The sequence below is a fragment of the Flavobacterium sp. genome, from assembly GCF_049590715.1.
GTDB lineage: Bacteria > Bacteroidota > Bacteroidia > Flavobacteriales > Flavobacteriaceae > Flavobacterium.
The window spans coordinates 1-57,671 of record NZ_JBAWDL010000158.1; the positions used below are offsets into that span (position 1 = coordinate 1).

The 57,671-nt window shown below is 31.3% G+C and carries 48 protein-coding genes (1 of these 48 running past the window's edge); 28 read left to right on the plus strand and 20 right to left on the minus strand.

Annotation, left to right across the window (positions count from 1 at the left end):
• Nucleotides 1-101: 101 nt before the first annotated feature.
• Entirely contained in the window at nt 102-617 is a 516-nt protein-coding gene (locus tag WBQ70_RS07110) for an RNA polymerase sigma factor (protein ID WP_423912232.1), read from the minus strand.
• Nucleotides 618-862: 245 nt separating this feature from the next.
• On the opposite strand from WBQ70_RS07110, the gene WBQ70_RS07115 reads away from it, so the two are divergent.
• From WBQ70_RS07115 to WBQ70_RS07125, 3 genes are all read left to right on the plus strand, one after another.
• Entirely contained in the window at nt 863-1,900 is a 1,038-nt protein-coding gene (locus tag WBQ70_RS07115) for a hypothetical protein (protein ID WP_423912234.1), read from the plus strand.
• A gap of 78 nt (nt 1,901-1,978) precedes the next feature.
• A complete protein-coding gene (locus tag WBQ70_RS07120; RefSeq protein ID WP_423912237.1) occupies nt 1,979-2,746 on the plus strand; it encodes a membrane metalloprotease in 768 nt (255 codons plus the stop codon).
• A gap of 18 nt (nt 2,747-2,764) precedes the next feature.
• Nucleotides 2,765-3,349, plus strand: a complete 585-nt coding sequence (locus tag WBQ70_RS07125; RefSeq protein WP_423912240.1) for a porin family protein — start codon at nt 2,765-2,767, stop codon at nt 3,347-3,349.
• An 89-nt stretch (nt 3,350-3,438) separates the two neighbouring features.
• Here the strand turns inward: WBQ70_RS07125 and WBQ70_RS07130 are convergent, their stop codons facing one another.
• On the minus strand, nt 3,439-4,401 hold the full coding sequence (locus WBQ70_RS07130) for a sodium-dependent bicarbonate transport family permease (protein WP_423912243.1): 963 nt from the start codon (nt 4,399-4,401) through the stop codon (nt 3,439-3,441).
• A 63-nt stretch (nt 4,402-4,464) separates the two neighbouring features.
• Complete coding sequence (locus WBQ70_RS07135; RefSeq protein WP_423912246.1) at nt 4,465-4,737, minus strand: hypothetical protein; 273 nt, start codon at nt 4,735-4,737, stop codon at nt 4,465-4,467.
• Between the two features lie 166 nt (nt 4,738-4,903).
• On the opposite strand from WBQ70_RS07135, the gene WBQ70_RS07140 reads away from it, so the two are divergent.
• From WBQ70_RS07140 to WBQ70_RS07160, 5 genes are all read left to right on the plus strand, one after another.
• The gene (locus tag WBQ70_RS07140) at nt 4,904-5,827 is read left to right on the plus strand and encodes a LysR family transcriptional regulator (protein WP_423912248.1); all 924 of its coding nucleotides are present in this window, start codon (nt 4,904-4,906) and stop codon (nt 5,825-5,827) included.
• 112 nt (nt 5,828-5,939) lie between these two features.
• Nucleotides 5,940-6,545: a SatD family protein gene (locus WBQ70_RS07145; RefSeq protein ID WP_423912251.1), complete on the plus strand. Its 606-nt coding sequence runs from the start codon at nt 5,940-5,942 to the stop codon at nt 6,543-6,545.
• Nucleotides 6,539-7,237, plus strand: coding sequence for a DUF3307 domain-containing protein (locus tag WBQ70_RS07150; protein ID WP_423912253.1), 699 nt, complete (start codon nt 6,539-6,541; stop codon nt 7,235-7,237). Before WBQ70_RS07145 ends, WBQ70_RS07150 begins: the two co-directional genes overlap by 7 nt.
• 36 nt (nt 7,238-7,273) lie before the next feature.
• Entirely contained in the window at nt 7,274-8,233 is a 960-nt protein-coding gene (locus WBQ70_RS07155; protein WP_423912256.1) for a hypothetical protein, read from the plus strand.
• A 27-nt stretch (nt 8,234-8,260) separates the two neighbouring features.
• The gene (locus WBQ70_RS07160) at nt 8,261-8,926 is read left to right on the plus strand and encodes a M15 family metallopeptidase (RefSeq protein ID WP_423912259.1); all 666 of its coding nucleotides are present in this window, start codon (nt 8,261-8,263) and stop codon (nt 8,924-8,926) included.
• 127 nt (nt 8,927-9,053) lie between these two features.
• Here WBQ70_RS07160 and WBQ70_RS07165 read toward each other — a convergent pair whose 3' ends face one another.
• From WBQ70_RS07165 to tsaD, 6 genes are all read right to left on the minus strand, one after another.
• Nucleotides 9,054-9,620, minus strand: a complete 567-nt coding sequence (locus WBQ70_RS07165) for a hypothetical protein (RefSeq protein ID WP_423912262.1) — start codon at nt 9,618-9,620, stop codon at nt 9,054-9,056.
• Between the two features lie 9 nt (nt 9,621-9,629).
• Nucleotides 9,630-10,811 (minus strand): THUMP-like domain-containing protein, encoded by a 1,182-nt coding sequence (locus WBQ70_RS07170; protein ID WP_423912264.1) that lies wholly within the window; start codon nt 10,809-10,811, stop codon nt 9,630-9,632.
• Nucleotides 10,812-10,813: 2 nt separating this feature from the next.
• A complete protein-coding gene (locus WBQ70_RS07175; RefSeq protein WP_423912266.1) occupies nt 10,814-11,905 on the minus strand; it encodes an AI-2E family transporter in 1,092 nt (363 codons plus the stop codon).
• 32 nt (nt 11,906-11,937) lie between these two features.
• Nucleotides 11,938-12,576: a DUF4159 domain-containing protein gene (locus WBQ70_RS07180; RefSeq protein WP_423912269.1), complete on the minus strand. Its 639-nt coding sequence runs from the start codon at nt 12,574-12,576 to the stop codon at nt 11,938-11,940.
• Nucleotides 12,577-12,693: 117 nt separating this feature from the next.
• A complete protein-coding gene (locus tag WBQ70_RS07185) occupies nt 12,694-13,401 on the minus strand; it encodes a 16S rRNA (uracil(1498)-N(3))-methyltransferase (RefSeq protein WP_423912271.1) in 708 nt (235 codons plus the stop codon).
• 3 nt (nt 13,402-13,404) lie between these two features.
• Nucleotides 13,405-14,427 (minus strand): tRNA (adenosine(37)-N6)-threonylcarbamoyltransferase complex transferase subunit TsaD, encoded by a 1,023-nt coding sequence (tsaD, locus tag WBQ70_RS07190; RefSeq protein ID WP_423912273.1) that lies wholly within the window; start codon nt 14,425-14,427, stop codon nt 13,405-13,407.
• A 240-nt stretch (nt 14,428-14,667) separates the two neighbouring features.
• Here tsaD and WBQ70_RS07195 point away from each other — a divergent pair, with 240 nt between their 5' ends.
• The 5 genes from WBQ70_RS07195 (at nt 14,668) to WBQ70_RS07215 (ending at nt 22,691) form a co-directional block, all read left to right on the plus strand.
• On the plus strand, nt 14,668-19,068 hold the full coding sequence (locus WBQ70_RS07195; protein WP_423912276.1) for a translocation/assembly module TamB domain-containing protein: 4,401 nt from the start codon (nt 14,668-14,670) through the stop codon (nt 19,066-19,068).
• Between the two features lie 234 nt (nt 19,069-19,302).
• Nucleotides 19,303-20,289, plus strand: coding sequence for a 6-phosphofructokinase (gene pfkA / locus WBQ70_RS07200; protein ID WP_423912279.1), 987 nt, complete (start codon nt 19,303-19,305; stop codon nt 20,287-20,289).
• A 47-nt stretch (nt 20,290-20,336) separates the two neighbouring features.
• Entirely contained in the window at nt 20,337-21,341 is a 1,005-nt protein-coding gene (gene gap / locus WBQ70_RS07205; RefSeq protein WP_423912282.1) for a type I glyceraldehyde-3-phosphate dehydrogenase, read from the plus strand.
• A gap of 111 nt (nt 21,342-21,452) precedes the next feature.
• Nucleotides 21,453-22,301, plus strand: coding sequence for an N-acetylglucosamine kinase (locus WBQ70_RS07210; protein ID WP_423912284.1), 849 nt, complete (start codon nt 21,453-21,455; stop codon nt 22,299-22,301).
• Nucleotides 22,302-22,316: 15 nt separating this feature from the next.
• Nucleotides 22,317-22,691 carry a methylglyoxal synthase gene (locus WBQ70_RS07215; protein ID WP_423912286.1) on the plus strand — a complete coding sequence of 125 codons (375 nt, stop codon included), beginning with the start codon at nt 22,317-22,319 and terminating at the stop codon, nt 22,689-22,691.
• Between the two features lie 146 nt (nt 22,692-22,837).
• On the opposite strand, the gene WBQ70_RS07220 is transcribed toward WBQ70_RS07215, so the two are convergent.
• The 3 genes from WBQ70_RS07220 to WBQ70_RS07230 are packed head-to-tail and all read right to left on the minus strand — an operon-like array spanning nt 22,838 to nt 25,938.
• The gene (locus WBQ70_RS07220; protein ID WP_423912287.1) at nt 22,838-24,622 is read right to left on the minus strand and encodes a chloride channel protein; all 1,785 of its coding nucleotides are present in this window, start codon (nt 24,620-24,622) and stop codon (nt 22,838-22,840) included.
• Nucleotides 24,623-24,660: 38 nt separating this feature from the next.
• Nucleotides 24,661-25,335: a DNA alkylation repair protein gene (locus WBQ70_RS07225; RefSeq protein ID WP_423912290.1), complete on the minus strand. Its 675-nt coding sequence runs from the start codon at nt 25,333-25,335 to the stop codon at nt 24,661-24,663.
• 12 nt (nt 25,336-25,347) lie between these two features.
• Nucleotides 25,348-25,938: an ACP phosphodiesterase gene (locus WBQ70_RS07230; RefSeq protein ID WP_423912293.1), complete on the minus strand. Its 591-nt coding sequence runs from the start codon at nt 25,936-25,938 to the stop codon at nt 25,348-25,350.
• Between the two features lie 96 nt (nt 25,939-26,034).
• On the opposite strand from WBQ70_RS07230, the gene glmM reads away from it, so the two are divergent.
• On the plus strand, nt 26,035-27,423 hold the full coding sequence (glmM, locus tag WBQ70_RS07235) for a phosphoglucosamine mutase (protein ID WP_423912296.1): 1,389 nt from the start codon (nt 26,035-26,037) through the stop codon (nt 27,421-27,423).
• 119 nt (nt 27,424-27,542) lie between these two features.
• Here glmM and WBQ70_RS07240 read toward each other — a convergent pair whose 3' ends face one another.
• The 5 genes from WBQ70_RS07240 to WBQ70_RS07260 form a co-directional block, all read right to left on the minus strand.
• Nucleotides 27,543-29,951, minus strand: a complete 2,409-nt coding sequence (locus tag WBQ70_RS07240; RefSeq protein WP_423912299.1) for an alpha-ketoacid dehydrogenase subunit alpha/beta — start codon at nt 29,949-29,951, stop codon at nt 27,543-27,545.
• A 179-nt stretch (nt 29,952-30,130) separates the two neighbouring features.
• Nucleotides 30,131-32,860 (minus strand): aminopeptidase, encoded by a 2,730-nt coding sequence (locus WBQ70_RS07245; protein WP_423912353.1) that lies wholly within the window; start codon nt 32,858-32,860, stop codon nt 30,131-30,133.
• A 249-nt stretch (nt 32,861-33,109) separates the two neighbouring features.
• Nucleotides 33,110-33,943: an OmpA/MotB family protein gene (locus WBQ70_RS07250; RefSeq protein WP_423912301.1), complete on the minus strand. Its 834-nt coding sequence runs from the start codon at nt 33,941-33,943 to the stop codon at nt 33,110-33,112.
• 72 nt (nt 33,944-34,015) lie between these two features.
• Nucleotides 34,016-35,002 (minus strand): glycosyltransferase family 2 protein, encoded by a 987-nt coding sequence (locus tag WBQ70_RS07255; RefSeq protein ID WP_423912303.1) that lies wholly within the window; start codon nt 35,000-35,002, stop codon nt 34,016-34,018.
• The gene (locus WBQ70_RS07260; RefSeq protein ID WP_423912305.1) at nt 35,003-35,452 is read right to left on the minus strand and encodes a type I restriction enzyme HsdR N-terminal domain-containing protein; all 450 of its coding nucleotides are present in this window, start codon (nt 35,450-35,452) and stop codon (nt 35,003-35,005) included.
• A gap of 103 nt (nt 35,453-35,555) precedes the next feature.
• On the opposite strand from WBQ70_RS07260, the gene holA reads away from it, so the two are divergent.
• The 6 genes from holA (at nt 35,556) to WBQ70_RS07290 (ending at nt 44,459) form a co-directional block, all read left to right on the plus strand.
• Nucleotides 35,556-36,560, plus strand: a complete 1,005-nt coding sequence (gene holA, locus WBQ70_RS07265; protein ID WP_423912308.1) for a DNA polymerase III subunit delta — start codon at nt 35,556-35,558, stop codon at nt 36,558-36,560.
• 43 nt (nt 36,561-36,603) lie between these two features.
• Entirely contained in the window at nt 36,604-36,786 is a 183-nt protein-coding gene (locus WBQ70_RS07270) for a CAL67264 family membrane protein (RefSeq protein WP_423912356.1), read from the plus strand.
• 83 nt (nt 36,787-36,869) lie between these two features.
• A complete protein-coding gene (gene ettA / locus WBQ70_RS07275; protein ID WP_423912311.1) occupies nt 36,870-38,564 on the plus strand; it encodes an energy-dependent translational throttle protein EttA in 1,695 nt (564 codons plus the stop codon).
• Between the two features lie 227 nt (nt 38,565-38,791).
• Nucleotides 38,792-41,377: a gliding motility-associated C-terminal domain-containing protein gene (locus tag WBQ70_RS07280; RefSeq protein ID WP_423912314.1), complete on the plus strand. Its 2,586-nt coding sequence runs from the start codon at nt 38,792-38,794 to the stop codon at nt 41,375-41,377.
• Between the two features lie 30 nt (nt 41,378-41,407).
• Nucleotides 41,408-42,334, plus strand: a complete 927-nt coding sequence (locus tag WBQ70_RS07285) for a PorP/SprF family type IX secretion system membrane protein (protein ID WP_423912317.1) — start codon at nt 41,408-41,410, stop codon at nt 42,332-42,334.
• Between the two features lie 10 nt (nt 42,335-42,344).
• The gene (locus WBQ70_RS07290) at nt 42,345-44,459 is read left to right on the plus strand and encodes an OmpA family protein (RefSeq protein WP_423912320.1); all 2,115 of its coding nucleotides are present in this window, start codon (nt 42,345-42,347) and stop codon (nt 44,457-44,459) included.
• A gap of 80 nt (nt 44,460-44,539) precedes the next feature.
• Here the strand turns inward: WBQ70_RS07290 and pheT are convergent, their stop codons facing one another.
• The 3 genes from pheT to WBQ70_RS07305 form a co-directional block, all read right to left on the minus strand.
• Nucleotides 44,540-46,960, minus strand: a complete 2,421-nt coding sequence (gene pheT / locus WBQ70_RS07295) for a phenylalanine--tRNA ligase subunit beta (RefSeq protein ID WP_423912323.1) — start codon at nt 46,958-46,960, stop codon at nt 44,540-44,542.
• A gap of 187 nt (nt 46,961-47,147) precedes the next feature.
• On the minus strand, nt 47,148-47,876 hold the full coding sequence (locus WBQ70_RS07300) for an esterase family protein (protein WP_423912325.1): 729 nt from the start codon (nt 47,874-47,876) through the stop codon (nt 47,148-47,150).
• Nucleotides 47,877-47,912: 36 nt separating this feature from the next.
• A complete protein-coding gene (locus WBQ70_RS07305) occupies nt 47,913-48,530 on the minus strand; it encodes a GDSL-type esterase/lipase family protein (RefSeq protein WP_423912328.1) in 618 nt (205 codons plus the stop codon).
• 499 nt (nt 48,531-49,029) lie between these two features.
• Here WBQ70_RS07305 and WBQ70_RS07310 point away from each other — a divergent pair, with 499 nt between their 5' ends.
• The 8 genes from WBQ70_RS07310 to WBQ70_RS07345 all read left to right on the plus strand — a co-directional run.
• Complete coding sequence (locus WBQ70_RS07310) at nt 49,030-49,890, plus strand: CvfB family protein (protein WP_423912330.1); 861 nt, start codon at nt 49,030-49,032, stop codon at nt 49,888-49,890.
• 678 nt (nt 49,891-50,568) lie between these two features.
• Nucleotides 50,569-51,399: a 1,4-dihydroxy-2-naphthoyl-CoA synthase gene (locus WBQ70_RS07315; protein WP_423912333.1), complete on the plus strand. Its 831-nt coding sequence runs from the start codon at nt 50,569-50,571 to the stop codon at nt 51,397-51,399.
• 85 nt (nt 51,400-51,484) lie between these two features.
• A complete protein-coding gene (gene menA / locus WBQ70_RS07320) occupies nt 51,485-52,447 on the plus strand; it encodes a 1,4-dihydroxy-2-naphthoate octaprenyltransferase (protein WP_423912335.1) in 963 nt (320 codons plus the stop codon).
• 51 nt (nt 52,448-52,498) lie between these two features.
• Nucleotides 52,499-53,176: a metal-dependent hydrolase gene (locus tag WBQ70_RS07325; protein WP_423912338.1), complete on the plus strand. Its 678-nt coding sequence runs from the start codon at nt 52,499-52,501 to the stop codon at nt 53,174-53,176.
• Nucleotides 53,177-53,290: 114 nt separating this feature from the next.
• Nucleotides 53,291-54,490, plus strand: coding sequence for a tetratricopeptide repeat protein (locus tag WBQ70_RS07330; RefSeq protein WP_423912341.1), 1,200 nt, complete (start codon nt 53,291-53,293; stop codon nt 54,488-54,490).
• 392 nt (nt 54,491-54,882) lie between these two features.
• Nucleotides 54,883-55,881 carry a glycosyltransferase gene (locus WBQ70_RS07335; RefSeq protein WP_423912343.1) on the plus strand — a complete coding sequence of 333 codons (999 nt, stop codon included), beginning with the start codon at nt 54,883-54,885 and terminating at the stop codon, nt 55,879-55,881.
• Nucleotides 55,882-56,072: 191 nt separating this feature from the next.
• Nucleotides 56,073-56,669, plus strand: a complete 597-nt coding sequence (gene coaE / locus WBQ70_RS07340) for a dephospho-CoA kinase (protein ID WP_423912359.1) — start codon at nt 56,073-56,075, stop codon at nt 56,667-56,669.
• Between the two features lie 59 nt (nt 56,670-56,728).
• Nucleotides 56,729-57,671, plus strand: the 5' portion of a protein-coding gene (locus tag WBQ70_RS07345) for a sensor histidine kinase (protein WP_423912346.1). It continues 638 nt past the right edge of the window; only the first 943 of its 1,581 coding nucleotides appear in the window; the start codon lies at nt 56,729-56,731; the stop codon falls past the right edge of the window.

Sequence of the window (57,671 nt, forward strand, 5' to 3'; positions counted from 1 at the left end):
CATTAAGCCATTTTAGTATTTTTTTGTCATTTTCCATAATTGAAATGCTATACTGATAAGACAACTCAAATTAGAATTACCCTACTTTTGAATTTTAATAATTAGATGTTCTCTATTTGTGATTTTAGGATTTTCAGTGCTGCCGACATTCTTTTTTCGACTGCTTTTTGCGAAATATCGAGTAGTTCTGCTATTTCACGGTATTTTTTTCCTTCTATTCGATTCATCAAGAAAACTTCGCGTTGTGATTCACTTAAGGAAGCAATAGCATTTTGAAGTTTTAATTTGAATTCCTCTTCTTCCAATAAGTATTCTGGATTTTGATTTGTAATATCAAGATTAGGAACTTCTTTTTCATATTGGAAAACCACCTTTTTATGTTTGATGGTATTCAAGAATAAATTATTGATGGTCGTTAATAAGTAGGTCTTGACTTTATTAAAATCAATTTGAGCACAATTTTCCCAGATTTTAGTAAAGGCGTCTTGTACCAAATCTAATGCTGCATCACTATCACCACATTTATAATAGGCGAAGTTAGTTGCTGATTGTACATTCTTGATATAAAAATCATTAAAATACTGCTCTTCACAAAGACGTGGTTTTTCTTCGATCATTAGGGTTTATTTGTTTTTTGTAAAGGTAAAAGTAAATTATTTTTTAGATAGCTGGTCTTTTAAATTATTTTTTTCCTTTTATGAAAAACAAATATGCATGTTAATTGATTTAAAATGAAAACGTTATGATTATTTGTGTTTTTTTTTATAAAAATGGGTAGGGTAAAAGAAATATGGATTGTCTTACTAACAGAAAGGGTTTAAAATACCACTAGTAAATATAAAAAACATTAAATTTGAAAATTATGAAAAAGTTAAGAATTATTACAGGAATGGCTTTGTTAGCTGTATTAGGTTTTACATCATGTCAAAGCGAAGTAGATGAAGTACAAGGAGAAAATCCAAACTCAGTCAATTCAACCACTGGAACAAATATTAAACGAGTTTCTATGTATGATGGTTCGTTTGATGATTTTTTAGATGGCGCTTCGTGTTCATCAATTGTGTTACCAGTTACTGCTAAAATCAATGGGACTAATGTTACATTGTTAAGTCAGTTAGATTATCAACAAGTGATTTCGATTTTAGGAACATATAATGACGATCAAGATACTATCATTTTTAATTTTCCATTGAAAGTAAAAATGAGTAATTATAGTGAAGTTACTGTTAACAATCAATCAGAATATGATGCTATTATAAATGCTTGTACTTCGGCTGAAAGTGCTAGTGAAGCGGCTATTTCTTGTGTAAGTATAAATTTTCCTATAACTCTTTTGACATATAATTTGACTTTTGAACAAACAGGAAGTATTGTAATTCAATCCAAACAAGAATTGTATACGTATATGTATAATGCTAATAGCAATGAACTATTTGCTGTAAAATATCCAATTACAATTAAATACAGTGATAATACAACTACAACTATTTCCAGTAATGGAGAGTTACAATCGAGTATTAACGAATGCACTGCTAAAGATGACGCAGAAGATCTTGCAAAAGAAAATGCTGAAAAAATAGAAAAAATAATGGTGGATGGAGCATTTAAAGTGCAATCTTTTATAAAATTAGGAGTTGATACGACTACTGATTATAAAGATTACACTATTGATTTTACTAATGATTTTAAAATTAAAGCAACTAATGTTGTTCTTACAACTGTAAATGGTACTTATGCTTTAAGTTCAGAAACGGATGTTTTTTTGCAACTGAATTTTACAGGGAACGCCAACTTTAATTTATTAAATAATAATTGGAAAGTAACTAGTTTTACGAGCTCAACCATTACGTTACAAAGTTCTGCCAATGCTGCTATTAGCTTGGTTTTGAAACAAATTTAATAATATAATAATTTAAAAAGAAGAGCTTCTTAAGTATGCAAGGAGTTGTTCTTTTTAAATTATTTAGAATAAATTCATATGAAAAAAATAGTTGTACTACTGATAATGGCTTTTACTTTGTTTCTATCTTGTTCTAAAGATGACGCATCAAATGAAAAGTTGGTGGGAGGAAACCTAGTAAGTAATAATCAAAAATCTACTGGACGTTCTGCATACGATTTATTATCTGATAATCAATTTAAAAGTATGGTTATTGAATTGGTTTATATTGAAGGATATGAGCCTTCTACAACTACAATTACTGATTTTGTTGCTTTTTTGAATGAAAGAATATATAAACCTAATGGTATCCGGGTTGTAAAAAGAGCAATTCCTTCATCTGGAAAGGCAACTATAACAAATCAACAAATTATTGATATTGAAGATAAAAATAGAACGTTGTACAATTCAGCTAATGAAATTACTGTTTGGGCATTTTTTGTAGATAGTGAGTCTGATAAAAATACGGATACTTCGGTTATTTTAGGAACAGCTTATCGTAATACTTCTTTTGTAATTTATGAAAAAACCATTCAAAGACTTTCGGGAAGATTTTCACAACCCAGTCGCACCTTGTTAGAAACTACTGTTGTTGAACATGAATTTGGTCATATTTTAGGATTAACTAATTTAGGTACTACTTTACAAAGCAACCATGAAGATATAGAACATTCAAAGCATTGTAATGTGAAAAGTTGTTTGATGTATTGGGAAGCTGAGTCTGGTGCTACTCTTTTTTCTGGAGGAACGGTTCCAAAGTTAGATCCTCAATGTTTAGCGGATTTAAAAGCCAATGGTGGGAAATAATTTTAAAATATAGTAAAGATGAAAACGACATATATAGTGTTAGCTTTATGCTTCGCAAATTTTATAGCCCTTTTTGCCCAAGAGGATTCTAGTAGTAAATCAAATATAGGTATCAAGGGCGGATACAATATGGCCTCAGTTAATTTTGATGGCGATGGAGAAACTGAGCAACGACATGGATTTCATATTGGTTTATATGGAGAATCTTTTATAAATGATAATTTTGCTATACAACCAGAGGTTATGTTTTCGCAACAAGGTTATGTTATTGCCAATGGGAATGGGAAATTTACTCAAAAATTAAATTATATCAATATTCCTTTGATGTTTAAAGCCTATCCTACAAATAATTTCTTCTTAGAAGTTGGACCTCAAATTGGATTAGCAGTAACTCATAAAGAAGAATATAGTAATGGACTTTTGCGCAACAACAATGAATATGACCCACAAAAGTTTGATTGGGGAATGAATTTTGGAACAGGTATAAAATCAGCTTCTGGATTGAGTATTGGTGTTCGTTATCACTTAGGATTAGGAGATTTGTACGAAGACAGTAAAGCCTATAATAGGGTCTTACAATTTTCTCTAGGAATTGATTTTTAAGAGATTTGTGATCTATTGCATATAATTAGTAAAGGGTTTGACTTATTTAAAAGTCAAACCCTTTACTGTATTTATTACTTGAATTCCTTTTAGAAGTTTTGAATGATTAAGAAGTAAATAGGCATTCCGATGGTTATATTTATGGGGAATGTTACCGCAAGTGCCATCGGCAAGAATAGCCCTGGATTAGCTTTTGGAACTGTGATTTTCATTGCGGCAGGAACTGCAATATAAGATGCACTAGCAGCTAAGATGGCAAAGATAAAGCGATTGGCAATATCAGCTGTCACCATCGAACTTAGTATCGCAAACACACAGCCGTTTACTAAAGGAATGATGATGGCGAATAAGAACGGAAACCAACCAAAAGAGAAGAACGATTTTAATTTTTTCCCGCTAGTAATCCCCATATCTAGTAAGAAGATCGCAAGGAAACCTTTAAAAAGATCATTGGTAAAAGGTTTGATTCCTTCAGCTTGTTGGGCATTCGCTAAAAATCCAATTACTAAGCTTCCAAGGATAAGTAGCACACTTCCATTAGTCAAAGAGTGTTTGATAACAGTGCGTTTTTTTACTTCATTTGTTTCTTTTTTATTAAAAACCGTTATAAGTACTAAACCGATAATTATGGCAGGTGATTCCATCAAGGCCATAATCGCAACCATATGACCGTGTAAATTCAAATTTTGTGCTTCAAGATAGGAAACTGCGGTTACAAATGTCACAGCACTAACAGAACCGTAGGCAGCTGCAATAGCGCCAGAGTCAAATACATTTAATTTTTTTCGTAAAATAAAGTAAGTGTAGAGTGGGATAAGTGTTGAAATTGCAATACCAAATAAGATGGACCAAGCAATTTCGGCAGAGAATGTTTCGTGTGATAGTTCTTGTCCTCCCTTGAAACCAATGGCAAATAGAAGGTATAACGAAATGAATTTTGAGGAATTTTGTGGTATTTCTAGATCACTTTTTAGATAAGCAGCTATTATTCCAAGTACAAAAAAAAGTAAAGCGGGGTTCGTTAAATTTTCTGTCAGTAAATTAAAATTCATTTTGTTTTCTATTGTTTAGATGTTAATTAGAATGTTTTTTTTAGTAAATTGATTACAACTGTTTTAGTAAAGTTGTATGTCGACAATTGATTTTATAATTAACTTTTTGTTCAGTTCTTGCGCTTCTTTGATTTTACTTTTTATAATTTCAATATCCTCCTTAAGTTCTGTTATTCTTGTTCCTGCTGCTGAATTTGATATTCCAGTACATACTTCAGAACTGAAGTTTTTTAGTTCATGAAATTCTATTTTTCGATTGTATACATTCATTAAAATTTCGATTGCCTCGGTTGGAGAGTAAACACCATCAATTAGTTTTAAATCTTGCTTTGTCATAGTTGCTTTTTTTGAAATGATTTGAAATTTGCTTTTTGAAATTAAGTTGAATGTTAAGTATGCCTTTTTCAGTTGTACAGGATTATTCCTTTTCTGGTTGCAAAGGTTGAAATACTTATTCATAAATTTTTATTTATATTTGTGATGAAATACATAAAATAATTTTATGAACTATACTCTAAATCAACTTCAGATTTTTTTACAAGTTGTAAAAACACAAAGCGTTACTAAAGCCTCTGAAGAACTGCATTTGACCCAGCCAGCGGTTTCTATCCAACTCAAAAATTTTCAAGATCAGTTTGATATTCCTTTGACAGAAGTTATTGGACGAAAATTATACATCACTGATTTTGGCCATGAAATAGCTGAAGCTGCAGAAAATATTATCAACCAAGTGCAAGCCATTAACTATAAAACAATGGCTTACAAAGGACAATTATCGGGAAAATTGAGAATATCGATCGTGTCAACAGGGAAGTATGTCATGCCTTTTTTTCTGTCTGACTTCATGAAAGAACATTCTGGAATCGAATTATTAATGGATGTAACCAATAAATCCAAAGTATTGGATAGTTTAAAGAATAACGAAGTTGATTTTGCACTCGTTTCGATTGTTCCCACAACTCTTGCTATTGAGAAATTAGATTTGCTACAAAATAAACTTTATTTGGTAGGGAATACCGAAACAAAATTCAAAGAAGAAAAAGCTCCTAAACGGATATTCGAAAACTTACCACTTATTTTTAGAGAAAATGGTTCTGGGACAAGGCAAACAATGGAGCGTTATATAGAAAAAAATAATATTTCGATTTTTAAGAAAATGGAACTTACCTCAAATGAAGCTGTAAAACAAGCACTTTTGGCTGGTTTAGGCTATTCTATTATGCCTTTAATTGGAATTAAAAGCGAACTTCATACGAATGAGTTACAAATCATTCCCGTAAAAGGATTGCCTATTAAAACCAATTGGAGTTTGATTTGGCTTAAAAACAAAAAACATTCTCCTATTTCTAAGGCTATTTTAGAGCATATCAAAACGGAAAAAGGGAAAATTGTTCAAGATAAATTTAGTTGGTATGAGCAATATTAATCATTTTGAATTTATCTGTTTGAAAGCAGATATTTGTTATTATCTGTTTTAGAGCAGATATATTTGATTATCTGCTCTAAAACAGATATATTTACATTTTAAAGATAAAATTATGGTGGCAGTTATCACAGGAGATATTATTCAATCTCGTAAATCATCAATAGAAATTTGGATGCCTAAATTGAAAGCGATTTTAAGTGAATATGGTAACTCTCCAAAGGATTGGGAGATTTTTAGAGGTGATAGTTTTCAAATGATTACTACACCAGAGCAAGCACTGTATGTGAGTATGATTATCAAGGCTGAATTGAAAAAAAATGACAATATTGATGTTAGAGTAGGAATAGGTATAGGTGAAATTAATTTTAGAACAAACAAAGTAACTGAGTCTAATGGAAGTGCTTTTGTACATTCAGGGAGTAGTTTTGATGGATTAAAAAAACAAACACTAGCCATTCAAACTCCTTGGAAAGAGTGGAATAAAACATTTCTTGTTATGATTGATTTAGCTATTGTAATAATAGAAAAATGGTCAGAAAAAACAGCTGAAGTGATGGCTGTAAAACTTAAAAATCCATCGATGAGTCAAAAAGAAATTGCTGAAGTACTGAATAAAAAAGGACAAGGGAATATTAGTGAATCTTTGAAAAGAGGTGGGTATGATGAATTGAATCAATTGTTGAACTATTATCAAGAAACAATTAAAAAATTATGTTAGCACTTAGTATTCCATTAATATTAGCCCATCTTATAGGTGATTTTTTATTACAACCAGACAGATGGGTTAAAGGTAAATCAGTAGCAAACCACCAATCGAAGTATTTGTATTACCACATTGGTGTTCATACGTTAGCATTACTATTTTGTTTGCAATTTCAACTTAAATATTGGTTAGGGATACTTTGTATTATAGTTACACATTTTATTTTTGATTGGGCTAAAATCAGATTTCAAAATAAGAAAAATGAAATCCTATTATTTTTTGGTGATCAAATAGCACATTTGGTAGTGATTGCCATAGTCGTATTTTGTTATGAGCCTTTTGTAATTAATATTAAGAACAGTTTTTCTCCCCAAGTTTTATTGATAGTAATAGCTTTAACGATGGTGACTCAAGTATCAGCTATTGTTATCAAAGTGCTTTTATCTCGTTGGAAAATGGACGATGAAAATCCCAATCAAGCGGGGAAATATATTGGGATGTTAGAACGTCTTTTTATCTTTTTCTTCGTGATAATGAATTATTGGGAAGGAGTAGGTTTTTTATTGGCTGCCAAATCGATTTTCCGTTTTGGAGATTTGAATAATGCGAAAGACAGAAGTTTAACCGAATATGTATTGATAGGGACTTTATTGAGTTTTGGCTTGGCAATGCTAATAGCAAAGGCATATCAATACCTTAATCTATAATTATAAAATTAAAGCAACTTTTATTTACTACTGAAAATGACAAAAAACTACTTTTCTGTTTTAATGACGCTCTTTTTACTTATAATCAGTTATACTGTAAATGCGCAAGGTAAAGAATCAATTATTGAGGTGAAATATGTTAGAAATAATGATAATTCAGTTACTTTCTCATATATTAAAAATGCACCAGGTACTTATAGACTTAATATAAAGTTTAATAATTTATCAAATACTTATGCTAATGATTACGAAGAATTAGTAAAGTATGATTCTGGACAATTATTGACTCTTAAACCCGACAAAAGCGATAGTTATATCAATTTTGGATATTCGACTTCCTATATGTTTGGGAATTTTGAACCAAAAGTAGATAGTTTGTTTCAATATGTTCTTCCGTTCAAAAAAGGGAAGAGTATTAAAATATATGAAAGTAGTAATTTGAATGAAAAATATTTTGGTGCTGAAAAATCAAAATCATGGAAGTCCTATTATGTAACCAGTAAAACACCAGACACTGTTTATGCCATGCGAAAAGGGATTGTTGTTAATATTAAAAATGAATATAAAACAGATACGCTGGTAACAGGATATATTTATTCAAGTAAACGAAATGGAATTACAATTGAACATTCTGATGGAACTTATTCGTCTTATACAGGTTTAAAACAAAATTCAATTTTAGTGCAATTAGGTGAAACCGTTTTTCCAACGACACCTTTAGGAGTACTGGATATTTTTAATAATAAAACATATAATTTGCATTTTAACATTTATTATATCGGCAATAAAAATTATGTTCATAATCCAGATGCAACTATAAAAACCGCAAAAACACCTTATGCTTATTTGACACCGTATTTCTATACTACAGAAGGTCTCACGAAAATAACAGCTAAAAATAGTTTTACTCCAGACTATACAGAGGTAGTTTTGAATAAAGAGATGACTAAGAAAGAAGTGAAACAAAGAATGAAAAAAAATAACTTGACTAAATAAAATTAATTAACAAAATACAAATACAATATGCGATTCTTTTTAAAATATAGCTTGGTTATCGTTTTTTTAGTTTTTATGATTTCTTGCAATTCGACTAGGGCTGTTGGAGTAAATAGCAAAAATCCATTACCACAAGAGAACGATACTACTTTTGTAAAACTGAAAGACTACAGTTCAGATTTTGTGTATGACATGAAATATGCAACTACTGATAATTTCTTGAAAGCGAAAGTATATGATTGCGCCGAATGTTTTTTGAGGCTAAAAACAGTCAAAGCATTAATATTGGCAAATAAAGAGTTTTTGAAGAAAGGCTATCGTATTAAGCTTTTTGATTGTTACCGACCTTTGGATATTCAAAAACAAATGTGGACCATCGTGCCAAATCCTAAATATGTGGCTGATCCTACTAAAGGTTCGATTCACAATAGAGGAGGAGCAGTTGATATTACTTTAGTTGATAAAAATGGAAATGAATTGGATATGGGAACGTCTTTTGATCATTTTGGCATTGAAGCCAGTCATCATTATGAAAAAGTTTCGGATAAAGTCAAAAAAAATAGAAATTTACTTAAAAGCATAATGACCAAACGTTATTTCAATTCCTTTGATTCAGAATGGTGGCATTACAATTTAAAAGCAGCGCTAAATGATAAATTGTCTAACGTTAAATGGAATTGTGAAACTAAATAATGAAGTGCCGAGCATTGTATGTTGTCGTATTTAGTTGTTTATAAATAGTTTAATTTAATGAATTTCAATAGAGTTCATCAATTTTTATACTTTGGACATTACGATTTTTACACTTTCGACTTACTTGTTATTCAATACATTTTAAATAATTCATGAAATACGTTTCAGGGAAATAGACCTTTCCATTCATCTCCGAAGTGATTTCTTTTTTCACGATATAATCATCGGTACCCGTTAGGTATTTGATTCGCATTAAATTAACAGGGGAACTTTTTAAATCTTCCATACTTCCTTGAATAAACATGAAGTTACCCACAGTTAGTCTGTTATTAAAACCCTCGTTGTTGCGTATTAAGCTACCACAGCTTTCTTTGTTAGTATGGATAAGTGTAACTATTTTTCCGTTTTGCAATTGTAAAAATAGTTTGGAGTTTTTGTCAAAACAATTGGCTGGTAAAAAACCATTACTTTTTTGGATTAACTGTACATTTAAAGTAGGGAATCCGTTGTATAAACTTAAAGCGTAAAAGATATAACTGGATTTTCCAGCAAAATTTTTCTCGGACATTAAATACTCATTGGTTAATTTATAAGTTCCAATAGAGTCTTTAATATTAGTACTGTATTCGCAGTCTTTTTGTGCAAAAGCTGACAATGTACAGAAGAAAAAAAGTGCGGTAATGATGTATTTCATGGTTTTGGTTTATTGTATTTTGTTGCAAATTAAAACTATTTTATCATTTTTTTCAAGAGTTGTGAAAAAACAATAAGTATTTCCGCCATCCTTTATTTTCCATTTTTTACGAATATTTTCGACAGTTTCAGGAAAATTACGAGTGGTAATATTTGCTTTTTGTTTTTCTAACAAAGCTTTCATCTCGGTTTTATGGTATGGAATTACTTTTTCAATTTCAAAAATGCGTCCAGGGAAATCAATTAATACATCAGAAGTATAAAGATGGGAGTGTTTATGGAATTTGTCTAAATTAAATTGAATTCCAACTTCTTCAAAACCACCTGATTTCATAATGGCACTATTAGGCTCGTACAAATACTTTTTTGGTATTCCAAAAGGAGCCAATTCTTGACTTTCTCCTAAAATAAAATCAAATTTTTCAATCTTATCTTTGGTAATATTAACGGTTTTAATCGTAACATCTCCTTGATAACCTTTATGTATTTCCCATAATAATTCTTTGACATCGTTTTCGAGTGCAATAATGTGAATGATTTTTACATTATTTAATTCAGATAAACCAGAACTAAGGTCTAATAAAGGCGCCGTTTTAATCAATATTTTATCGGAATAATTGAAATAAAAAGGGAGATTTTCTGGAACATTAGGCAAACAATCCTGAAGCATAAATACTTTTCCTTTGGCATCATTTCTTCGGGAAGGGTCAATGTATATCCAATCCCATTTTTGATTCAGTTGTTGTAGGGTTTGGACACTGTCACCTTCATAACAATGAATATTTGATGCTTTTAATTGGCTTAAATTATGTTTTACAATCGACGAAAGTTCGGAATTGATTTCGCAATGGACAACTTTTTTTATTTTTTTAGCAAAATAATAATCATCAATTCCAAAACCTCCAGTTAGGTCAATTAGAGTTTCGCCAGAAATAAGACTAGATTTGTATTCAGCCGTTTTTTCAGATGAAGTTTGTTCGATAGAAATCTTAGTAGGATAAATGATGTTATTGGTTTGAAACCAATGCGGTAATTTATCTTTAGCTTTGGTTTTAGCTTCGATTTGTTTCAATACTTCCATCCATTCTACTTCTACAAATGGATTTTTTTGAAATGCCAATTGCGAAAGCGAAACACCAATGTTTTGGTTAATAAAATCTTGAATTTTAGGTTTTAAAATAGGATTTTTCAATTCTAAATATTTTCGGTTAAAACAGCAACAATTTTATTTTTTGGAAAAAACTCTTTCGCAATCACTTTCAAAATCGTGTAAATAGGGATAGCTATAACCATTCCAAATACACCAAACGTTATTCCGCTTATAAGTATAACTAAGAAGATTTCCAGTGGATGTGAATTAACACTTTTCGAAAAAATAATAGGCTGATTGATGTTGTTATCGATAACTTGTACTAATAAAAAACCAATAATAACATAGATGGTTGTAGGAAGCATTTCTGTTTTAAAATCAGTGCCAATACCACCAATCAATGTTAATAATGCAGCCAAAACAGTACCTATTATTGGACCAATATATGGGATGATATTTAATAAAGCACACAAAAAAGCAATTACAAAAGCATTTTTTGAATTAAAAATAAGTAAAACTGTAAAATAGAGTATAAACACAACGGTGAGCTGAATCATTAAACCTATAAAATAGCGAGTTAACAATTGATTTATTTTTTCAATTGAGTTTAATATTTTGTCCTCATTTTCATCTGGAAGTATCATTTTAGCTTTTTCTTTGAAAGCTAACTGATCTTTTAAAAAGAAAAAAGTAATAAAAAATACCGAAGCAATTCCCATTCCAAATCCAGCAATAATATTTAAAATAGAATTGATGAAATCTGTAAAAAAAGTATAATTGATATTGGATGATAAATTAGTTTGTTTTAGTATTTCTTCAAGATCAATAATGTTAATATTAAAATAGGTTTCAATTTTATATTCTAGAATATCGAATTGATTGTGAAGTAAATTAGTATCTAATAAAGATAAGTTTTGAGCTTGAGCTATAATTAATGGAACAAAAAGCAAAATAAAACCCACAAGCATTCCTATGAAAAGTAATAATGTTATAATGGTTGCTAATGTATTTCTAATTTTAAGTTTTTCCGTCATAAATCGAATAAAAGGATTTGCGATTAAACAAAGAATTAACGAAATGACTAAATACAATATAACGGTTTGAATTTGGTATAAAAAGTATAATAAAAGAGATGATAGAATTAAAAAACCAACAGCCTTAAGAATTCCGTTAGCAATTATTTTAGAAGTTATCATATCACTGTGTTTTTTTTAATATTTTAGATAAATTAATTATTGAAAATATAGGAAATGATATTAGCCCCCATTTTTAAGGCTTTTTCTCTGATTGCTAATGGATCATTATTTACTTCCGCATCTTCCCATCCATCACCTAAGTCGCATTCGTATGTATAAAGTAATACTAATCTGTTTTTTACAAAAATCCCAAAAGCTTGTGGGCGTTTTCCATCGTGTTCATGGATTTTTGGTAATCCGTTAGGAAAAGAAAAAGGCTTTTGAAAAATAGGATGAGTAACAGGTATTTCGACTAAATTAGTATTGGGAAATAATTTTTTAATCTCTTTTCGGATGTATTGATCCAAACCATAATTGTCATCAATATGTAAAAATCCACCAGAATTAAGATAATTCTGAAGATTTTTTACTTCAGAACTACTGAAAACTACATTTCCATGTCCTGTCATATGTACAAAAGGATACCCAAAAAGATTAGGACTTCCGGGTTCAACTGTAACAGGTTTCGTTTTTAAAGTAGTCTTAATATTCGCATTGCAAAACCGAATCAAATTAGGTAATGAAGTAGGATTTGCATACCAATCACCTCCGCCATTGTATTTTAACAAAGCTAATTCTTGAGAAAAAGAAGTAAAAGAAATTAACAGCAAAACAAGATAGAATCTTTTCATTTTTTTAGTTCTTAAGTTTTAGTCCATAGTTTTTAGTACTTAGTACCTAGTTCTTAGTTATTTGCCTATAGTTGACTATGTTTGATTGCTAAGGACTAGCTACTAAGCACTACTTGATTACAATTCATTAAAAAACACAATACTATGACATGCCACAATGGCTGCTGTTTCTGTTCTTAATCTTGTGTTTCCAAGTGATACAGGTTGGAATTTATTTTCTAAGGCCAAATTGATTTCTTTTTCAGAAAAATCACCTTCAGGACCTATTAACATAGTAATGTCTTGACTGGGGTCTAAAACTGATTTTAGTGTTTTTTTATCTGTTTCTTCGCAATGCGCAATCAATGTAAGACCTTTATTTTCTTGAGCTACAAATTCTTTAAAGGAAATCGCCGGATTTAATTTAGGTAAATACAATTCGTTTGATTGCTTCATTGCTGATAAAATAATTTTCTCAAATCGATCCATATTGACCACTTTTCTTTCGGAACGGTCACAAATAATTGGTGTAATTTCTTGGATACCAATTTCAGTTGCTTTTTCTAAAAACCACTCGTAGCGATCATTCATTTTAGTAGGTGCAACGGCTAAATGCAAATGAAATTTAGAAGGTTCTTTTTTAGTAAAAGATAAAATTTCAACGGTACATTTATTGTCTGAAGCTAAAGTGATTTTAGTTTCAAATAAAAATCCTAATCCATTGGTTACATATAAAATGTCACCATCTTGTTTGCGTAAAACTTTAATAATGTGTTTGCTTTCTTCTTTGTCAAAAGAGAAGCTTTCTGTAGATTCGTTTAGGCTAGTATTGTAAAATAATTGCATATATTAAAATTGTATTCGTGCTTTTGAAACGACTGCTGCAGTTTCAAATTTTTGGGATAAAAACTTTTGATAACCTACAATTCCAATCATTGCAGCATTATCTGTTGTATATTCAAATTTTGGAACAAAAGTTTTCCAACCGTATTTTTGTTCCGCTTCCTTTAGTGTTTTTCGAATACCTGAATTAGCAGAAACACCTCCACCAATAGCAATTTGATTGATTCCTGTTTCTTTGACGGCTAATTTTAATTTGTCCATCAAAATTTGAATAATTGTATATTGGATTGAAGCGCAAATATCATTGATGTTTTCCTCAATAAAATCTGGGTTTTCAATTTTTTTCTTTTGTATGAAATATAAAATAGCTGTCTTAAGACCTGAAAAACTAAAATTTAGACCCGGAACTTTAGGTTTAGTAAAAGGAAAGGCTTTAGGATTTCCTAATTGTGCATATTTGTCTACTAATGGTCCACCAGGGTAGGGAAGTCCTAGTATCTTAGCTGATTTATCAAATGCTTCTCCTACAGCATCATCAGTGGTTTCTCCAATAATAGTCATTTCAAAAAAACCATCTACTCTCACAATTTGAGTATGACCTCCACTAATGGTTAATGCTAAAAACGGAAATTGGGGTTTTTCAAATCCTTCTTCATCAATAAAATGAGCCAAAATATGAGCATGCATATGATTGACTGATAGTAAGGGAATATTTAAGGCAATTGCCATAGATTTTGCAAACGAACTTCCTACTAAAAGGGACCCCATAAGACCGGGACCTTGAGTAAAGGCAATAGCACTAAGCTGTTCTTTTGTAATATTTGCTTTTTTCAAAGCAGCATCGATCACAGGTACAATATTTTGTTGGTGCGCTCTCGAAGCTAACTCAGGAACCACCCCTCCATATTGTGTGTGAATACTCTGATTTGCAACAACATTTGAAATAACTTTATCGTTTATTAAAACTGCAGCTGCGGTATCATCACATGAACTTTCAATAGCAAGAATAAAAACCTCGGAATTTTGCATAAAAAGGCACGAATTTTGAATTATATTTGAAAAACCGATTTTAAATTTTTTACTTTTACGGCGCAGCCAAAATTAAAGAATTTTTGTGAAAGGAATGGTTGTTTCTTTGGGCAATATCCAAGTTTTTATAAAATATTAAATTACAAGAAGATCAAAAAGTTTTTAAAAATAATTTTACGTTTTATAATTGGGGTCATTCTTCTACTGTTAGTGCTCGCAATTGCACTTTCTACATCTTTTGTGCAAACTAAAATTGCGCAATATGTAACCCAAACGTTGAATAAAGATTTTGGCGTAGATATTACCATTAGTAAAGCTAAAATAAATGTTTTTGGTGGGGTGAAATTAGGGGAAGTTTTAATTCGAGATCACCACAAAAAGACCATGATTTATTCTAGAATTGTGAATACAAATATTTTAGATGTAAAAAAATTAACCGAAGGCGATTTATTGTTTAGCGATATTAAATTAGATGGTGTTTTATTTAATTTGACGACTTACAAAGGAGAAAATGATACTAATCTGGATGTTTTTATAAAATCCTTTGACGACGGTAAACCGTCATCAGGCAAGCATACTACTTTTATTGCAGACAAAGCTTCGATAGCTAATGGACATTTTATTTTGACTGATGAAAATAGAGTTGTTCCAAAGGATCTTGATTTGTCAAAATTAAACGCTTCTTTAGAAAAATTTGATTTATACGGACCTAATTTAAAAATGATTATTAAACAATTGTCTTTTTTAGATCATCGCGGGTTGTATGTAGCTAATTTGAGTACGAATTTTAGCTATACTAAGGAGCAAATGAAAATTGAAAATTTGGATTTAACAACTAAGGAATCGAAGATCAAAGCTGATTTGTATATGAATTACAACCTATCCGATTTTTCAGATTTTAATAACAAAGTTAAATTTAAGGGGATAATTTATTCCTCATTAATAGCGTCAAATGATATTCGTTATTTTTATGATGAATTAGGAAAAGATTTGTTTTTTAATTTAGGGACAAAGGTTGAGGGTACATTGAATAATTTGTCTTTAAATAATTTAAAATTATTTGACACTAGTAACACTCGAATTTTTGGAGCAATAAAGTTTAAAAATATTTTTGGTGATGAGAATGAGTATTTTTATATGGATGCTAATTTTAGTAAAGCATCCTCTTCATATGCTAATTTAGTTACTGTACTGCCTAATGTTTTAGGTAAGAAATTGCCAATTGAATTAAAAAGAATAGGGAAATTTAATATTGTTGGAACCGTTCAATTGACAGCTAAAAAATTAGATGCTGATTTTGGCTTAACTTCAGATATTGGAAAACTAAAATCAGTATTAAGTATGAATACTATTGATTTTATTGACAAAGCCTCATATGTGGGAAAAATAAAAGCAGACGATCTTAATATAGGTGTTTTATTAGCTCAGAAGGATTTAGGTAAAATAACAGCAGATCTTGAGGTTGAAGGTGTTGGCTTTACAGAAAAATATTTGAATACAAGTGTAAAGGGTTCTGTTTCTAAAATACATTACAATAATTATACCTATACAAATCTAGCTTTAAACGGTAAATTCAAATTGCCTCATTATAAAGGGAAACTAACAGTGAATGACCCTAATTTAAAAATGAATTTTGAAGGATTAGTTGATTTAAGTAAAAAAGATAGTAGGTATGATTTTCATATTGATGTGGAGAATGCTGACTTTCATAAATTGAATTTTGTAAATGAAACTATTTCAAATTTCAAAGGTGATGTCGTTGTTCAAGTGGATGGGAATACCATAGAAAATTTAAATGGGAATATTTATATTAAAAACACATCCTATCAAAATGCTAAAGATACCTACACTTTTGATGACTTTACAATTAGTTCTGTTTTTGATGCTGAAAGGGTAAGAACAATTACGTTAAATTCTCCTGATATTGTTCAGGGGGAGATTATTGGTAAATTTAGATTTGCTGAATTACCTGTTTTAGTTCGAAATTCTCTTGGAAGTCTGTATACCAATTTTAAACCAGAACCAGTAAACAAAGGACAATTTTTAAAATTTAATTTTACAATATACAATAAGGTAGTAGAGATGTTTTATCCTGAAATTGGTATTGGAACAAATACCGTTTTAAAAGGAAATATTAAGTCGGATTCAAAAGAGTTTAAACTTAATTTTAACTCTCCAAAAATTGTAGCTCATGAAAATACATTTGACAACATCAGAGTGGCAATAGATAATAAAAACCCATTATACAATGCTTATTTAGAATTGGATAGCATTAAGACTAAATACTATAAAATTCGTGATTTTAGTTTGATAAATGTGACTGTAAAAGATACTTTATTTTTTAGATCTGAATTTAAAGGGGGATCAAAAGGTGAAGATTATTTTAATTTGAATTTATATCATACCATCAATAAAAATAATGAAAATGTGGTGGGTATTAGTAAATCTGAATTAAAATTTAAAGATTATTTATGGCATTTGAATGCAAAAGATAATTCAGATAATAAGATTGTGTTTGATAAATTATTGAAAAATTTTGTCATTGACAATATGGTTTTAACGCATGAAGATCAGGAGATTGTCCTTAATGGAAAACTTTTAGGGAAAAATAATAAGAATTTAAAATTAAGTTTTAAAGATGTTGATTTGTTTAAAATCACCCCAACGGACAATAAATTTGTATTTAATGGTAATTTAAATGGGGAATTGAATTTTATTCAAAATAATGAAGTTTATAAACCAACGGCAGCCTTGAGAGTTGATCAATTAAGTGTTAATAAAACAGATTTAGGGATACTTGAATTAAATATTGAAGGAGATGAAAATCTCGAAACTTTTGCCGTTGATTCTTTTTTGAAAAATGAAAACCTCGAGTCGTTTAGCGCTAAAGGAAATTTTAAAATAGTAGAAAAAGATGCCTTGTTAGATTTAGATTTAAAATTAGATAAATTTAATTTAGGTATTCTAAGTTTACTTGGTGGTGAGGTTTTATCGAATATTAGAGGTTTTGTAACGGGAAATTCCCATGTTGAAGGATTAGTAGATAATCCTAAAATTAGTGGAAGACTTTTTGTGGATAATGCGGGGATGACAATTCCGTATTTGAATGTAGATTATGAACTTGCTGATAAATCCATTATTGATTTGTTAGACAATCAATTTTTGTTTAGAAATAATACTATCACAGATTCAAAATTTGATACAAAAGGAGTATTGAAAGGAAGTATTGAGCATAATAAATTTCTTGATTGGAAATTAAATCTTGATATTACTACAAACCGATTATTGGTTTTAAATACCCCTGACAGCGAAGACGCGGCCTATTATGGAAACGCATTTATAGATGGAAACGCAAGTATTTCAGGACCTACAAATGGTTTATTTATTAAAGTGGTTGCTAAATCTGAAAAAGGTACTGAATTAAAAATCCCTATCAATCAAGCAGAGAGTGTAGGGGAGAATAGTTTAATTCATTTTATTAGTGCCAAAGAAAAAAGTAATATCAAAAAGGGAATTGTTGAATCTGATCGTAATTATAAAGGATTAGAATTAGAGTTTGATTTAGATATTACTCCCGATGCAGAAGTAGAGGTGATTTTGGATAGAAATTCAGGTCACGGAATGAAAGGTAAAGGATATGGCTCTTTGTTGTTTAAAATAAATACATTAGGTAAGTTTAATATGTGGGGGAATTTTCAAGCCTATGAAGGAAGTTATAATTTTAAATATGGTGGACTTATCGACAAGAAATTTGATGTTAAAAAAGGAGGTTCTATTTCTTGGGAAGGAAATCCAAAAAGGGCACAATTAAATTTAGAAGCGGTTTATAAAACGATTGCTAATCCATCGGTATTATTGGATAATTCATCCTTTAATAGAAAAGTTCCTGTGGAAGTTGTAATAGGTGTCAAGGGAGATTTATCAAGTCCAGAACCTGAATTTAATATTGATTTTCCAACGGTGAGTAATGTATTAAAATCAGAAATACAATATAAGTTAAATGATAAAGATGTAAGACAAACCCAAGCATTATATCTATTATCATCAGGAGGTTTTTTGAGTACTGAAGGGGTCACTCAGTCTGATTTTTCAGGAAGTTTATTTGAAACGGCTTCGAGTTTGTTGGGTGATATTGTAAAGACGGATAATGACAAAATCAGAGTGGGATTAAATTATGTTTCTGCTGATAAACGAATTGGAAAAGAAACTGATGGTAGAGTAGTAGCAACAATATCTTCAAAAATAAATGAACGTTTTACTATCAATGGAAAGGTGGGAGTGCCTTTTGGAGGAATTACGCAATCAACTGTTATAGGAGATGTTGAAGTACAATATAGAGTTAATGATGATGGAACATTAAATTTGCGAGTTTTTAATCGCGAAAACGATATTAATTACATTGGGCAAGGAATTGGTTATATGCAAGGAATTGGTGTGACTTACGAAGTTGATTTTAATACTTTTAAAGAATTGGTAAATAAGATTTTTAATAATAAGATATATGCTCCTGTGATTCAGTATACTGATCAATTTCAAGATTCTAATTTGGCACCAGAATATATAAACTTCACTAAAGAAACGGATCCTAAACCAGAGATACCACAACAGAATAGAGAAGGAATTGTTCCAGAGGAAGAATAAAAAAGGTTGTATTGTGGGTACAGTTGTAAAAAAAACGTGGTTTTATAGATTAGTGTTGATTTGTTAGTAAAAACAGATAATTTTAATTTTATGTTAATTAAATCTATTTTTTTTTGTTTTTTTGAAAACTTATTAACGAAAACGTTTGAATTTACTGAGGTTGAGTAATTTAGCATTTTGAAAGGAGAAAAAGTGCGATATGTTTCCTAATTTTACAATTTAAAATAAATTATAATGTCAAATAAGATAAATAAAATAGGTGTTTTAACATCAGGAGGAGATTCACCAGGAATGAATGCTGCGATTCGTTCTGTAGTTAGAACTTGTGCTTATCATAATATAGAATGCGTAGGAGTTTATAGAGGTTATCAAGGAATGATTGAAGGAGATTTTGTTCCAATGGGCCCTCGTTCAGTTAATAATATAATAAATAAAGGAGGTACAATTTTAAAATCAGCACGTTCAGCTGAATTTAGGACTCCAGAAGGAAGAAAAAAAGCACACGAAAATCTCCTTAAAGAAGGAATTGAAGCTTTAGTAGTTATTGGTGGAGATGGAACTTTTACAGGAGGATTGTTATTCAATACGGAATACAAATTTCCAGTCATAGGAATTCCAGGTACCATAGATAATGATATTTTTGGTACAAGCCATACTTTAGGATATGATACAGCTTTAAATACTGTTATAGACTGTATTGATAAAATTAGAGATACAGCTATTTCTCATAACCGTTTGTTCTTTGTTGAAGTAATGGGGAGAGATGCAGGTCATATTGCATTAAACGCAGGTATTGGTGCTGGAGCTGAAGAAATTTTAATTCCTGAAGAAAACTTAGGGTTAGATCGACTTTTAGAATCATTACAAAAAAGTAAAGCTTCAGGAAAATCGTCAAGTATTGTAGTTATTGCTGAAGGAGATAAAATTGGTAAAAATGTTTTTGAATTAAAAGATTATGTTGATGCAAATTTACCTGAATATGATGTAAGAGTATCAGTATTAGGACACATGCAAAGAGGAGGATCCCCTTCTTGCTTCGATAGAGTATTAGCAAGTAGGTTAGGTGTAAAAGCAGTAGAGTCAATATTAGAAGGTAAATCAAATTTTATGGTAGGTTTACAAAATAATAAAGTAGCTTTGACTCCTTTGGAACAAGCTATCAAAGGAAAATCTGAAATTGATTTGGAATTGTTGAGAGTTTCAGATATCATGTCAACATAATTAAAAAGAGAATTAAAAAATTAAAATAAATACTAAATAATAAACAAATGTCAAAAGTAAAATTAGGAATAAACGGTTTCGGTAGAATTGGAAGAATTGTTTTTAGAGAGTCTTTTAATAGAGATAATGTAGAGGTTGTAGCAATCAACGATTTATTAGATGTTGATCACTTAGCTTACTTATTAAAATATGATTCAGTTCACGGACGTTTTAATGGTACTGTTGAAGTAAAAGAAGGAAAACTTTTTGTAAACGGAAAAAACATCCGCATTACTGCAGAAAGAAATCCTGCAGACTTGAAATGGAATGAAGTTGATGTTGATGTAGTTGCTGAATGTACAGGTTTCTTTACTACTGTTGAAACTGCTAATGAGCACATCAAAGGTGGTGCTAAGAAAGTAATTATTTCTGCGCCTTCTGCTGATGCTCCAATGTTTGTAATGGGAGTTAATCATACTGAAGCTAAAGCTTCTGATTTGATTGTTTCTAACGCATCTTGTACTACTAACTGTTTAGCTCCATTAGCTAAAGTTATTAATGATAATTTTGGAATTGTAGAAGCTTTAATGACAACTGTTCATGCTACAACTTCTACTCAAATGACAACTGATGGTCCTTCTAGAAAAGACTGGAGAGGTGGTCGTGCAGCTTCATGTAACATCATCCCATCTTCAACAGGTGCTGCAAAAGCAGTAGGAAAAGTAATTCCTGAATTGAATGGAAAATTAACAGGAATGGCTTTCCGTGTACCTACAACTGATGTTTCAGCAGTAGATTTAACTGTAAAAACAGCTAAAGAAACTTCTTATGAAGAAATCATGGCTGTATTGAAAAAAGCTTCTGAAACTACTATGAAAGGTGTGTTAGGATTTACTGAAGATTTAGTTGTTTCTCAAGATTTCGTTGGTGATGCTAGAACTTCTATCATTGATGCTAATGCTGGAATTGGATTAAACTCTACTTTCTTCAAAATCATTTCTTGGTATGATAATGAATATGGATATTCAAGTAAATTAATTGATTTATCAGTTCATATATCTGGGTTGAAATAATAAATTAAATACATATAAAAAAAATCCCGTTATTATATTTAACGGGATTTTTTTATACTCTAGAATTTAATTAACTTACAAAAATAAAATAACTATAAAAACCAAAAAGAGATGAGATTATTAGTAGATAGTGGTTCTACAAAAGCTGATTGGGTTGCGATAGACGATAATGGTAAAGTATTGTTTACAACTCAAACTTTAGGATTGAACCCTGAAGTATTAGAAAAAGAGGTGATTGTAGAGCGTTTAAATGATCGTTTTGACATAGTACAAAACAAAGATAGCGCTACTCATTTGTTTTTTTATGGTGCAGGATGTGGTACTGACAAAATGAAAATGACGCTTACTACTATTTTTAAAGAATATTTTTCTAATGCTGCTATTGTGGTGGAGGAAGACACCTATGCAGCGGTTTATGCGACTACACCAAAAGATGAAAAAGCAATTGTTTGTATATTAGGTACTGGTTCTAATTGTAGCTATTTTGATGGAGATAAATTGCATCAAAAAGTACAGTCATTAGGTTATATTATAATGGATGATTGTAGTGGGAATGTTTTTGGTAAAGAATTAATTAGAAAGTATTATTTCAATAAAATGCCTAAAGAACTAGCTGTTGAATTTGAAAAAGAATATGAATTAGAACCTGATTTTATTAAAAATAAATTATATAAAGAAGCTAATCCTAATGCTTATTTGGCGACTTTTGCTAAATTTTTAATTCAAAATAAAGAAAATCCTTTTTGTCAAAAAATTATTTTTAAAGGAATGAAATCTTTTGTCAAAAATTATGTGCAACAGTTTGATAATTGTAAAGAAGTTCCTGTTCATTTTGTAGGTTCAATAGCTTTTTATTTAAAAGACGAATTGCAACTAACATTTGATAAATACGGATTACAATTAGGAAATGTATTGAGAAGACCTATAGATGGTTTGATCGCTTATCACGGTGAAAATTAATAAAATAGATATTTAATGGAAATAGCAATTATTGCACATGATGGTAAAAAAGTAGATATGGTTCAGTTCTTGAATAAGAATTTGGATTTGTTACTAAAAGAAAATATTAAAATTATTGCTACTGGGACAACGGGTGGTAAAGCGGAAAAAGCGGGTTTTAAAGTCAAAAAAATGCTTTCAGGACCAATGGGAGGTGATGCTCAAATTGCAGCCAGAGTAGCCGAAGGGAAGACAAAAATGGTTTTATTTTTTAAAGATCCTTTAGCAAGTCATGCACATGAAGTAGATATTAATATGCTTCTACGTGTATGTGATGTGCACAATGTGCCTATTGCAACAAACGAAGCTTCGGCGCAACTGTTATTGAATGCTATAACATTGTTGCCATAATCAAATAGGAATAGAAAAACGCTAACATTTAATTAGCGTTTTTTTTATCTGGTAATATGATCAAAATTTGTTTAAGGTTCTTCTCAATTGGTTATCATATAATTAAGAAGAGGTGTTTTTTGTTATAGATAACCATCAAAAGATTATTACTCTATAGTCATTGCTTTCAATTTACTCCTATAAGCTTCAAGTGCCTCCGATTTAGAAATAAAACCATAATACTTGTCGTCTTTAATAACGGGTAGAAAAGTTCTTTTCGTTTTTTCAAATTTATTCATCACGACTTCCATACTATGAAAAGGATAAATAACATCAGCTGGTTGTGATAAGATGTCTTTAATTAAAGTATATTTTACACGGTATTTATTGAAAATAATTTCACGAATATCATTAAAATGAATTACTCCTAATAGATGTTGTTCTTTGTCAACTACCGCAAAAACGGATTGATTAGAATGCGAAATCAAATCAATCAATTTATCTAGATTTTCATCTGGAGTAAGGGTTAGATAATCGGTATGTATAATGGAATTTGTGTCCAATGTTGAAAGTACGTTAGTATCTTTATTACTGGTAAAAGCGTGTCCTTTTTTAGCTAATTCTTTAACATCCATGGAATGTTTTTCAAATCGTTTTGAAATAGCAAAACTGATAGAAGCAACGATCATTAAAGGAAGCATTAAACTATAACCACCTGTTATTTCAGCAATCAAGAATATTGCGGTAAGAGGAGCGTGAAACAATCCACTCAATATCCCAGCCATTCCCACCATCGTAAAATTACTAATAGGCAAATTAGTCAATCCTGTTAGATTAATCGCTTTCGAAAATACATAACCCACATACGATCCTACAAAAAGGGAAGGTGCAAAATTCCCTCCATTTCCACCAGATCCTAAGGTGATAGATGTAGCAAAAACTTTCACCATCATTGTTGCTCCCACAAAAAGAAGAATAATCCATTTGTTATTTTGGTAGGAACTAAACAAGGTGTTTTCTAGTAATTCTCCAGCATTATTATCGGCTAAGGTTTTAATGCTTTCATATCCTTCACCAAAAAGCGTTGGAAAAACAAAAATAAGTACTGCTAAAAGGGAAGCTCCTAAAAGTGCCTTTTTATAAGGATTCATTCTTAGGTGTGCGAAAAAATGTTCTGTTTTTTGAAAATTACGAGTATAATAAATAGAAAGAAAACCAGTTACAATACCTAATAAAACATAAAACGGAATTTTATGGTAATCAAAAACTTGCATTTGTTTTACATTTAGTAAAATCGCTTCATCTAAGGTGATTTCAGAAACCAAAGCTCCAGTTGCCGCAGCAATCATGATAGGAGTAAAGGCAGAGATACTAACGTCGACTAATAAAAATTCGATAGCAAATAAGACTCCCGCTATGGGAGCGTTAAATGCAGCTGCAATACCCGCTGCAACCCCACAGCCTATAAGTAAAGTTCTATCTTTGTAACTCAGTTTGTAATTTTGAGCAAAGTTGGATCCAAAAGCAGCTCCTGTTACTACAATCGGACTTTCTAATCCAGCTGAACCTCCTAAACCTACAGTTAAGGAACTTGTTATAATTTGAGCATACATTTGTTTGCTTGGAATAATGCTCGCTTTTTTGGCTACGGAATATAAAATTTGTGACGTTCCTTTTTCTAATCTTCCACCCAATAAACGATTGATAACAAAAACGGTTAGTAAAAGTCCTGCAATAGGCAAAAGACTATTTATAAAACTAAATTTTAAGATTTTATTAATGCTTGTTGCTATATCGAAAACCTTGTGTGCAAATGATTTTAAAACAATTACAGCAAATGCTGAACTAATACCCACTAATACACTCGAAAGGAAAATAAATTGTTTTTCGGTCAATATGGATTGAGATAAAGCAATTATACTTTCTAATTTAGAAATATATTTTTTGAACATTTTATTTTGTTTTGTTAAAATGCAAAAATACTATTATTTTAAGCAATAGGTAAATTTTTGAGTGCTTCTTTTTGACTTAATGGCTTTAATTGGCTCGCTAAAACAAATTCTCTCACTGCTTCTGGGTTTGTTTTAGCATATTCTCTTAAAGCCCATCCAATAGCTTTTTGAATAAAAAATTCAGTAGAGTTTTGATGTTCAATACATGTCTTTTTAAGTAAATCAAAATCGGTTTTTTCTTTGTAACCTAATTGAAAGAGTATAGCACTTCTGTTAAGCCATAAATTGTCTGATTTTGAAAATTCAGTAATAGTAGTTGTTGTTTTTTCTGGAAATTCTAAGAGATATGTTCCAAGAATAAATTTTGAAATAGTATCTACGCTATCCCACCACGAATTTACAGTTATAAACTCTTTAATTAAATGAATATCTTCTTCTTTATAATTGTTTTTAAGCTCTCTTGATACTATTTCAATGGCGCAATAATGGAATTCTCTTTCTGGTTTAAAGAAAAGGATTTTAGCTATTTCTCTTGGCGTTAATTGTATTTCATTTTTATTATCCTTACAAATTTCACTTAATATTCGTCTTCTAAGTGGTGTTTTTATGCCAAAAAAGAGGAATTTATTTTTCATGTACTTAGACATGCTTTCTGTATTATCAATATTTCGATAAACTTTAAATGTGTTTTCGAGGCATAATAGAAAATTCATAATTCTTAATTTTTAACTTTTGAAACTCATAAGTTGTTCTTTTGCATGTATTTGAATAGCTTCAAAATAAGTAGTAAATTCTTGTTCAAATTCTGTGTAATATATTTTTAATTCTTCAGATGAAAAGCGCATATTAGATTTATTTTTGGTACGAGAATCCATTTGGGTTAATATTTGATGAATTCCTTCAATAGTTTGGTAACTTAAAAGCCAGTTTTGCTGAATCATATATGGCATTAATTGAATGGTTCTTTCAGTAAGAATACCTTTGTTCGCTTCTAATGACTTGTAAAATTTTGCAACATATTCAGATAAATCTTCATCCGAATAGGTATTCCAATTTTTAGCTAAAAAATGATCGTAAAATACATCAACTATAACACCTGCATAATGATGATAGCGTTCATGTAATTTTTTTGTACTTTCTCTAAAAATGGGATGTGCATCTGTAAAAGTATCAATGGCTCGATGTAATTTAATTCCCTTTTGAACTTCGGTAGGAAAGGTTTCATAATGTTTTCCTCGAATGCCATCAGCCATAAAATTGCCGATTTTTATTAAGTCATTGTCACCTGAAAGATAAATGTGTGCTAAAAAGTTCATTTGTCTAAAATAGGAAATCTAAATGACTTATTTTATTCTTCAATTATTATATTTGTGCAAACTAAATCAAAATAATCAATTTTAAATAGAATAGGAATGACATTAATAAAATCAATATCAGGAATTCGTGGTACTATAGGTGGTAAAGTTGGAGATAATCTTACACCAGTTGATGCTGTAAAATTTGCTTCGGCATATGGAACTTGGTTGAAAAATTATTCAGATAAAGAGAAATTAACCGTGGTTGTAGGTCGTGATGCCCGTATTTCTGGACCAATGATTCATAATCTTGTCGTAAACACCTTAATAGGATTAGGAATTGATGTTATTGATTTAGGTTTGTCAACAACACCAACAGTTGAAATAGCTGTTCCTTTAGAAAAAGCAGATGGTGGAATCATCCTTACTGCTTCACATAATCCAAAACAATGGAATGCTTTAAAATTATTAAATGAAAAAGGGGAATTTTTAAACGGTATTGAAGGTGAAAAAATTCTTCAAATTGCCGAAGACGAAGCATTTGATTTTTCAGATGTAGATAGTTTAGGCGAAATTACCGTGAATGATGCATATATGGATATTCACATTGATGAAGTCTTAGAATTACCATTAGTGGATGTCGATGCTGTTAGAGCAGCTAAATTTAAAGTAGTTGTGGATGGAGTAAATTCATCAGGCGGGATTATTGTTCCTAAATTATTGGAGCTGATGGGAGTGGAAGTAGTAAAGTTATATTGCGATCCAACGGGGCATTTTCCACACAATCCTGAACCTTTAAAAGAGCATCTTGGTGATATTAGTAAGTTGGTAGTAGAAGAAAAAGCACATTTAGGAATTGTGGTAGATCCAGATGTTGATCGTTTGGCTTTTATTTGTGAAGATGGCGAAATGTTTGGAGAAGAATATACTTTGGTTGCCTGCGCTGATTACGTTTTGAGTAAAACACCAGGAAATACAGTATCAAATATGTCATCTTCCCGTGCGCTACGTGATGTTACAAATTTACACAAAGGTACCTATGAGGCAAGTGCAGTTGGAGAAGTGAATGTGGTTGATTTAATGAAAAAAAATAACGCCATCATTGGTGGCGAAGGAAATGGGGGAATTATCTACCCAGAAGCACACTACGGACGTGATAGTATGGTAGGAATTGCTTTGTTCTTAACACATTTAGCTAACAAAAAAATGACGGTTTCGGCCTTGAGAGCTTCGTATCCAGAATACTATATGAGCAAAAATAAAATTGAATTGACACCTCAAATCGATGTAGATGCCATTTTAGTAGCTATGACTGAGAAGTATAAAAATGAAGATATTACTACAATTGATGGAGTGAAAATTGATTTTGCTGAAAATTGGGTACACCTTAGAAAATCAAATACTGAACCTATCATTAGAATCTATACTGAAGCATCTTCCCAAGAAAAAGCGGATACTTTGGCATTAAGAATTATTGATGAAATCAAAGCTATTGCGGGAATTTAAATTTTATTCCTAAAATAAAGAACTGTCTAGAGATTTATTTCTAGACAGTTTTTTTATGTAAAAAAAACAGCAATAAACCTAAGTTGATTGCTGTTCATAAAATGTATGTTTTTTTTAATTTAATACAAACTCGGGAATTTACTTGGATTTACTTCATGCATCATAGCGTAGACTTTTTCATATATGTCTTCGATAGAAGGTTTAGAAAAATAATCACCATCCGTTCCATAAGCAGGCCGGTGAGCCTTTGCTGCTAATGTTTGCGGTTTGCTGTCTAAATATTGATATCCATCTTGGTCTTCAATAATTTGTTGTAAGATATACGCTGATGCCCCACCAGGAACATCTTCATCAATTACTAAAAGACGATTAGTTTTTATGATGCTTTTAACTAAATCATGATTAATATCAAATGGAATTAAAGACTGGACATCAATAACTTCACAATTAATCCCTGTTTCCATTAATTCTTTTGCAGCTTGTTCTACTAATCTTAAAGTAGAGCCATAAGAAACTAATGTGATATCTGTTCCTTCTTTTATGGTTTCAACAACTCCTATTGGTGTTTTGAATTCACCATAATTAAGCGGTGTTTTTTCTTTTAGACGATATCCGTTTAAGCATTCAATTACTACGGCAGGTTCGTCACATTCCATAAGGGAATTATAAAAACCAGCAGCTTTAGTCATGTTTCTAGGAACCAATACATGAATTCCTCTAATGGCATTGATGATCATTCCCATCGGAGATCCTGAATGCCAGATTCCTTCTAAACGATGCCCACGAGTACGAATAATTAATGGAGCTTTTTGTTTTCCAACGGTTCTATATTGTAAAGAGGCTAAATCATCACTCATGATTTGAATAGCATAGATTAAATAATCTAAATATTGAATTTCAGCTATAGGTTTTAATCCTCTTAAAGCCATACCAATTCCTTGTCCAATGATGGTTGCTTCTCGAATTCCTACATCAGCAATGCGTAGTTCTCCAAATTTTTCTTGAAGCCCTTCTAAACCTTGATTTACATCACCTATATTTCCAGAATCTTCACCAAAAATTAAAGCTTCTGGATATTTGGTAAAAAGAGCATCAAAATTATCTCTGATGATCATTCTACCATCCACATCTGGTTTGGCATTTTCATTGTATTGTGGAGCTATTTCTTTGGCAGAAAATACATTGAATTCAGATTCTGAATACAAGTTTCTACTGAAAGCGTCTTGGTATTTTTTATTAAAAGTAGCAATCCAATGAACTAATTCTATTTTTTCAGGCCCACTTTTAATTATTCTTATTGCTTTACGAGCAGTAACCAAAATTTCTTTTTTCAAAGGTTCTTTGATGCTTTTCAATCTTTTGGCGTACCCAAGAATTTCTTCTTTATTTTCAGTTGAGGGTGCTATTTTTTCTAATAATTCCACCAACTCTTTTTGTTCGTTGATGATAGGCGTAATAAAACTAATCCAAGCTTTTTTCTTAGCTTCTAAAACTATTTTCTTAGCATTGGCATCAATTTCATCCAATTCTTCAGGTGAAGCAATATTGATAGCAATCATCCATAAGCGCATTTGTCTAACGCAGTCAAATTCTTTTTCCCAATCTAAACGTTCCTTGCTTTTGTATCTTTCATGAGAACCTGAACTAGAGTGTCCTTGTGGTTGTGTTAATTCATCTACATGAATAAGTACAGGGGTATGGTGCTCTCTTGCAATAGCATCTGCTTTTTGATAAGCGGCAATCAAATCAGAATAATCCCATCCTTTGACTCTTATCAACTCTAGACCATTTGTATTGGATTCTTTTTGAAAGCCTTTCAGAATCTCAGAAATGTTTTCTTTTGTTGTTTGGTGTTTAGCATGAACAGAAATTCCGTATTCGTCATCCCAAATACTGATTACCATGGGTACTTGTAAAACTCCAGCAGCATTAATGGTTTCAAAAAATACGCCTTCGGTTGTACTAGCATTACCTATAGTTCCCCATGCAATTTCATTTCCTTTGTTAGAAAAATTAGATTGGTTAGGGATATTAGTAATGTTTCTGTAAATTTTTGAAGCTTGTGCTAATCCTAAAAGGCGAGGCATTTGTGCAGCAGTAGGAGAGATGTCAGCACTGGAGTTTTTTTGTTGGGCTAGGTTTTTCCAAGAGCCATCTTCATTCAAACTATGTGTTACAAAGTGACCACCCATTTGTCGTCCAGCTGACATTGGTTCTTCTTGGATGTTGGTATTTCCATATAAACCTGCAAATAATTGCTCAACAGTCAATGCTCCAATGGCCATCATAAAGGTTTGGTCACGGTAATAACCAGAACGAAAATCTCCATTTTTGAAGAATTTAGCCATAGCAATTTGAGGGATTTCTTTTCCATCACCAAAAATTCCAAACTTAGCTTTTCCTGTTAAAACTTCTTTTCTCCCTAACAAACTACATTCCCTACTTGTTATTGCGATGGTGTAATCATTCAACACTTCGGTTTTGAAATCTTCAAATGTTAATGCAGTATTGTTTTTTTCTTTTATCATAGTTTATGAAAGTATAACTTGCCGGTGCAAATTTACTTAAAAACTGGCTATTTTCATAATGCATTAATAAAAATGTACTTTTAAAAACATTAAACATTTTATAGAAATTTAAGTGTTTTTTCTTTTTTTTGTTTTTTTATCAGTGAATAAGTATTTATTGTGTAAAAAAAAAGGTAAGGTTAAAACCATTTTCTATTGAAAAGGTTTAATACAATTTTAGGAGAAAAAGTAATAATAAATCGTATTTTTTCGTTGTATTTATTTTGACCAATTTCCCACCCATTTGAAGAATAAACAGGAAAGTAGACTTCAAAATAATCAGTAACTAAGTTCAAACGAATACCGCTATCGAATAAAAAGGTATCGTTGTGATATTTGTTTTTCAAATAACCTATGTCGCCATAAACTTCCACCCAGTTCCATATATTATAACCTCCATTTAAAGTTGTGATCCATTGGTTTGCATAGGGTGTTTTTAATTTTGATTTGAAGCCACCTTCAGCAATAATCAGCTGTTGACTGAAAAAACCAGTATCTTCGGAACGTCCATAATAATTATAATCAAATAAATAATCCGTTGGTCTATCTAGTGCGAAACTAAAAAATTCAGAATTTGTGTTTTTGTGTAAAAAGCTTCCCGCGTACAAGCGAAAATTAATTTGATGGTTGTTTTGAAATAATTTTCGATAAGATACTTCTGTTATCGCTTTACTGAATTTACTTGAAACTTGGATTTCCGACATAAAACTAAAGTGATTTGTAACTTCTGTTTTAGTGTTATAATATTTCAAATCAAAAACCGAATAGTTTTCTGAAAAATCTGTTGGGATAATTTTACTTTCATCTCTGTTTAAAATGACTTGACGTATATTTATCAACTCTTTTCGATTGCTTCTATAGTCTTTGTCACGAAATCTGATTTGTACGTTTGGGGTAAATTTTGTATAAGCAGCATCAGGTGCATAATGATAATAAGAACCTGAGAGTGCGTATGCTACATTGAAAAGGGATGTTTCTCTATAGTTTTGATTAATTATTAATGATCCTGATCCCGAAAATGTTTTGGCACCAATGGAATAAGCTGGTGTTATGTCAAAATTGAATGGCTTATCAAGTATTGTTCTATTATGAAGTCTTAATCCAGGTATAAAACCATCATAAAGATTGTATTCTAATGTAGGTACATATAAAATTTGATTATAGTAAGGATCTTCTAAATCTTTCATGAAAACAAATTTCACGGGGCGATTATTTGGAAAAAAACCTTTTAGTGATTTCCAGTTGTTTCGTAAATTGTATTCGGGTACTTCGTTTTTGTAATTTAAAATTATTTTATCGGCATTATTTCGTTCAATGGTATAAAGAGTGTCTTCATTTTTAGGTTCTAACCATTTTTTTAAAACAATTTCACCACTACTCACCCCATAAAGTGGAATTGGTACAAAAACTCCTGTTTTGTTTTTAATGTTAAAAGAAACACTATCCTTGGTTTTGGAAACATTTGCAAATTTATAATCTATTGTTTTTCTGGAATTAATGATAGTATTGAAAAACCAGTCAATATTTTTAGAAGTATTTTTCTTTAAAATTTTTTCAAAATCATCATTTATAATTTCTAGTCCTTCTTTTGTTTTGTATAATTCTTGAATACTAGTAGTAACAACTTGATTTTCGAGATAGTTATCCAAATAGCGTAAACTTAACCCAGCACGATATTTACTAGCGATTTGTTCGTTGAATTTGATTAATTCATTTTTGGGTATGTTAAGAGGCTGGTCAAGATTTTTTCGAGCCATCAACATATAGAAATAACTATATTGTTCGTTAAAATCTAAATTAGTTAAGTTAAAACTTTTTAATAATTTAAAAGTAGAGGCACTTCCCATCATTTTGCTATTGGGATGATTAGTGTCAATGTATTTCATCATAGTATACACTTGAATAGCATCATGAATCCAGGCTTCTTTTCTTTGATCCAATGCCAGACTGTTTTTTAAAAAAATATTTAAATAGGTTTTCAAAAACTTAATTTCATACACAAAAGTATCTGAAAACGGACTTATAAAGGAAGGTAATTGGTTTAATCCGTAAAAAGGGTTTCGTTCATAATCCGTTTCTGAAATCACTATTTTATCAAAAGGGTATTTCCCAATCATTGCAGAAGTATACTTTACAATACAATCAATAATTACGGCTTTTTGTTCGAATGATAATTTAGTGTCTTTTAAGTTGGTTATAACATTAAGATCTTCGTTTTTAAAGCTTTCAAAAGTAGGTTTTAGTTCTAAAATAAGACTAAAATCAGTTCTTTTTTCGCCATGCAATCGATATGTTGAAAAAGTATTCCTTTGACTAGAAAAAGTACTGTTTAAGTCTGTGATTACCGAATAGTTTTTGGGGATCTTTAATTCAATATCATAATCAGAGATAGCATTGACAACGTCCTCTAGATTTTCATTGTTATAGGTTATAAAGTGATGATTTTGATATCGGGCCGGAGTTAGGTACCAGTTTTTCAAATTTAAACCATCTATATCGTCGTATCCAAATTTAGTAAAACGATCACTAGGTATTTTTACAGTATAGGTTAGTTGTAATATGGTTATTTGGTTTGGAGCCAACTTTTCTCTTAATTTGACAGTAATAACATCAGGTGTTGTAGTATTTCGTTGCCACGAAAGAAATAATTTATTTTCATCAATAATAGTTATGTTTTGAGTCCTGCCTCGTTCTTCTTCTTTTGCTAAATGAAATCCTCTGTAAAATTCATCTGAAAAGCGTTTGGCAAGAGCTGAATTTACATTTGAATAGGCATTGTTCCAATCATTCAAAACAATGGAATTAATAGAATCAGTTGATTGATTGTAATATGTAATTGTTTGTTGAATGTTTAAAATTTTATTCTCCATATTTACTTCAACGATCAATTGGGATTGATGTTGGCTGTATTGTTTTGTTGAAAACAATAAGACAAGTGTAATAAGTAGTATTTTGGAGGTTAATTTCAATTTTCGGTTTTTTAAATTACTAATGTACATTAAAAAACACGAAATATCACAACGCATTTTTTGGAATAACTCATTAATATTGGAAATAAACTCCAAAAAAAAACGTCCTGATTGTTCAGGACGTTTTCTCTCTTTGAATAACAACTTATATTATTGTTTTTGTTTTTTCATTTCTTTTTCAATCATGTCATAGAATTGATCAATTTTAGGCAATACAATGATACGTGTTCTACGGTTACGTGCTCTGTTTTCAGATGAATCATTAGCAACTAATGGCACATATGAACTTCTACCTGCGGCAATTAATTGCTCTGGTTTAACACCTAATTGAGTAGTTAAAACACGAATAATTGATGTAGAACGTTTTACACTTAAATCCCAATTGTCTAACAAGACTCCGTTTCCTAAGTAAGGAACATTATCAGTATGTCCTTCAACCATACATTCAAAGTCAGGTTTATCATTTACTACTTTAGCTACTTTGGCTAAAACCCCTTTAGCTTGGTCAGTTACGTTATAACTTCCACTTTTGAATAATAATTTATCTGCAATAGAAATGTAAACCACTCCTTTTTCAACATTGATTTCGATATCTGGATCTGAAATCCCGACAGAACTCTTTAAACTTGATACAAGTGCAAGTGTAACACTATCTTTTCTAGTTAATGCGTCTTGAAGGCGTGTGATTTTTAAGTCTTTTTCTTTTAAACTTTCTAATGACTTCTCTAAATTTTGCGCTCCTTTTGAAGTTAACATAGTTAAATCCTTAGAAGTTGTAATTAAGTTTTGATTGTATTCTTTTAAACCAGAAACTGAAGCTGCAAGACCTGCTTTTTCTTCTAAACAAGAATTTAATTTTACAGTACAGGTATTTAATAAATCTTGTGTTTCTTTGTTTCTAGCTTCTAATTCTTGGTATTTCTTTTTAGAAACGCATGACGCTAATAAAGTTAATACGGATAAGGCTACTACGATTTTTTTCATAAATTCATTAATTAGTTTGATTACAAATTTAGTTTTTAAAGTTTAAAATATACTCCCAAAACAGTGTTAATTTTAGTCAACAAATACCTTGCCATTCCTTATGAAGTAATTGTAAACGATACTTTTTTGATGGTAATATTTTTTAGATTGATAATCACTCCTTTTTTTGTAATTTACTAAAAATAAACGATAAAAGTAAAAATGTGCCCTTAAAATCGCCCATAAATGTTTCCATTTTCCTTGAGAAATAAATTTTAATCCTGCGATGCCATCTAAAGTTAAACGCAAAAATAAAATTTTAAATAAGGATTCCTTAGGGACGTTTTTCACCAACATGAATAAGGAATTTCGAAAATTTAAGAAAGTTTTTTTAGGATTTTCTTCATTTAATGTAGCACCACCTACATGATAGACAACGGAATTTGGATTGTATTTAATGGTATAACCTTTGTTATAAATACGCCAGCATAAATCAATTTCTTCTTGGTGTGCAAAAAAATCATCATCAAAACCATTCATTTCTTTGTAGACAACTGATCGAATAAAAAAACAAGCGCCCGAAGCCCAAAAAATTTCTTTTTCATCATTGTATTGACCATTGTCTTTTTCGATGGTTTCAAAAATACGTCCACGACAATAAGGATAACCGTATTGATCAATAAAGCCACCTGCAGCACCAGCATATTCAAAATAAGCTTTGTTTTTAAAATCCAATATCTTAGGTTGGATAACGGCTGTTTGAGATTCGTTTACAAAAGTTTTTATAATGGGTTGTAACCAATTTTCAGTAACTTCAATATCTGAATTCACTAACGCATAAACATCAGCTTCAATATTTTGTAAAGCTTCGTTATATCCTTTGGCAAAGCCAAAATTCCCTTTGTTTTGAATAATTTGAACTGTTGGATAATTACTTTTCACATAGGTAACTGAATCATCTGTTGATGCATTATCAGCTATATAGACTGTGGCTTCCTGTGAAAAAGCAACCACTGAAGGTAAAAACTGTTTCAATAATGCGACTCCGTTCCAGTTGAGTATAACGACTGCTATTTTCATTTAATTAGTTTTGTATTGAGGTAAATCAGGTAGGAAATGATATTTTTCATTCTCATAATCCATCTGGCAAAAATAGTGATTCAAACCATTACTTACCATCAAAAGCGTGGCATTCATGGTCATGTTATAACGGGCAATTTGATCAAATGTGGCTTGTGCTATTTTAACTTCGGGTGCTTTGCATTCAACCAGAATATTTATTGAACCATCAGAATTAAATACTACCACGTCGTATCTTTTTCTTAATCCGTTTACAAATAGTACTTTTTCGACATTAATTAAAGATTTTGGAATTTTTTTTTCTTCCAATAAAAAACGAACCACATGCTGGCGAACCCATTCTTCTGGAGTAAGAATGATGAATTTTTTCCTGATTTCATCAAAGATAGACACTTTATTTTCGCTATTTTTGAATCGAAAAGAATATGAAGGAAAATTGAGTTGTTGCATAAAGCAAAAATATAAAATAGTTTTAGGTTTCAAGTTTAAAGTTTCAAGTTGTTGAAATGAAAAATTTAAACCTTAAACTTTGAACTTGAAACATACATTTTGAATGGACGAAGTAGTAAAAATTGTAAATGATATAAAGGCTGGAAATATAAAACCTATTTATTTTTTGATGGGAGAAGAGTCTTATTATATTGATAAATTATCCGATTATATCGAAGATACTATTTTGACTGAAGAGGAGAAAGGGTTTAATCAAACCGTTTTATATGGACGTGATGTCACAATCGAAGATATTGTATCAACAGCAAAGCGCTATCCTATGATGGCTGATCGTCAGGTTGTTATTGTAAAAGAAGCACAAGAATTAAGCAGAACGATTGAAAAACTAGAATCCTATGCCGAAAACCCTATGCCTTCGACGGTTTTAGTGATGGCTTACAAATACAAAACCCTTGACAAACGTAAGAAAGTAACTAAAACACTGGCTAAGAATGGTTTAGTTTTTGAAAGTAAAAAACTATATGAAAACCAAGTAGGAGAGTGGATTAAAAGAGTTTTGGCAGGAAAAAAATTCAACATAGAAGCAAAAGCAACTGCTATGTTAGTGGAGTTTTTGGGTACTGATTTGAGTAAAATAAACAATGAACTTGAAAAGTTACAGGTGATATTACCTAAAGGAAGTACAATTACTGCTCATGATATTGAAGAAAACATTGGTTTTAGTAAAGACTTTAATGTATTTGAATTAAGAAAAGCGATTGGTGAACGCAACCAACTAAAAGCTTATACTATTGCCGAAAATTTTGCACAAAATCCTAAAGACAATCCTATGGTAATGACGACAGCTTTAGTTTTTTCTTTTTTTATCCAATTATTAAAATATCATGGATTGAAAGATAAAAATCCAAAGATTGCAGCTCCAATACTAGGAGTGAGTCCTTTTTTTATGAAAGATTATGACGTTGCAATAAGAAATTATCCTATGCGAAAAGTCAGTCAAGTAGTCGCTTCTTTACGTGAAATTGATGTAAAAAGTAAAGGTGTAGGAGCAAATGCACTATCAAATGCAGATTTATTAAAAGAAATGCTCTATAAGATTTTTAATTAGCCCTAAAAATTAGCGATATTTGCCTACTGAAATATTATATACTATGGGAATGAATAAAAACACCGTTTTGGGCTGGGCAACTTTTATTATGTTACTCATGGGGTTCTTATTAATTGGTTTAGGAGCTTTTAGATATGATGATGTGGCAGGTTGGGGATTTGCAGCTGTTGGAGTAGGTTTTTTATCTATTTCATGGGTGTTTAATTCATTGAAAGGGAGACTTTAAAAAAAAAATAATTTTTTATGAATCGAAATTCCAATACATAATTTTTAACTAATAAAGGTATAACACATAACAATAAATAAAAAATGTCAGACGATAAAAAAGTAATTTTCTCAATGTCTAAATTGAGTAAAACCTACCAAGGAGCAGATAAAGCCGTACTTAAAAACATCTATTTAAGTTTCTTTTATGGAGCTAAAATTGGAATTTTAGGACTTAATGGATCAGGAAAATCTTCACTTTTGAAGATCATTGCTGGTGTTGATAAAAACTATCAAGGAGATGTTGTTTTTGCGCCAGGATATACTGTGGGGTATTTAGAACAAGAGCCTATTCTAGATGATAGTAAAACTGTAATTGAAATTGTTCGTGAAGGTGTTGCTGAAACGATGGAAGTTTTAGAAGAATACAACAAAATCAATGATTTGTTTGGTCTTGAAGAAAACTATTCTGATCCAGACAAAATGGATAAATTGATGGATCGTCAAGCGTCTTTACAAGATAAAATAGATGCTTTAGGTGCATGGGAAATAGATACTAAACTAGAGATAGCAATGGACGCTTTGCGTACTCCTGATGGTGATACGCCTATCAAGAATCTTTCTGGTGGTGAGCGTCGTCGTGTGGCTTTGTGTCGTTTGTTATTAAAACAACCAGATGTATTGTTACTGGATGAACCTACGAATCACTTGGATGCAGAGTCTGTACTCTGGTTAGAGCAACATTTAGCACAATATGCAGGAACAGTAATCGCTGTAACGCACGATAGATATTTCTTGGATAACGTAGCTGGATGGATTTTAGAGTTGGATAGAGGAGAAGGTATTCCATGGAAAGGAAATTATTCGTCTTGGTTAGATCAAAAATCTAATCGTTTGGCTCAAGAAGAAAAAGTAGCTTCAAAACGTAGAAAAAACTTAGAACGTGAGTTGGACTGGGTTCGTCAAGGTGCGAAAGGACGTCAAACAAAACAAAAAGCACGTTTACAGAACTACGATAAATTATTGAATGAAGACCAAAAAGAATTAGACGAAAAATTAGAAATCTATATTCCTAATGGACCTCGTTTAGGAACCAATGTGATTGATGCTAAAAACGTAGCGAAGGCTTTTGGGGATAAATTATTATATGACAATTTGAACTTTACTTTGCCACAAGCTGGAATAGTTGGAATTATCGGACCCAATGGTGCTGGTAAATCCACTATTTTCAGAATGATTATGGGAGAGCAAGAAACGGATAGTGGTGAATTTACTGTTGGTGAAACTGTAAAAATTGCTTATGTCGATCAAGCCCACTCCAATATAGATCCTAATAAATCGATTTGGGAAAACTTCTGTGATGGTCAAGAATTAATCATGATGGGGGGGCGCCAAGTGAATTCTAGAGCGTATTTAAGTCGTTTTAATTTTGGTGGAAGTGATCAAAATAAAAAAGTAGCAACACTTTCAGGTGGTGAACGTAACCGTTTGCACCTTGCCATGACGTTGAAAGAAGAAGGAAATGTATTATTGCTGGATGAGCCTACCAATGATTTGGACGTAAACACACTTCGTGCTTTAGAAGAAGGATTGGAGCAGTTTGCAGGTTGTGCAGTAGTAATCTCTCACGACAGATGGTTCTTAGATAGGATATGTACACACATCCTTGCTTTTGAAGGAGAATCTGAAGTGTATTTCTTTGAAGGTGGTTTCTCTGAATATGAAGAAAACAAAAAGAAACGTTTAGGAGGAGATTTAACTCCAAAACGATTGAAATACAAAAAACTAATCAGGGGTTAATTTCTGAATGATTTATATTTTAAAAAGGATATCTAATACGGATATCCTTTTTTTATTGCTTCTTATTATCATTATTCATCATTTTGATTTTTAGAAACTTTTTTTTTTTACAGATATCTCTACAATTTTGTTAATTATCTTATATATGTAAACCATAATAGTTTATTTTAGCTTAAAATTAATTGAATTTTATGGTGTTAAAATTACTTTTCAGCAAAAAAATATTTTTGCTAATTCTGATCTTATTCTACTTTACCACGAACATTCATGCTCAATGCGCAGGTGAAGATAATGCTATTACAGTTTGTAATATTACTGATATAAGTAGCCAAAGTATTAATCTTTTTAATGAATTAAAAGGAACTCCAATTGCAGGAGGTACGTGGACTGATAATAAATTCTCAGGAGGGTTGGAGACTAATGGTAGTTTAAATGTTCAACTTATAAAAAATAGTGGTATTTATACCTATACCTACACAAGTAATCAAGGTTGTGGCATTAATACTGCTACAATTTCAGTTACCGTGGGTGGCTACTCAGGAGTATCAAGTCCTGACATTTCTGCTTGTGATGATAATTCTAATTTTAATTTATTTCAAGGGTTTAATGGTAATTTTTTGAGCCCACAATCTAATGGTAATTGGACTGATGACGATGGTAAAGGAGGATTATTTGGTAGTGTTTTAAATGCAAGTGTACCAGGTTTAGGCAAGCATTCCTATACGTATACGATGCCTGCGATAGGAACTTGTCCCGCACAATCTTCCACTGTAAACGTAACAATTTTTAGAGCTCCAAAACCTGGTATTGGAGATTTTTTATTACTGTGTAGTTCAGATAACTTAGCATTATATTCTGATTTTGATTTAACAACTAAATTGACTGGTGCTGATCCAGAAGGAGAATGGAGTGAATCAGGAACAGCTGAATTATCGAATGCTAAGGATAGCAAGATAAACGTTCAGAATATTTACAACAATTTTGGTGCTGGTACTTATAAATTCACTTATACTGTATTTCCAACGAATCCTATTTGTACTATTAAGAAAGCAATAGTTACCATTATTATCGAAGAACAACTTGATTTCACAGGTGCAAAACTAGAGGTAAACGCTGATATTTGTGAAAATAAAATCACTACTGCAACTTATAATGCTGTTATTACTAAAGGAATTAAGAACGTTCCTGACGGTCATTATTCTGTTCAATATTCAATATTGAGTGCATCGGGGATAACAAGCAATACTGTAGAATCTTATTTTACAAATGGAGTCCTTAGTTTTCCTATTGGATCTATTAACTTTCAACAAGTAGGTGATTATACTGTTACTATTAATAACATTGCGAGTGTAACTAGTCTGGGAGCTTGTCCAACAAATGTTAGTATTCCAGATGTATTGCATATTTATCCATTACCGAAAATTGACTTAGCTACTTTAACAATTGATCCTGTATGTAAAGGAACAGAGGCATTAGTAACATTTTCAGGAACTTCAAATTTAGAGGATGGTAATTATAGTATTAACTACAATTTGTATGGAAAAAATACAGCTACAAATCAACAAGTAGTTTTTACAATTACTGGAGGAATAGCTACATTCACTATTCCTTCAAGTATAATTTCTATCGATGGAAATTCAACAATCACCATAACTCAAATTACTAATTTAACCACGGGCTGTACAAATTCATCCAATTTATCTAAAAATTTTATCGTTAAATCATTAACAGACCTTAGTACCTTAGCTATTGATATTACTAATGTTTGCGAAGGAAAGGCTTTGCCTGTAAAACTTTCAGGGCTTGGTCTCTTGACTAATATTACTTTAAATTATAGATTAACTGGTGCCAATACTATAACAAATCAAACGATTGTTTTAACAGTTGTGTCGGGAAATACTAGTTTTACAATACCACCTAGTAGTGTAATCAATTCAGGAAATACGTCTTTTATAATTGATGATATAATTGATAATACAGGTGGATGTCGTACTTCGATTTCTAATGGGACTAAAAACTTCACTATTAATACCCTTCCTAGTATTCCAATTACAACTAATCCAAAATACTGTAAGAACGAGATGAAAACAGTTGGTGATTTAATTCCAAATGGCACTCAATATCAGTGGTTTAGTTCTGTTGTAAGTACCGTTGTTTTAAATGCAAGTACCTTATTAAGTACAGGATCTTATTTTGTTAAAGAAGTAAATTCCTTAACAGGGTGTGAATCTGGTAGAGCAGAATCTCAAGTAGAGATCAAAGAATTAGCCATGCCAACATTAAATACTGATGGTCAAAATTTTTGTGGATTAAACAAACCTACCATTTTAGATTTGACCGCAAATACCATAAATAACGGAGACTTGAAATGGTATGATGCAGCTATCCATGGTAATGAAATAAGTTCTACCACTGAATTAATTGACGGAGGTACTTATTATGGAATTGATTTTTCATCCACTATAAACTGTTTTTCAGATGCACTCGTGGTTACTGTATCATTATCTAATTGTAATGAAACTCCTGAGTTTTTTATTCCAGATGGATTTTCGCCTAATGGAGATACAGTAAATAATACTTTTAGAATTCCAAATATTGAGTATATCTATCCTAATTTTACTTTTGAAATTTTTAATAGATATGGAAATAGTATGTTTCATGGAAATAAACAAAAACCAGAATGGGACGGAAAAACTTCTGATGCTAGTTTAGCAATCGATGGGTATGCTCCTAATGGGGTTTATTTTTATGTTATTAATTTCAATAAAGGGAATAAAATGCCCAAACAAGGGCGTTTGTACTTAAATAGATAATCCCTTTATTCTCATAATCCTCAAATTCAAATGAAAAAAACAATACTAGTAGTAGTTTTTTTATTTTATATAATAACTATTTCAGCCCAACAAGATCCTCAATATACGCAATACATGTATAATATGAATGTAGTTAATCCTGCTTATGCTACAGATACACGTTCCGTATTGGATATTGGAACACTCTACAGAACCCAGTGGGTAGGAGCAGTTGGAGCACCCAAAACTTTGACTGTGTTTGCACATCTACCTGTGAATAAAAAAATAGAAATGGGTTTCTCCATGATATCAGATGATATTGGTGATGGTGCCAAAAAAGAGAATAATTTTTATGCTGATTTTGCTTATGTGCTTCAACTGGATGAAAAACATAAACTTTCTTTAGGTTTAAAAGCGGGAGCGACTTCTATACAAACTAATTTTAATGGTTTTAAATTTGAAAGTAGCACTCCTGATTTAGCTTTTGAGAGTACTAATTTCGTGAAACCTAATGTTGGAATTGGAGCGTATTATTTTACGGATACCTATTATATAGGACTGTCTGCGCCCAATTTATTGAATTCTAAACATATTATAAATAATTCAGGAATTAGTGGTTACGGATCTGAAAGTATTCATGCTTTTTTGACAGCAGGATATGTATTTGAATTGTCAGATTCGTTTAAATTAAAACCAGCTTTCCTTACCAAATTTGTAGATGGAGCACCTTTAAATTTAGATGTTTCAGCAAATGTTTTGTACCAAGATCAATTTGAACTAGGTGCGGCTTATCGTATTGGTGACGCTATAAGCGCTTTGATGAATGTAAGAGTGTCTCCTGTTATCAAAGTAGGTTACGCTTATGATTATACTTTATCAAACTTAGGGAAATATAGTTCAGGTTCTCATGAATTGTTCCTTTTGTTCAATTTAGATGTATTAGGAAAAAGATTCGATAAATCACCAAGATTTTTCTAAATAAAAAAAAATGAAAAAAATATACCTATTTATACTTGTGTTGTCATTGCAGTTTGTTCATGCACAAGCCCCAGATTTATTAAGAGCACAACGATTTTTTGATCGTACATTTTATAGTGAAGCGATTCCTATCTATGAATTGGCAATGCAAAAAAAACCTAGTTTTACAATTGCTAAAAACTTAGCAGATAGTTATTATTTTACCCATGAATATGTAAAAGCACAATATCCTTACCAATGGTTGTTTGCCAATTATAAAAAGGACATGACCGAAGAGTATTACTTTAGATACATGCAAACTTTAAAAGTAACTGGTGATTTGAAAAAAGCCAATGCAGTTACACTCGACTTTTTGACAAACTCAGCCACTCCTCAAGCTATTGCTGATTTTCAAAAAGAATTAAAAACCCTGGAAAATGTAGTTGCTATTGGTAGTCGTTTTGAGATAAAAAATTTAGCAATTAATACACCTAAATCTGAATTTTCAGCTGTTCAATTGGGGCAAAATCTAATTTATTCAGGAGTAAAAACTAAATCTTCTCTTTTTGATAAAGTATATAAATGGAATGACGAATTGTATTTGGATTTATTACAATTGCCAGTAAAAAATAAAATGGTTAAGGATTCGGTTGGTATTTCTTTTTCAAAAGAATTGAATACTTCTGTTCACGAGTCTAATGCTGTGTTTACTAAAGATGGAAAAACAGTTTACTTTACAAGAAACAATTCTAAAAAAGGAAGACATACAGCAAGTAAATTTTCAACCTTACAAATTTTGAAAGCAGAATTCAAAGACGGAAAATGGACAAATATTGTTGTTTTACCTTTCAATAGTGATACTTATTCCGTTGAACATCCTGCTTTAAGTTATGACGAAAAAACATTGTATTTTGCATCTGATATGCCTGGTTCATTAGGATCATTTGATTTGTTTTCTGTTGATATTATAGGAGGGAATTATAGTGCTCCTAAAAATTTAGGGACTCAAATTAATACAATAAGAAAAGAGCAATTTCCATTTGTTTCTAAAGATAATACACTTTATTTTTCATCAGATGGTCATATGGGGTTTGGCGCTATGGATATTTTTGTTTCTAAAATTCAAGGAGACACCTTTTCAACTCCTTTAAATGTAGGGCTTCCCGTTAACTCTCCTTTTGATGATTTTGCTTTTTGGATGGAAAATGAAACTACACATGGATATTTTGCTTCGAATAGACCTGGAGGAAGAGGAGGAGATGATATATATGAATTTAATGAAATGAAGCCTTTAATTGTTGAAGATTGTAAACAATTTATAGCTGGAACTATAATTGATGTGGATACAAAATTGCCTTTGGAAAATGCAACAGTAATTTTATTAAATAAAGAAAAAATCGAATTAGAAAAAATCCAGACTTTAACTGATGGTATGTTTAGTTTTACGGTTACTTGTGAGACGACGTTTTCAGTTCTTGCATCTAAAGAAGGTTTTACTAATGATTCTAAAACGATTCAAACCAATGAAATACGTTTTAAAAAGAACGATGGTTCGATGGCTTTAAAATCATTGGAAACCATAAAAATGGAAGAAGAGCAAGCACTAGCTTTACAAAAAGAAAAAGATGACGCTGCTGAATTGTTTAAAAAAACAGAAGCATTAGCTCTTGCTGATAAAGAGAAAAAAAATAAAATTGCTGCTGAAGAAAAAGCTGTTGAAACTGCAAAAGCTAAGAAAAAAGAAAAACTTGCTTCTATCATCTCCTTAGAAAAAGATGTGGTTAAAGAAAAAGATAAACTGGTTATTAAGACTGATCCCATTTATTTTGATTACAATTTATGGTACATCCGTAAAGATTCTAAAATTATTTTGAATCGGGTAGTGGAGTTGATGAAGAAATATCCTGAAATGGTGGTTGAAATAGGTTCGCATACAGATTCCCGTGGAAACGATAGGTATAATAAAAACCTTTCTGCAAATAGAGCCCAATCAACAGGTGAATATGTAATAAGTCAAGGGATACAAAAAAATAGAATTATGACAAAAGGATATGGTGCTACAGTGCCAGCCGTAAAATGCAATCCTTGTTCAGAGGAACAACATGAGCTCAATAGACGAAGTGAATTTGTAATTAAGAATTTATAGTATAATTTAGGGGGCTTCCCAAAAAAAAAGCCAATTCTATAATTTTTTAGAATTGGCTTTTAGTTTAGAAAACAATATTTTTATCTCAAACTAGCTCCTAGCTCAGTTTCAAAATTTGCTTGTAATTTACTCATTAATTTATCAATTTGAACATCAGTAAGTGTTTTGGTATTATCTTGAATGGTAAAACTCAAAGCATATGATTTTTTTCCTTCAGGGAGTTTTTCACCTTCATAAACGTCAAAAAGATTGATGTTTTTTAATAACGCTTTTTCTGTTTTCTTAGCTACTGCATAAATAGCATCGTAAGTCACTTCTTGATCAATTAGTAATGCTAAATCTCTACGAACTTCAGGATATTTTGGAATATCTGTAAATTTGATTTTAAGTGAAATAGCTTTTAAAATGGCATCCCAATTGAAATCAGCGTAGAAAACTTCTTGTTTAATTCCAAAATGCTTTAAAACAGATTTCTTTACTACTCCAAATTCTACTAAAGCATTATGACCAGTACCAATAGCAACACCTTCTGAGAAAATATCTGAGGTAACCGGTGAGTTTTGTGTTTTTTGAATTCCAAAACGTGCTAAGACAGCATCTACATATCCTTTGAATAAAAAGAAATTAGATGGCGTTTGAGCGTTACTCCAGCTTTCGCTATTGCGATTTCCCGTAAGGAATAATGTTAAATGTTTTTGTTCTTCAAACCCAGATAAAAATTTATGGTAGGATTTTCCAAATTCAAACAATTTTAGATCACTGTTTTTACGGTTAATATTATATGAAATGGCTTCTAATCCAGAAAATAATAAAGACTGACGCATTGTGGCTAAATCATTACTCAAAGGATTTAACATCGTTACATTATGTTCTTCTTTTAGATTTTCCGAAAGTTTTACATAATCGGCTGTTGTTAACGAGTTAGCCATCATTTCATGAAAACCTTGAGAGTTCAGTTGTGAGGCTACTATATTTTGGATTTTATAATCTTCATTTCTTGGAGCGTTACATACTGTAGCATTTAGTTTTCCTGAAAAACCAATGTTGTTGTATCCATAAACCCTTAAGATCTCTTCGATCACATCAATTTCTCTTTGTACATCCACGCGATAAGCAGGAATGGTGATTCCTAATCCTGCTTCAGAAACACTATTTACTTTGATGTCTAATGAAACTAAAATTTGTTTGATTGTATCTTTTGGGATTTCTTGACCAATAATTTTAGCTACATTTTTGAAGTTTACAAAAACGGTAAAATCTTCAATTTTCTTTTGGTATATATCACTTACTTCAGAAGTAATTTCACCACCCGCTACTTCCTTGATTAAAATTGCGGCACGTTTAAGTGCATAAGCCGTAATGGTTGGATCAATTCCTCTTTCAAAACGGAAAGAAGCATCGGTACTCAATTGATGTCTTTTGGCTGTTTTTCGAATGCTTACAGGGTTAAAATAGGCACTTTCAATAAAAATATCTTTAGTTTGTTCTGTAACTCCTGATTTTAAACCACCCAAAACCCCTGCAATACACAACGGACCTTTTTCGTCACATATCATCAAATCTTCTTCGTGGAGAGTACGTTCTACATCATCAAGAGTTGTAAATTTAGTTCCTGCTGCAACTGTTTTTACAATGATTTTCCCGTTGATTTTTGAGGCATCAAAAGCATGTAAAGGTTGTCCTAAATCATGTAAAACATAATTTGTAACATCGACAATATTGTTTTTGGGTGTTATACCAATTGCTTTTAATCGGTCTTTTAACCACGCTGGCGAAGGTTTTACAGTAATCCCTGAAATAGAAACACCACAATATCTTGGTGCCAAAGTAATATCTTCTATTTTAGTATCGATTTTCAAAGTTCGCATATCGATTCTAAAGTTACTAATGGAAGGAGTGATTAATTCAACATTAATCCCTTTTTGAGTCAATCCTGCTCTAATATCGCGTGCTGTTCCTAAATGACTCATTGCATCAGCACGGTTTGGAGTTAAACCTATTTCAAAAACTTCGTCATTTTCTATTTTGAATACTTGAGCTGCTGGAGTTCCAGGCGCTAGAGATTCGTCTAAGACCATTATTCCCTCGTGACCATTTCCTAAACCTAATTCATCTTCTGCACAAATCATTCCATGACTTTCTTGCCCACGGATTTTTCCTTTTTTTATTGCAAATGAATTTCCTTCTTTATCATATAAAATGGTTCCAATGGTGGCAACGGGTACTTTTTGACCTGCGGCAACATTAGTAGCGCCACACACCACTTGTATTGGTGTACCATTTCCTAGGTCAACAGTAGTAACTTTTAATCGGTCAGCATCGGGATGAGGAACACAAGTCAATACGTGTCCAACAACAATTCCTTCTAATCCACCTTTTACGGATTGGTATTTTTCTACACCCTCTACTTCAAGTCCCAAATCAGTTAGTAAATCGGACATTTCTTCTGATTTCCAGTCTGTTTTAATGAATTGTTTAAGCCAATTGTAAGATATCTTCATTTTGTGTTTTTTTCAAGGTTGCAAATATAAACATTGTCAACGGAGGTTCAAAGGGAATAAACTCACTTTTTTGTTATAATCATTGGCAATTGATAATTTGCATACTATCAATTTTAAAGACTTTGTGAATTAATGCTTGATGAATAAAAAAAGGATTGAATATGTTTATTCAATTAATTAGTTTTTTTTACAAATACAGGTTTGCCATTTTCCGCCAATAGCAGGCTTTATGGGCTTCTTCATCCCATTCGAATAATTGATATGGAATTTGTTTCTCATCTAAAATACCACACAGTTTGTGATTGCTTTGTAAGAACGGATCTTCTTTACCAATAGTCAATACTATATCCATTTGTTTCAATTGATGAATTAAAGTTGGATCTTCAATATTTTTTAAATATTGATTAGGCATATTAAAGTATATAAAGTCATTATGGTACCCGCTTAGTAAATCTTGAAAATAGCCATTTGATTTTGTAAGATCATAGCGTCCGCTCATTCCTACTACTTTGCAAAATAAATGAGGATGTCGCATGGCAACATTTACAGCATGATAAGCGCCTAAACTACATCCTGCTGAAATTATATTTGGATTTGGATTAATTAAATTTGCTAATGTTAATACTTCTTCAAGAACATATTTTTCATATTGAATGTGTCTATAAATTCGATGACCAGGATGACAAAAGCTATTGTAAAAAGATTCTAAATCTACACTATCTACGCAGTAAATTTGTAAATCACCATTCGTAATTTTATGTTCTATTGCGGCAATGATGCTCCAGTTTTCATAATCGTAAAAACGCCCCATTCGTGGAGGAAAAAACACGACTTTGGTACCTGCATGGCCAAATACAAGAAGCTCCATTTCTTTTTCAAGATTAGGACTATACCATTTGTGATATTCTCTTTTCATGACACCTTGTTTAGAATGTGAATGAGTAACACTATACTACATTTTTTGAAGCTTTTTCAGGGGGAAAATTTCAGGATGCTTATTTAAAATTTCAGTCCATAATTGATAACCAGCAGGGGTAAGGTGTAACCCGTCTTCTATATAGTATTTAGGATTTGGTGTCCCCTCATTATTCAACATTAAATCAAAGAGATCTATAAAATGAAAATTAGAATCTTTGGATAATAATTTTTGGATAGTAGTATTTGTAAAACGAATACTGTCTTTTAAATACCAACGATTAAAACTAGGTTTGATAGATATAAAAGAACAAGGTATGTTGCCATATTTAGTTCTTATTTTATGTATTAAATTTTCTAAAAATAAAATGACTTCTTCAGGATGTCTTCCTTCACCTAAATCATTTTCTCCAGCATATATGATAATAGCTTCAGGAGTTTTTATATTTTCGAATACACGATCAAAATACCAAGTGCAAGCGCCTAATGTCGAACCTCCAAAACCTAAATTAGCAGGATGGTATTCTTCAAAAACTGTTGTTAATTCCTTCCATAAAGTGAAAGTGGAACTTCCGTAAAAAATTAATTTAGGATTTGTTTTTAAGGCTGTTATTTCTTTTTCTAGTCGTTCTAAATCTTCTTGGTACCAATACATGTCTTCTAAATTCTCTTTAATTAATACCTAAATATAAAGTTTTAAAAATCAAATAAAATCATGATTTTGAATTTATTTTAGAAATGATATTTATAAAAAGAGTTTTTTTTATATTTATATCATTTAATATTGAAGCTGTGTGTATTTTTTGATTGTTATATTACAAAATTAAATCGTTTCAATTAATTATTATACAGTGTTTTAGGTTTTTTTGTTTTATTGAGTTCTGATTTTTATTAAATGATTTAACCAATCAAAAAAAGTATGAAATGACTTTGTTTCAGTATTATTTTTCACCAAATTATTTTTAGTTTTTTATCCTATTATTTAGGATTCTTTTACTGTAGAAAGTGAAATATAACAAATGCTAAACTAAAGATATACTGTTTTTAAGAATGTTCTTTCTGCTCTAGAAAAGGATTATAGTAGGATTTGTAATAAAGGGAGCCATTGCTATTTTCAAAGTTCGTACCTTTGCGCCTTTAGAAAATTGCATACCATGATTAAATTAGGAAAATACAATGCATTAAAGATTTTACGTGATACTCAAGTTGGGTTGTTTCTGGGTGATCCAGAGACGGATCCAGAGGGAATTCACGATGTCTTATTGCCAAATAAATATGTGCCCAAGGTTTTTGATATAGGCGAGGAACTGATTGTTTTTGTCTATCTAGATCACGAACAGCGTCCTGTTGCTACAACATTAGAGCCTTATATTTTGTTGAATGAATTTGCACTTTTACGTGTAAATTATGTCAACCAAGTTGGGGCTTTTATGGATTGGGGAATGGAAAAAGATATACTGGTTCCGTTTAAGGAGCAAGCCCGCCCGATGGAAAAAGGGAAACGTTATTTGGTTTACTTATATATGGACGAGAAAACAAATCGTTTAGTTGCATCTAGTAAAACGAATCAGTTTTTGAAAAACGATGATTTGACAGTTGAAAAAGGGGAAGAAGTCGATTTGATTGTATCTCACATTACTGAACTGGGGATTAATGTAATCATAAACGAAAGACACAAAGGCTTGTTATACAAAGATGAAGTGTATGATGATGCGATTCGTACGGGTGACCGCATGCGTGGGTATATTAAAAATGTTCGTCCTGATAACAAAATCGATGTTTCGTTACAAATTCAAGGCTACGAAAATGTAGAACCCAATGCTGAAAAAATATTAGATGAATTGAGAGCGAGCCGTGGTTTCCTTCGCTTGAACGATAATTCACATCCTGAGGATATTAAAACGGTATTGAAAATGAGTAAGAAAACATTTAAAAAAGCAATTGGTGCTTTGTACCGTGAAAAAAGAATTGAAATTAAAGAAGATGGGATTTATTTGATCGAAGGAAGCATTTAAAAACTTTAAACTTTAGTACCTCAAAACTTTTATAAAAGGATAAAAAAAAAGACTAATCCAATGTGGTTAGTCTTTTTCTTTTATAGCTTTTCTTATTTTTGAAATGCTATATTTATTTAACAAAATGAAACTAAAAACGTTTCCTTCTCGTACTCTTTCCTTATCTTTTTTTAGCGCTTATTAGTATAACGAAGCTATTTAACCTTAAAACCGTTGGTTTGTGTACCGTCTTTGGATTTTACTTATTCATTTTGTTGATTATAATAATCAAGTATAGTAATCCAACAAGCAACCTTTGGTGTTATTTTCGATCAATCGCAATAAAAATTAGTGCTTCCCTTTTGGGCTCTTCTTTTCCGATGATTAGATTTAGTACCGTACTTAAAAGAGTGATAAAGCGTGATGTGTTTTTCAAATATTCTTTTTTTAGGTTAATAAATCAGTGAAATATGTTATCGCTAATTAGGATTGTAAATATTTGACCAATGCGCTAACTAACTATGTCTAAATTAGTGAAAAATTAGTTTCACTCGACACAAACTTGGTATTATTATTTGAATTTTAACACTATTTAGAGTTTAACGGGAGAAATATTACTAGGTTTTCAATGATGTATTATAGTAGTAAATGCAAAAAAATAATTTATTTTTACACTATAATTATTAAACGAATTTTAGCATGGATTGGATTACTGCCAAAGAATACGAAGATATCACCTATAAGAAATGCAACGGAGTGGCTCGAATTGCCTTCAACCGTCCAAATGTTCGAAATGCATTCCGCCCTAAAACAACTTCCGAATTATACGATGCCTTTTATGATGCGCAAGAAGACACCTCAATAGGAGTAGTATTGCTTTCTGCTGAAGGCCCTTCTACTAAGGATGGTGTGTATTCTTTTTGCAGTGGTGGTGACCAGAACGCTCGTGGTCATCAAGGTTATGTTGGTGAAGATGGACAACATCGCTTGAATATTCTTGAAGTACAGCGACTAATCCGTTTTATGCCTAAAGTCGTAATTGCTGTTGTTCCAGGATGGGCAGTAGGAGGAGGACACAGTTTACATGTAGTATGTGATATGAGTTTGGCAAGTAAAGAACATGCTATTTTTAAACAAACGGATGCTGATGTAACCAGTTTTGATGGTGGTTACGGTTCAGCTTACCTTGCCAAAATGGTGGGGCAAAAGAAAGCAAGAGAAATTTTCTTCCTTGGTCGCAATTACTCCGCTCAAGAAGCTTTTGAAATGGGAATGGTCAATGCTGTAATTCCTCATGACGAATTAGAAGATACCGCTTACGAATGGGCACAAGAAATATTGGCTAAATCACCAACATCTATCAAAATGCTAAAATTTGCCATGAACCTTACCGATGACGGAATGGTTGGGCAACAAGTTTTTGCTGGTGAAGCCACAAGATTAGCTTATATGACTGAAGAGGCTAAAGAAGGACGCAACGCCTTCCTAGAAAAAAGAAAACCGAACTTTGAGAAAAAGTGGTTACCATAAAAGGAGTTTCAAGTTTCAAGTTTAACGTTGTTAGAAGTTAACTTGAAACCTTAAACTTGAGACAAAATCAAACAAAACAAATAAAATGAAACATTGGATTGAAGCAGCAAGACTACGTACATTACCATTATCTGTATCAGGGATAATTGTTGGAAGTATGTATGCACTTGCACACCCCACAACTGATATATTAACCCCAACTGACGTATTCAACTGGAGACTTTTTGGCTTTGCTATATTGACGACTTTAGGATTGCAAATCCTGTCTAATTTTGCTAATGATTATGGTGATGGAGTCAAAGGAACCGATAATTCTGATAGAGTAGGACCAATGCGTGCGATACAATCAGGTGTTATTTCACCTAAAGCAATGAAACAAGCGATTATAATTACAGCTATGTTAACCTTACTATCTGCTGTTTTATTGATTTACTTTGCATTTACAGATACTAATATTTTTTACACATTGTTCTTTTTGGCATTGGGAATTTTAGCCATTATTTCTGCAATTCGTTATACTGTTGGGAATACCGCTTATGGATACCGTGGATACGGAGATTTGTTTGTCTTCGTTTTCTTTGGTTTGGTAAGTACCTTAGGTGTTAATTTTTTGTATTCTAAGGAAATTGATGTATTACTTATTTTGCCTGCTGCAGCCATCGGATTATTGAGTGTAGGAGTTCTTAATCTTAATAATATGCGTGACGAAGAATCGGATAGAAAATCCAATAAAAACACTATAGTTGTCAAAATTGGAGGAGCCAAAGCTAAAATATACCATTACTTTTTGATTGTAACGGCTATGCTTTTGGTATTGATTTTTGCTCTTTTGGATGAGTTTAATTTCGACCAGTATTTGTTTTTGTTGGTTTACATTCCTTTAATTAATCATTTAATTACCGTTTCTAAAAACAAGACACCTAAAACATTAGACCCAGAGTTGAAAAAACTAGCCTTAAGTACTTTTGCGCTTTCCGTTTTATTGGCTTTGTGTATGATTTTCTTTTTTTCAGATATTTTGGTAAACTTATTTTTAGGTGGTAGATAGATTTTAATAGTAAATAGTTATTAGTGAGTAGTAATTAGTAAAAAGATACAAATGAAAATAACATTTTACGGACATGCATCCCTTGGAATTCAAGTTGGAGACATCAATATTATAGTAGACCCATTTATTACAGGCAACCTTAAAGCGGCCCATATTGATGTCAATATGTTAAAAGCGGATTATATCTTGCTTACCCATGCGCACGGTGATCATGTGTTGGATGTCGAAGCTATTGCAACTAATACAGATGCCGTTATAGTTTCTAATGCTGAAATTGCAGGATATTACGCGGCCAAAGGTTTTACAGCCCACCCTATGAATCACGGCGGAAGCTGGGATTTTGATTTTGGTAAAGTGAAATACGTCAATGCAGTACATTCTAGCTCGTTTCCTGATGGGACTTATGGCGGAAACCCAGGAGGTTTTGTCATCGAGGGAGAACATAAAAACATTTACATTGCTGGCGATACAGCGTTGACGATGGATATGAAATTGATTCCTATGCGAACCAAATTAGACTTAGCTATTCTTCCTATAGGCGATAATTTTACTATGGATGTCGAGGATGCTATCATGGCTTCGGACTTTGTGGAATGTGATAAAGTACTTGGAATTCATTACGATACCTTCGGCTATATCGAAATTAATCACAAAGAAGCCATCCAAAAATTTTTTGATAAAGACAAAGATTTAATGTTGCTAACTATTGGTGAAAGTATCGAATTATAATTTTTTTTAGGAGCTATTCCTGCTGTCCGCTATATCTTTTTATTTTTTAAAGAAAAAATAAAAAGGATGCCGCTTCCATCAGGGCTAGGAGTCCCGTTATTTAATATTATTTGTGTGAAAAAAATACATGTATTGCTATTCGTTAGCATTTGTTTTCAGTCGGTTTTTGCTCAAAAAGAAGGGTATTGGGACAAAGATCGTGCCTTTATCAAAGAAATTAACGTTTCTGCTCGTGATCGTAACATCATCAAAATTGATGATTTGCCTACAGGAACTACTGAACTTATCTATAGAATCACCCTTCTCGACGAGAATCAACAAATGGCAGGGAGTTTAACCTCTATTCTAAAAGCCATTCCAGATCCTACAGGTATTAGTCAAGGTTCTGCTGGAGCTGTTTTCTTAATGTCTAAAATATCAGGAGATGACAAATGTAAATACGCCATTTTCACTAATAAAGATAACGCATCCAAATATCAAAAAACTGGTAAAACTAATGAGGCATGTTTGGTACAAGATACACCTTTAAGCAAAGATGCCAAAAGGCTTTCCATAGATAAATCGTCTTGTTTAAAATACAATTCAGAGGCGCTCTGGTTTGGTTTTGAAAGCACCAATTGGATTATGAAACAAAAAATTGTGGTCGAAATTGTGCCTTGGGTTGATAGTAAATTAAGTCGTGGTTGGACCTTAGAAAACCGAAAATTCATCATCAACCAATGCAAGACCTCTGCTTTAGCTCGTAAAATGACCAGTTCAGATGATTTTTGTATTTGCTTAGAAGAAAAAATCCAAAAAGAATACCGTTTTGATGAATTTCAAAAACTGTTAACCATTGAACAAGCCAAAATTTACAAAGACAATGGAAACGCTTGTTATGGTGAAACCACAGTCTCTAAAACTGTTTATGCTGATTTGAGAAGCGCAGCCAATACAGCTGTTAAGAAAGGAGATTATGGTTTGGCAATCAAAAACTACACGACCATTATCAATGACAATCAAGGTAGTATTTTGGATTACTCCAATTTGGGTTATTGTTATTTGATTACCAAACAATATGGCAAAGCACTCAAATACCTAAAAGAAGGAGAGCAAAAAGACAGCACTGAATTGTTTGTCAAACTCAATCTTGCCCACGCTTATTTGTTGAATGATAACTATTCAGCAGCTAAATCCATTTACAAAGAATACCAAACGCAAAATCTTACAGATAGCTTAAGTTGGACTCAAAAAGTAAAAGACGATTTTACCCTTTTTCAAAAGTTAGGATTACCATCAGCTGATTTTGACAGAGTTTTGAAGTTGTTTAAATAAGCTTTAAAAAGATTTTTGAATGTAGATTAACAAATTTTTATTTCAGATTTTGCGTTAATACAAAAAAAATGCTGATTCTAGAATATACTTTGTTACAAAGCAAAATCATACGTTTTTATAACAACAGATTCATAGATTTCAAAAAAAATAATGCTGAAGTAAAGGACGAATTAATTTGCGCTAATTCCGCTTCAAGCGGTTTGTTTTCAATCCACATTATATTAAAATTAGCGAATCTGCGGTCCGTTTTTTTACTCATAGATTTGTCCTGTCAATTGGTGATTTAATCTACATTTTTGCTTTATGTTTCTTCGTGGTAAAACCTTAAAAATCTAATATTATTTATAGCTATAAAGTATATCTTTGTTAAAAAATTAATTACAGGTAAGAGTATGTTGTTTTCTTTAATAATTCCGGTTTATAACCGTCCAGACGAAGTAGAAGAACTTTTAGAAAGTTTAGTACAATCTACTTATAAAGAATCATTTGAAATTGTTTTGGTAGAGGATGGATCTACGCTTCGTTGTGACGAAGTCGTAAATAAATTTATCAATCAATTGTCTATTTCGTACTACTACAAAGAAAATTCAGGACCTGGAGATTCTAGAAATTACGGTATGCTAAAAGCCAAAGGTGATTATTTTATCATTTTTGATTCGGACTGTATTATTCCTAAACAATATTTGAATGAAGTGGCTACCGAATTACAAGCAAAATATGTTGATTGTTTTGGTGGACCTGATGGTGCGCTAGACAGTTTTTCGGACATTCAAAAAGCGATTAATTTTACCATGACTTCTTTTTTGACAACCGGAGGAATCCGTGGTGGCTCTGAGAAAATCGGAAAATTTCAACCACGTAGTTTCAATATGGGATTGTCCCGAAAAGCCTTTGAAGCGTCTAATGGTTTTGGTAATATTCATCCTGGTGAAGATCCAGACTTATCTATTCGTTTGTGGGAATTAGGGTTTGAAACAAGACTTTTTACCAGAGCCTTTGTTTATCATAAACGTCGTATTGATTGGGATAAATTTACGATTCAGGTAAATAAATTTGGAAAAGCTCGCCCTATTTTGAATAGTTGGTACCCTAAATACAATAAACTGACGTTCTTTTTTCCATCATTATTTATCATTGGTTTTTATATAGCATTAATATTATTAATTTTTGCTAATGATTATTTATTAAAATTGTATTTTGTATACTTTGTCATCTTGTTTATCACTTCTACAATTAAAAATAAAAATCCTAAAATTGGGTATTTATCAGTGGTTGCCGCTTGGAAACAATTTTATGGCTACGGAATGGGATTTATTGAGTCCTATATAAAAGTGATTGTATTAGGACAAAAACCACAAGCCGCATTCCCAGAATTGTTCTTTAAAAAGTAAATCACTTTATATAGGATTATAATATAATTGGTAAGTAGACTTTAAGTCTTCAAAGTTAATTTTTAGCCACAGATTAAAAGGATTAGCGCAGATTAATCTTTTTAATCATTTTAATTTGTGGCTGTAATTTTTATATATTCAAGCTATTTTAGCTAAAATCTATGCTTTTGAATTTAATTGAGATTAATAAAATGACAAAAACGATTGGATTAACGGGAGGTATTGGAAGTGGTAAAACAACAATCGCTTCTTATTTTCAGTCAAAAGGTATACCTATATATATAGCTGATGATGAAGCGCGCAAAATAATGCAATCAAGTGTTGTTATTCAGGCTATTAAAGAAAATTTTGGAGAAACTGTTTTTGATAAAGGTATTCTAATTAGACAAGCATTAGCCGAAATTGTGTTTAACGATGCATCCAAATTAGAACAGCTGAATGCAATTATTCATCCTGCTGTTAAGGAGCATTTCAAAGAGTGGTTGACTGAAAAAAAAGACTTCCCTTATGTAATTTATGAAGCTGCTATTTTGTTTGAAAGTGGTTCATATAAAAATTTTGATATTATAATAAGTATTGTAGCTCCATTAGAACTTAGAATTGAGCGAGTTATGAAACGAGATAAAACTTCTCGCGAACATATTTTAAAGCGTATTGATGCTCAATGGACTGATCAACAACGGATTTCAAAAAGTGATTTTGTTATTGAGAATTCTGATTTAGAAAAAGCAAAACTGAAAACCGATGAAATTCTTAAAATTTTGAAGATTAAACAAAAAGACTCTTAAATGTTAATCTTTGGTTAATGCTTTATTCTGTAGAATGTTAAAATGCTAAATTTGTTTCGATGAATAAAATGTTTTTTAGATTATTAGTTTTATTAATGAGTTTGTCTTTAATAGGCATAATTCTTGTTCAGGTGTATTGGTTCAATACTTCGTTTAAAAATAACGATGAGCAATTTAAATTTCATGTTAAACAAGTTATTGGCAATGTTGCTGATAAATTAGAAAAACAAGAAGCTTATAGTTTTTATGACAAATACAATCATTACAAAGATAGTACAGGTAAAATTCCGCAAAAAGATGACTTGCTAGAGTTTTATTATGTTCAAAAAAACCCAAAAACGAATGAAACAATCGTTTATTCGAATAGTGTGATATCTGAAGATTACAATATATCTTCATCGTTCTTTGATAAAAAATTTAATAGCGAAAGATTTAAAAATTTTAGCTCTAAGAGAGTGACAGAGGTTTATAATAATATCAATATTGATAAACCAAACTTTCAACAGAATTTGACTCCAAACATTAAAATTGAAAAAGCAGGAAATTTAGATATTCTAGATAATGCTCAATTTGAAATATTCTTTAAGGATATTGCCTCAGTAATGCCACTAGAAGAACGTACTACTAATGAGAAATTGCAAAAACTAATTAAAAAAGAATTAGAGCAATACGGAGTTAATACTAAGTTTGAATTTGCAATTTATAATAATGGTGTAGAGTCAAAAATAAAATCAAGTGGTTTTTGTAATAAAGAAGAAGGATATTCGATTCCAGTATTTTCTGATAATGAAGGAAATGATAAATACAAGTTATTTGTCATGTTCCCAAATAAAAAGAAATTTTTGCTATCTGAATTGGTAAGTATTACAATCTTATCGATCATCTTTACACTGATTATTTTGATTGCTTATACTAGCGCTTTAAATCAACTAATAAGACAACGACAGATATCAGAAATCAAAACGGATTTTATTAATAATATGACGCATGAGTTCAAAACAC

Bases quoted from the DNA above. Each gene is read 5' to 3' on its own strand.
- WBQ70_RS07120 (WP_423912237.1), top strand. From the start codon at position 1,979: ATGAAAAAAATAGTTGTACTACTGATAATGGCTTTTACTTTGTTTCTA.
- WBQ70_RS07130 (WP_423912243.1), bottom strand. From the start codon at position 4,401: ATGAATTTTAATTTACTGACAGAAAATTTAACGAACCCCGCTTTACTT.
- WBQ70_RS07335 (WP_423912343.1), top strand. From the start codon at position 54,883: ATGTTGTTTTCTTTAATAATTCCGGTTTATAACCGTCCAGACGAAGTA.
- WBQ70_RS07125 (WP_423912240.1), top strand. From the start codon at position 2,765: ATGAAAACGACATATATAGTGTTAGCTTTATGCTTCGCAAATTTTATA.
- WBQ70_RS07175 (WP_423912266.1), bottom strand. From the start codon at position 11,905: ATGATAACTTCTAAAATAATTGCTAACGGAATTCTTAAGGCTGTTGGT.
- WBQ70_RS07240 (WP_423912299.1), bottom strand. From the start codon at position 29,951: ATGATAAAAGAAAAAAACAATACTGCATTAACATTTGAAGATTTCAAA.
- WBQ70_RS07255 (WP_423912303.1), bottom strand. From the start codon at position 35,002: ATGAAAATAGCAGTCGTTATACTCAACTGGAACGGAGTCGCATTATTG.
- WBQ70_RS07310 (WP_423912330.1), top strand. From the start codon at position 49,030: ATGATTAAATTAGGAAAATACAATGCATTAAAGATTTTACGTGATACT.
- WBQ70_RS07225 (WP_423912290.1), bottom strand. From the start codon at position 25,335: ATGAATTTTCTATTATGCCTCGAAAACACATTTAAAGTTTATCGAAAT.
- glmM (WP_423912296.1), top strand. From the start codon at position 26,035: ATGACATTAATAAAATCAATATCAGGAATTCGTGGTACTATAGGTGGT.
- holA (WP_423912308.1), top strand. From the start codon at position 35,556: ATGGACGAAGTAGTAAAAATTGTAAATGATATAAAGGCTGGAAATATA.
- WBQ70_RS07115 (WP_423912234.1), top strand. From the start codon at position 863: ATGAAAAAGTTAAGAATTATTACAGGAATGGCTTTGTTAGCTGTATTA.
- pheT (WP_423912323.1), bottom strand. From the start codon at position 46,960: ATGAAGATATCTTACAATTGGCTTAAACAATTCATTAAAACAGACTGG.
- WBQ70_RS07230 (WP_423912293.1), bottom strand. From the start codon at position 25,938: ATGAACTTTTTAGCACACATTTATCTTTCAGGTGACAATGACTTAATA.
- WBQ70_RS07215 (WP_423912286.1), top strand. From the start codon at position 22,317: ATGGAAATAGCAATTATTGCACATGATGGTAAAAAAGTAGATATGGTT.
- WBQ70_RS07220 (WP_423912287.1), bottom strand. From the start codon at position 24,622: ATGTTCAAAAAATATATTTCTAAATTAGAAAGTATAATTGCTTTATCT.
- WBQ70_RS07315 (WP_423912333.1), top strand. From the start codon at position 50,569: ATGGATTGGATTACTGCCAAAGAATACGAAGATATCACCTATAAGAAA.
- WBQ70_RS07155 (WP_423912256.1), top strand. From the start codon at position 7,274: ATGACAAAAAACTACTTTTCTGTTTTAATGACGCTCTTTTTACTTATA.
- WBQ70_RS07145 (WP_423912251.1), top strand. From the start codon at position 5,940: ATGGTGGCAGTTATCACAGGAGATATTATTCAATCTCGTAAATCATCA.
- coaE (WP_423912359.1), top strand. From the start codon at position 56,073: ATGACAAAAACGATTGGATTAACGGGAGGTATTGGAAGTGGTAAAACA.
- gap (WP_423912282.1), top strand. From the start codon at position 20,337: ATGTCAAAAGTAAAATTAGGAATAAACGGTTTCGGTAGAATTGGAAGA.
- WBQ70_RS07290 (WP_423912320.1), top strand. From the start codon at position 42,345: ATGAAAAAAATATACCTATTTATACTTGTGTTGTCATTGCAGTTTGTT.
- WBQ70_RS07285 (WP_423912317.1), top strand. From the start codon at position 41,408: ATGAAAAAAACAATACTAGTAGTAGTTTTTTTATTTTATATAATAACT.
- WBQ70_RS07110 (WP_423912232.1), bottom strand. From the start codon at position 617: ATGATCGAAGAAAAACCACGTCTTTGTGAAGAGCAGTATTTTAATGAT.
- WBQ70_RS07260 (WP_423912305.1), bottom strand. From the start codon at position 35,452: ATGCAACAACTCAATTTTCCTTCATATTCTTTTCGATTCAAAAATAGC.
- WBQ70_RS07210 (WP_423912284.1), top strand. From the start codon at position 21,453: ATGAGATTATTAGTAGATAGTGGTTCTACAAAAGCTGATTGGGTTGCG.
- WBQ70_RS07160 (WP_423912259.1), top strand. From the start codon at position 8,261: ATGCGATTCTTTTTAAAATATAGCTTGGTTATCGTTTTTTTAGTTTTT.
- WBQ70_RS07300 (WP_423912325.1), bottom strand. From the start codon at position 47,876: ATGAAAAGAGAATATCACAAATGGTATAGTCCTAATCTTGAAAAAGAA.
- ettA (WP_423912311.1), top strand. From the start codon at position 36,870: ATGTCAGACGATAAAAAAGTAATTTTCTCAATGTCTAAATTGAGTAAA.
- WBQ70_RS07185 (WP_423912271.1), bottom strand. From the start codon at position 13,401: ATGCAATTATTTTACAATACTAGCCTAAACGAATCTACAGAAAGCTTC.
- WBQ70_RS07140 (WP_423912248.1), top strand. From the start codon at position 4,904: ATGAACTATACTCTAAATCAACTTCAGATTTTTTTACAAGTTGTAAAA.
- WBQ70_RS07270 (WP_423912356.1), top strand. From the start codon at position 36,604: ATGGGAATGAATAAAAACACCGTTTTGGGCTGGGCAACTTTTATTATG.
- WBQ70_RS07135 (WP_423912246.1), bottom strand. From the start codon at position 4,737: ATGACAAAGCAAGATTTAAAACTAATTGATGGTGTTTACTCTCCAACC.
- menA (WP_423912335.1), top strand. From the start codon at position 51,485: ATGAAACATTGGATTGAAGCAGCAAGACTACGTACATTACCATTATCT.
- WBQ70_RS07180 (WP_423912269.1), bottom strand. From the start codon at position 12,576: ATGAAAAGATTCTATCTTGTTTTGCTGTTAATTTCTTTTACTTCTTTT.
- WBQ70_RS07245 (WP_423912353.1), bottom strand. From the start codon at position 32,860: ATGGAGAATAAAATTTTAAACATTCAACAAACAATTACATATTACAAT.
- WBQ70_RS07305 (WP_423912328.1), bottom strand. From the start codon at position 48,530: ATGTATTGGTACCAAGAAGATTTAGAACGACTAGAAAAAGAAATAACA.
- pfkA (WP_423912279.1), top strand. From the start codon at position 19,303: ATGTCAAATAAGATAAATAAAATAGGTGTTTTAACATCAGGAGGAGAT.
- WBQ70_RS07250 (WP_423912301.1), bottom strand. From the start codon at position 33,943: ATGAAAAAAATCGTAGTAGCCTTATCCGTATTAACTTTATTAGCGTCA.
- WBQ70_RS07325 (WP_423912338.1), top strand. From the start codon at position 52,499: ATGAAAATAACATTTTACGGACATGCATCCCTTGGAATTCAAGTTGGA.
- tsaD (WP_423912273.1), bottom strand. From the start codon at position 14,427: ATGCAAAATTCCGAGGTTTTTATTCTTGCTATTGAAAGTTCATGTGAT.
- WBQ70_RS07150 (WP_423912253.1), top strand. From the start codon at position 6,539: ATGTTAGCACTTAGTATTCCATTAATATTAGCCCATCTTATAGGTGAT.
- WBQ70_RS07165 (WP_423912262.1), bottom strand. From the start codon at position 9,620: ATGAAATACATCATTACCGCACTTTTTTTCTTCTGTACATTGTCAGCT.